We start from the raw sequence: 56520 nt of genomic DNA, 5'->3' as shown, positions 1-56520 counted from the left end.
TTGCTGTCGGCCATGTGTGTCAGCCGCTCAGCCAGCGTTATGGTATTCGCCATGAGCAGCTCGCCTATTTAGTTGATTCCAATGCTTCGCCTTTATGCGCGCTATTGCCTTTCTCCAGTTGGGGCCCCTATGTGATGGCGCTTATCGCGGGGATCAGCTTTTTGCCCGTGTCGCCGTTGGAAGCCTTTATTGAGGTGGCCTTATTTAACTTTTATGCCATAGTGACCTTAGGCTTGTCCGTGCTCGTCGCTTGGTATGGCGTAGGTTTTCACTCTTTTGTTGCTGCTACTGCTGTGGAATCCTCCAATACGGTCGAGGTTAAGGGAAATCCTTGGCTGCTCGCAATCCCTATGCTGACTCTGCTGTCTGCTTCAGTGGGATTAACTTTGTGGTCTGGGGCTCAGCAGGTCTCTTCTTGGGATGTGTCACTCTGGCTTGCTAAGGCTGATATTGGCGCTTCTATGCGCGATGCTTGTTTGTTGGCAACCTTAGTCACTCTTGCCATGTTAGGCTTGTCTGGGCGACGTTTAACGGCATTAGTGGGGGATTTGAGCCACGGAGTTCGCATGATCGCCTTCGCCATTGCGATTTTACTCTGCACTTGGATGATTGGCGCTGTGATCCAAGATCTTGGCGTCGCTAAATTGTTGGCTGCTTGGGCTAAGGCTTATCTTTCTCCGCACCTGCTGGTAGCGGGAATGTTTTTACTCTGCGCGATAATGGCTTTTGCGACGGGTTCAAGCTGGGGAACATTTGCAATTATGATCCCTATTGGCGCAGAGATTGCCCATAACTTGGATCCTCATTTGTTGTTACCTGTACTGAGCGCTGTGATGGCGGGGTCGGTTTTTGGCGACCACTGCTCGCCCATTTCAGATACCAGCGTGCTCAGTGCGACCAGCTCAGGTTGCGCGCCCCATGACCATGTGGTGACTCAGTTGCCCTTTGCTTTGATCGCGGCATGCTCAGCATTAGTCGGATTTCAATTAGTCAATTTAGCCGTGGCGACGCCGTTAGTGTGGCTGGCCGTAGTGAGCTGTAGTCTAGGATTATTTGTCTTGATGGCACGTTTTTATTCACCTTTGCCCAGATTCGTGGCGCAGACATAAAGCCAGTTTATCGCTAAAATGGCCGATTCGGTTCTTGCTGAGCCATTTATTTAAGTGCATCTGATTTAAGAGATTATCAATATGAGTATTACCCGTTTAGATGTAGGTACCCGTATGAGCAGTATAGTGATCCATCAAGGTACTGTGTATCTGTGTGGTCAAGTGGCGAAGGACAAGTATCAAGGCATCACCGAGCAAACTGTCACTATGCTTGAGGAGGTCGATACCTTGTTAGCGCAGGCGGGAAGTTCGCGTGAGCATTTACTGTCAGCGACTATTTATCTGAAAGATATGGGTGATTATGATGCGATGAATGCGGTATGGGATGCTTGGGTGCCTAAAGGTCATGCGCCAGCCCGTGCTTGTGTGCAAGCCGCTATTGCCGAGCCAGAATATTTGGTTGAAGTCTCAGTGATTGCGGCGGTTGCGGTTTAAGCGCTAAGCTATTTTTCGTCCCGTTTAGAAGCCTGTTTCGATCCCTATTTCGAATCCTATCACCGAGTGTCATGACTCGGTGAAGCTTTTCCGCAATACACCTCGCTAACTAAACCTGTATTGTTCAGCACGCCACTCTCTTCTAACAAAACCCTTTAGCTTTAACCTAATAAGTCTTCAATTAAATGTGCAGGGACAAGCGGCGGATGATCCCCATATTGTTCTGAGAGTGCGCTGGCGATAGTCTCAATATCTTGTTGGGCTAGGCCTTGTTCGATAATGGCAAACGCCCAAGGAGCCTCGGTTTTGAGTTTGAGGAAATAAGGCGTTTCGACAAATTGTGCGAGTGAGTAAGCGAAGCCTCCTAAACCATGCCCCCAACCTTCGCTGACCTGAAAGGGTCTATCCAGATGCGCCATATCAAATTCAATGAGATGGGGGTATTGGCCGTTATGCCCACCGATCCAGTGACCGATATCAACCGATAAAATCATAGTTGCCATGTTATATCCTTTGCTTGGCCGCAATGAGTACTCGACCAAATTCAGCATTAGGCTCGAGGGGGTGATGGCGGCGATATGGTCGAGTCTAAGGGATTGTTTAGTTTGTTGCAGTTGGATGATAAGCCACTCTGTTTTGTCGGCTCTTGTCTGCGTGGTGATGGCTTGACCTTGGCACTGGGTGCCATCAATAAGCTCAATGTTGAGTTGATAACTACGCAGACAGGCGAGTTCGAGATAGTCGTAATGGGCGCAAGGGATCATTTTATAATCTGACATAGAATCATCTCATTGGGAGTTCGACCCTATTGTGGCAAAAATACTTGCCATTGGCATTATTGTGGATTGTTTTATCCTGTCTCTGAGGCCGTGTTGGTTATTTTTAACTTAGCCCGCTAGGTCTGCAAATAACCGCAATCGCCATGAATGGCGTGAATGCCATTTATGCAGGAGCAATAAATGGCCTTGCCTAAAGTGTGTTGCTTAATCATTAAAATCAGCCGCTGAATTCTGCATCTTCAGGTTGTTTGGGTATAGATATGCGCGCCCCTCTTGACTTTATTCCTGTCGCTCCCTAGTCTGCTTGTTCAGTAATCAAGGTGGTATGCGATGGAAATAACTTACAATTTAAAACCTGCGTCCGAGCGCCGTACTGAGCAATTCAAGCCCGAGGGGAATGTGGGCTTTGGTAGCCTCAGAACCGATCATATGTTTTTGATGGATTATCATGATGGACAATGGTGCGATCCGCGCATCGTTCCTTATGGACCATTTGAAATGGCTCCGGGTGCAATGGCGTTGCATTATGGCCAGTCGATCTTCGAAGGCGCTAAAGCCTTTATGCATGAAGACGGCGAGATTTATACTTTCCGTATTAATAAGAATGCCGAGCGGATGAATCGCTCCGCCGATATCGTCTGTATTCCTAATATCGATGAACAAATGCAGATGGATGCGATCAATGCGTTGATCGATGTCGATCGCCTCTGGTTCCCGATGCAAGAAGGCGCGTGTCTGTATATTCGTCCCTTTATTTTTGCGACCGAAGACCGCCTCTCTGTGAGCCCAAGTTCGCGTTATACCTTCTGTGTGGTGTTAAGCCCAAGTGGCGCTTATTACGCGGCTGGCGTGAACAAAGGTATACGCTTGCTGATCAGCAAAACTTTCCATCGTGCTGTATCGGGTGGCACTGGCGCCTCAAAAGCCGCGGGTAACTATGCGGCTTCGTTGCGTGCGGGTAAAGCTGCGGCAGCCTTTGGTGCATCGCAAGTGTTATATCTCGATTCGACCAATCAACAGATTGAAGAAGCGGGCGCGATGAACCATTTCCACATTCTGAAAGATGGCACTGTGATTATTCCAACCTTCACAGATACTATTTTGAAGTCGATCACCTCGCAATCCATTATGGAATTGGGTGAGATGCTCGGTTGTGAAGTGCGCCAAGAGACTGTCATGCTTGATAAATTTATCGCTGATATTAAATCTGGTGAAATTATTGAGGCGGGTGGTTTTGGGACGGCGGCCGTGGTTTCTGCTGTGGGCTCCTACATTTTTGAAGATGGCCATGTTGTCACTGTCGGTAATGGTGAAGTGGGCGAGCATGTTCAGCGTATCTATAAACTGTATACCGAAATCCAAAAGGGCCATATTAAAGGTCCTGAAGGCTGGGTTAAGCGTGTTGAACGTTTAGCAAAGTAAGGAATTTGTGATGATGTTTAAAGGCTCCTAGGAGCCTTTTTTATATTTCAAGGCAAATTATGCCTTGGTCACGACCCAGAGTGCGTGTAATAAACCAGGGAACCAGAACAGTAAACATAACACTATGTTTATTAGCAGATCTTTACCCGCTCCCGCCTTCAAAAATACAGCAACTGGGGGCAATAAAATCGCAATAATGACTAAAAGTAGTTTATTTGTATCCATAACAGAACATCCTCAAAACGGAGATTGTAGGCAAATCAACAAGATCTAACTTCGCAGGAAGACTCAGAATTTGCAAACCTTTTAGTTTGCAAAGCGTAAATAATCCCAGTCACAACCTAAATGAAGGCCCTTACCATTCCCTAAAATGAAAAAGGATATTCAACCCATTATCTGTCCAGAGTAGACTAAGATAACCAGTAAACTCCAACCGAAAATCCCTAAAAGCATCTATAGTTAAAGAAAAATATGAAGTAAAAGAATGATATTTGATCCCCAAGCCTTATTACTCATCAAGTTTATTTGCCTGCTTACTAGCACGGCTGCCGTCGCATGGGGACTCATTGCACAACCTTTAAAAATTGCCACTCAAGCCAGTATGCGCTTTTCTCTGGCGAACTTGTTCGTCCTCCTTGGCATAATACTCAACAGCCAACGCACCGAAGCCTCCAGTTACTTTTTTTGGTTCTGCTCGGATATGGCGATTTTATTTGGCTTCATTCTAGCGCGTTGGGGAACGAAGGCGCTTTTTAGACTCAAGCCCAGCGTAAAATCGGATCTTATTCTTTTAGCACTCACCGCTGGTGTGATGCTTTTGGTTCCACCTAATTTCAGCTCCGAACGCATTTTGGCCATCGCATTCTCAGCCTGCGCCGCGCTCATTTTCGCCATGTTAACTCGAGATAACTATCTTGCCATCAAACGCGATACGGGAAATCGAGTTGCCATCGCTATGGCCATGCCCTTAGTCGCCATGGTGGGTATTTTTATCATTCGTATCTTTATCGCCTTACTCTCTCCCGAAGAAAGTCCGATGTTTATCGCCATGCACACGCAAGAAGCCATACCTGTGCTTTGGTTCTATGTATTTCTGGCCCTATTGATCAATATCGTGATGATAGGTAATGCCATGACGCGGCTTGTCAGTAAAATCCGCATGTTAGCGGAGCGGGACCAACTCACAGGCCTGTGGAATCGCCGTGCTATGCATAAGTTTTTAAACAATATCCATCAACGCTGGCTGCGGGATAAAGTACCTTACAGTATGATTTTATTGGATCTTGATCATTTTAAAGATATCAACGATCAATACGGGCACGATGCGGGCGATCTCGCCCTGCTGACGGCGGCGAGACTGTTTGGGTCGGTATTGCGAGAAAATGACGCCCTATGTCGTCACGGTGGAGAGGAGTTTCTGGTGATTTTACCCGCGACTGATGCACCCGCGGCCAGAGTCGTCGCCGAGAAATTGCATCAAGTACTTAAGGACAATTCATTTATCTGGCAAGGTGTTACGATAAAAATTCATGCCAGTTTAGGTTACGCCACGATTTATCAAGGATGCCAACCTGACAAACTACTCATTCAAGCAGACCAAGCTATGTACCGCGCAAAATCTGAGGGTCGAGACCGTATTTGCCAAGCTTGCTAGGCTTTTGCAACATAACGCTGCAAAGATTAATCTCCTTTCGCAGGCCAAGCCAAAGTATCGGGCTCACGCCATGAAACTAGCGCCTCAGTGACACCTTCAGCGTCAAAATGCTCACCTTGAGTCGGCAAATCCCGATAAGCGTAATCACGCCAACCTGTCACGTCATCACCATAGCGAAAATGCAGACAATAGGCATGCAGATAACACCGATCCGCTGCCCCACCGCCGTATAAATCATCCCCTAAAATGGGTACACCTAAACTCGCCAAGGCAACTCTTAATTGATGGGTTTTACCTGAGTGGGGTTTAAGCAAATATAAACGCAACCCCTCACCAACACTCAAGGAGAAAAACTGCGTAATCGCTGGATTCTCTTTAGTCCGCAGTAACTTAAACATGCTACGACGCGACTTTGCCATGTCACCAATCACCCAGCCTTGCTTCTTCTTCGGCTTGCCTTTCGCGAGGGCGAGGTAATATTTCTGCACTTTATGAGCGGTAAACAGCTCAGTAAATTGCTTGGCGGCGACCGCGCTCTTAGCCAGAATCAACAGACCGGACGTGGGTGTATCGAGTCGATGAACAGCAAAAAGCTTAATCCCTAAATCTTGCTCAGCCTGCGCCACCACGCCTGCAGTCCCATCCTGACTGTGGAAATGCACTTTGGCTGATTTGGAAATAACAATAAAATCAGCCTCATCGGCTATGATTCGATACATGGAGTACTCGGCGTTGTAATGCGGATCATCGACTTAAAACTGAATAGTGACGACTAAGCCAGGATGATTATCCGTGAGATTAATTTTGGCATTGTGCCGTGAGAGAATCGCTTTGACCATAGATAATCCTAAACCAGTGCCCTGTAAATGCCGGCTAGGGTCGAGGCGCACTAAACGTTCGAACACTCTTTCTTTACTCTCGTCTGGAATACCAGGGCCATTATCGCGGATCTGAATTTGTGGGCCTGACTGAATAATCTCAATCCGCGCACCTTGGCCAGAATACTTCATCGCATTATCGACAAGATTATATAAGGCTTGGAATAATAAGTATTTGTCCCCAAAAACCTTATGATCTGTCAGTAGCGATAAACTCAAGGTTTGCTCGTTAGATTCAGCCACAGCATCGGCCATATCCAATAAGTCAGTACACAGTTGCGCTAGGCTTAGCTCCTGCAAATCGAGTGTCTGCTGACCTTCTTCGATACGCGTGAGCGATAACATGGCATCAAATGTCGCTAAACAATGATCGAGCTCCTCGGTCAAAATGGCGCAACCTTCGCTAATCTCATTGCTCGACTTACTCGCTAACTCTTCAATACCAATACGGATATGTGACAGTGGAGTACGTAAATCATGGGCGATATTATCGGTCGCACCACGCACTGCCATCAGGTTATTTTCGAGAATATCCAGCACATTATTAAACTGCAGCGCCAACATATCGAACTCATCCTGACGCCAACTCAAGGGTAAGCGGGTGTCATAGTGACCGCGTTCAATCTGTTCACTCAAGCGGTTGTATTGCACTAATCGACGTAAAATCGCCTTAGAAAACAGATAGCCGAGCGCTAAAGTCAACACTACGGTAAGCATGACAGCCGTCGCGGCGGCACTGATAAACTTATCAATTAACGTCGCTAAGTTATCGGTACGGGTCGCAATCAACACTGGGCCGTAGCGGGTCATCACTAGGCCGCCAGTAAGAATATGCAGCTTATCCGGGCCACCGGTTAAGATAGGAAAATCCCGCGTTTGCGGCAGCATGGGCATGCCTTCGGGCATAAAGCTCAAGGCACCGACCATATCGTAGCTATTACGCCAAGCGATCAGGGCCGTTTGTGGATCGGCGGCGCGGATTTGAGCGGCAAAACTACGGCGATCAACCGTTAGGGCAAGTTGCTGATAACGTTGGGTCTCTGACTCTAAATATTGAGTCACTTGATACTGCTGCTCGATGATCAACTGCCGATAGAGGGCAAATAGCAACGCCCCGATGATCACTATCACTAAGGTCGAAAAAACGATTGTGATGCGCCAGGCGCTGCTTTGGTAAGGCTTAATGCCTTTGTCGTAAGCGATAACCCGCTCCCCTCACGGTTTCGATAAGCTCGCCATGGCCTAACTCTTCAAATTTACGGCGTAATTTTGCGATATGCACATCGATGACGTTCGTGCGCGGATCGAAGTGATAATCCCACACTGCTTCGAACAATAAGGTGCGGCTAATAACTTGATTAGCATGTTCCATCAGATACTTAAGTAACTGGAACTCTTTTGGCTGTAGCATCAACTCCTGCCCGTCTAAAGTGACATTACGGGTCAGTAACTCCATCTTCAAACCACCAACAACGAGATCAGTTGTCACAGGCACAGATTGCCCACGGTGCATCAGTTTTTCAGCGCGAACTAATAACTCGGAGAAAGCAAACGGCTTAGTCATATAGTCGTCGCCACCTGCCCGCAAGCCTTTTACTCGCTCATCGACGTGCGCTAAAGCGGATAAAATCAGCACTGGTGTTTGATTACCCGTAGCCCTTAAGGCGGCCAGCAATTTTAAGCCATCGAGTTGAGGTAACATGCGGTCGAGGATCACGAGATCGTACTGACTACTCGTCGCAAGTGACAGGCCTTGATGGCCATCGCTCGCCGTTTCGATATTGTGGCCCTGCTCAAGAAATCCTTTGACGATGTAATCAATCGTCGTCGCATCATCTTCAACTAAAAGTATTTTCATCTGTATGTTGCGCTCCTCAATCTTAAGCACTCGTGTGAGCACTCGATTGACTTAGATATTTCAATCCCACTTGAGTAAAGGTAACGGTCGTAAATTTTCGACATCAAAGGCCAACTTAAACTTACCCGTATCGTCTAACAGCTTAAGTTCTAAGTAACTGATACCTAAGTCGTGGTCTAACTTTGCTTCGGTTAAGAAGGCTTTATGATCTTTAGTGGCCTTAATGATTAGACCTGAAAAGGTTTGATCTTTTGCCGCGATCATACGCGTTGCCTCAACCTCACCCAGATCATCGGCGCTTACTTTACTCGCCTTTTGTTTCAGTAACTTACCATCACGGGCACGATATTCAAACCGCGTTATAGAGTTTGCTAAAGGATTAATCAACTCAAATTGATAGACTAATTCACCCTCTTGCTCTTCCATATGAAATTCGGCAATCACACCGGAGAACCCTTTTTCAATCTGCTGCATAACGCTCAACGGCGGTACATAGTCTCCACCCGCAAACATCGAATACATGCTCTGAGCCGCCGTTGCGACACCAGATACCAACATGAATCCTAGCAACCATAGTCTCATGGCCCCTCCATATAAATCAGCTAAGTTTGTATCTTATGAGACAATCAGTTAGAAGTCGATGGACCTATTGCGCCTGTATGCAATTCCAAGCTAATCCCTCACAATTTACCACTGGATATAGCATCACACTGTGTCAGCGTTAACTCTGGTTCGGCCATCAATTGATCTGAAATCCAACGTCAACAGAACCTAAATCGCTGATAAGCCAAACACTCAATCATTTTGTGGCTAATGTGCTAAGTCTACCTAATACCAACTTAAACGCCGATGGAAACAAGATTAAGCTTTGATCATCTGGGGATTTTTAAACATGACATTTTCAGTGATAACCCTCAATTTCGCCATTTAGAATCAAGAGGATTGAATTTTAGCGGGTATTTTAGTCTATCTGTGTCATTAAAAAGTGGGATTGGCAAATAAATCGCCCTCGACTAAAGTCAGATAACTTAGCATCAGGTAACGGTATTTTTAAATCGGAGCGAAAATGAAACCAGTCATGCGATGGATAAGCTTAAGCTTGTTATTAATAGCAGCATTAAGCGCTTATGCCTATGGCAGCGCCACCAGTGCATTGGTGTTCATCATCTTAGGCATGCTATTGGAAGGGACATTTTGGATTGGATTACTCGGTATAAAACGTTATTAAATTACGATATCACGCTATTCCAAAATATGAATTTGTTCGGATTTGAGTGCCACCGTAGTTTGCATCCCCTTAGTAAGAGCAAGCTTTTGGGCAAAATGCAGCGAGACTTCAGTGTTAAGTTGTAACGGAGTGCCAGTGACGTAGCAGATAAGCCGAACAGATTCGCCCATCACCAGCATAGCGTCGATCGTGACATCTAATTTATTAAAACTGCGGCATAAACGCCCTTTGGATATCGAATTAAAACGAATACCTTGATTGGGGATAACCCAACGGACTCGACTTCCCACAGGGCGATCTTTGCCATAGTCGCAGGCAATTAGCTGCTCACCAAATTTAAGCCAAGTGAGATTTTTAGTGCTGTCTTGAAATACCACTTCACCATCAAAAATATTTCTTAGCCCCATCTGCCTAGCCACAGCTTCATTTCGTGGCCGCGATAACACCTCGAAAGGTGCACCTTGCTGTAGCATCTTGCCTTGGCTGATCAAAATCATCGAATCAGCCAGCAGTAAGGCTTCATTTAAGTCGTGGGTGACCATTATCACTGGGCAAAGTAACTGCTCTTTGAGGCGCGCAAGTTCAAGGTATAAACGCTCGCGAGTTTCCCTGTCCACCGCAGAAAAAGGCTCATCCAGCAACAAAACCGACGGTTCGCGGGCAAGCGCTCTGGCAAGCGCAACGCGCTGGCGCTGGCCGCCCGATAAATGCGCCGGTAATCTATCGGGTAATCCCTGTAGATTGACCCGTTCGAGCCAATCTTTCGCGCGCGGTATGCGCTCAGCCTTGGGAATATGATCAAGCCCAGCAACCACATTCTCTAGGGCGGTAAGGTTAGGAAATAGTCCAAAATGCTGTGGCATATAACCGATATGGCGTTGCTGCGGGCTTAAGGCGATGCGCGCTTTATCATCAAACCAAGGTCGATCGCCAAAGTGGATTTGTCCCGTATCGGGATGATTCAACCCAGCGATCATCCGTAGCAGCGTGGTTTTTCCACCGCCAGACGGCCCTACCACAGCAAGTACTTCACCCGCTTTACAGCGAAAATCGGCGTTGAGTTTAATGTGTTTATGATTTTGGATCTGACACTGCAGATCAGCGATGATTTGCGCCACGCTGACCTCCTAAACGCCGCGATAGACTGGTTGTTAGTGCTAACGCCGTCACGGCAAACAGCAATAAGACTAATGACATAGTGCCAGCAGCATTAAAATCGAATGATTGCACACTGTCATAAATTGCAATCGAAATCGTCTTAGTCTCGCCAGCAATATTGCCGCCCATCATCAGCACAACGCCAAACTCCCCAAGCACATGGGAGAAGCACAGAACTAATGCCGTTAGCACACCCGGCCACACCATAGGCAATTCAATTTTAAGTAGAATTTTAAGTCGACTCATGCCGCAACAAGCGGCTGCGTCGCGAACATCATTAGGTACAGTTTCAAAGGCGCGTTGTATCGGCTGCACTGCGAAAGGAATATTAACTAAAACGGAGGCGATAACCAGACCAGAAAAGTGAAACACGAGTTGCTGACCCATGACTTGCTCAATCCATTGTCCGAGCCAACTTTGACTGCCAAGCCCCACCAGCAAGTAATAACCAATCACAGTTGGCGGCAATACTAAGGGCACCATGATCAGCGCCTCGACCCAAGATTTGCCGACAAATTGACGATAGGCTAATGCCCGTCCAGCCAAAATAGCTAAAGGAATCAACACTAAAACTGTGATGCCACTCAGCTTGACCGATAACCAAAGTGCCTGCCAATCCATCATGGTTGCTCTGGCAATGAAAAACCATAATCGGCCAAAACACGACGAGCACTATCGGCTCTTAAATAATCGTAAAAATGCTGAGCTGTTTCACCCGCCTTGGCCATTAATGCCATACGCTGAAACAGTGGACTATGCATTTTTGCTGGCACTATGGCGTAATCACAATGTTTGGCAAAAGTAGGAGACATAGCTAAAGAGAGCGCAATAATCCCGCCCTGGGTTGAACCACTAATCGCAAACTGCCCTGCTTGGGACACATTTTCCCCGAGGATCAATTTAGGTTGAATCGCATCCCACAACTGCACAAACTGCAATGCTTCTTTGGCCTTTTCGCCATAGGGAGCGTGATCAGGATTAGCAATAGCAAAACGGGTAATTTTTCCTGCAGCGAGTGCGTCGGCTAACCCCTTAAGTTCAGGATCAACGGACAAACGACCTGTTTTAGGTACAACAATAGCGAGTTGCCCTTGGGCATAAAGAACGCCGGCATCGCGGGCAACGCCAGCACTATGCAATTGCTGAATATATTTTTCATCCGCAGATAAAAATAATTCATAGGGCGCACCGTTTTGGATTTGAGTAGCAAAATTGCCCGATGACCCATAGGATATTTTTACTTTTAGCCCAGTTTCATTGGTAAATTTTTGGCTAATATCATCGAGGGCAAAACGTAAATCTGAGGCAGCGGCAATTGCGGGAATCGCTGTATTATCCGCCGCTCGACTGCTAGATGGCGCGACCGCCAAGCACCAGAGTAATGCAAAAACACAGGTATGGAAGAAACGGGTCAAACTCTGCATTGGGTCACCTTAGTGCAATATTCGCGCGGGACTTAAACTGGCAAGCTGCGTTGCGACTACGAGTATCTTTGCCACGCGACTAGTCTTTGTGTTGCCATAGCTTAGCCGCTTGTTCATCGGCATCTTTCGCTTCAACCCAACTTTTACCTTGCTCGCCCGCTTCTAATTTCCAGAATGGCGCTTTGGTTTTTAAAAAGTCGATTAAGAATTCACAAGCAGCAAAAGCGGCCTTGCGATGGGCGCTGGTTACGCCGATAAACACAATCTGCTCACCCAGAGCCATAGTACCGACACGGTGAATAACCGTCACTTTATTGAGCGGCCAACGGCTACGCGCCTCGGCAACGATTTGTTCTAGTACGGCTTCGGTCATGCCAGGATAGTGCTCTAAGGTTAGGTCTGTCACCGCGGCACCATCGTTAAAATCACGCACTTTGCCGACAAAAGTGACTACGGCACCATCGCTATCATCTTGAGCTAGCAGGCGATATTCGTCAGAAACACTAAAATCGACCTCTTGCACTCGAACTGCGGGTAATAAACGCATATTAACCTCCTGTAACCGGTGGGAAAAAGGCGACTTCATCACCATCGTTTACAGGTGTATCCCATTGGCTAATGGTCTGATTTACCGCCACCAGCAATTTGTCAGAGGTTAATACTTTAGCCCATTTGTCGTCGGTTGCCGCCAGCGTTACCCGTAATGCTTCGGCAGTTTGTGTCTGCTCGCTCGCCTCTAGGCTTAATTTAGCTGTGCCCAACAATTCTCGAACTTGAGCAAAAAACAACACGTTAATCATAGTCTTCTCTCGTTTTTGATACGCTAAACCTTAAAATGTCCCGACTTGCCGCCACGCTTTTCCAACAGACGGACTTGGGAGATAACCATATCTTTTTGCACAGCCTTGCACATGTCATAGATAGTTAACGCCGCCACTGAAGCTGCAGTTAACGCTTCCATTTCTACGCCCGTTTTGCCGGATAACTTGCACAGGCTAGTAATACGCACGCGGTTATGTTCAGGTTGTGCCTCTAAATCGACTTCAACTTTCGTTAGCATCAGCGGATGGCAGAGAGGGATAAGATCTGAGGTTTTTTTCGCAGCTTGAATGCCCGCAATACGCGCGGTCGCAAACACATCACCCTTGTGGTGGCTACCACTCATGATCATCTCGAGTGTCGTGCTCGCCATCTCGATAAAAGCTTCTGCACGGGCTTCGCGCTCGGTAACGGCTTTTTCAGTTACATCGACCATATGGGCATTGCCATCGGCATTAATATGGGTAAATACATTGCTCATTGGAGCGATCCTTTAATTGAGGTCAAAACAGGGTACAAGGGAAATTGAACTTATACTCGCGCTAAATTGGCTATGGCAACAGACCTAAAACTAGGTCTAGCCGCCAATAGAGGCAAGATGCTGAGTGACACCTGTGATGCCTTGATGCAAGTAATGGGTTTCTTTCTTCTGGGCTAATTGACCGTGCAGACGCTCCATTAATTCCGCTTGCTGGTTAGAATGCTGTAGCAGATCACGTAAATCGACACCGGATTCCGTAAAGAGGCACAAGTGCAATTTACCCTTAGCAGATACCCGTAAACGGTTACAGGTAGCACAAAAATTATTGGCATAGGGCATGATCAAGCCGATACGGCCCTGATAATCGCTGCGGCTGAAATTTTGGGCTGGACCATCGGAGGCACTTGGCGTATCTAATTGCCAGCCATCTGCCAGTAACTGTGCTTTGATGTCGGCGCCCGCTAGGTGATGGGCTTCAAAATACTCACGACCAAGACCCGTTTCCATCAGCTCGATAAAACGCAGGTCGATTGGCGTGTGTTTAATCCAGTGTAAAAAACGTGGCAAATCTTTATCGTTTAAACCTTTAAGCAGTACGGCGTTGATTTTTACTCGCTCGAAACCTGCTGACAAGGCGGCATCAATCCCCCGCATCACTTCGTCAAACTTATTTTCGCCGGTGATCTGGTAAAACATTTTGGGATCTAAACTATCCACGGACACATTGATACGACGCAAGCCAGCATCGAACCATTCTTTGGCATGCTTTTCGAGTCGATATCCATTAGTGGTCGTCGCAATAGTATGAATGCGCGGGTTATCAGCGACGACACGAATGATGTCGGTAAAGTCTTTACGCAGGGTAGGTTCACCGCCTGTAATGCGGATTTTTTGGGTGCCGACTTGGCTAAATGCGGAGACTAAGTTTTCTATCTCATTGAGAGATAAGAATTTTGGTTTACCTTCAGGATGATAACCATCAGGGAGGCAGTAACTGCATTTGAAGTTACAAACGTCAGTGACTGACATCCGTAAATAGTGAAATTTTCGACCAAAGCTGTCTTGTAATTGAGACATGATCACCTTTCCAAGTGTGGGAGGTGAGAGCATTTCTTATCCCACCCCGGTGGCATTATTACCACGGCTACACCTCCATATCTTTCGACTTAGGCAGGCAAGCTCGGAGAACCGTCGTCGGTGATTATAGGCCGAAAGTACTCACTAGCTATACCCCTAAACAGGTATTTATTAACCTAGATCACGCTAGCGTGAATAATCTGTGACAGTCCTCACCTAAAGATTTGTATTGAATTAGACTAAACAGCAGCTTAATCCACTGTGACCTTATCTTATTTTCAGGTAAGGTGGTGCAAGCAATAAAACGCCCGTTTACAAACTACAACACTCGATAAAAATCGGGGAAACGTGAAGGAAGAGGTGAACTGATGGAACGCGAATCAATGGAATTCGATGTTGTTATCGTCGGTGCTGGTCCAGCTGGCTTGGCCACGGCATGTCGATTAATGCAAATATCACAGGATTCAGGTAAAGAAATTACCGTCTGTGTGGTAGAAAAAGGCTCAGAAGTGGGCGCGCATATTCTGTCAGGCGCAGTGTTCGAGACAAAAGTGCTAGACGAGCTATTCAGCGACTGGCGCGAAAAAGATGCCCCAATAAAAACCGCTGTCACCCACGACGAAATCTACCTACTCAGCTCAGCCACCGACGGCCGAGTCATGCCTAATGCTTTTGTGCCAAAAACCATGCACAACGACGGCAATTTTATTATCAGCGTCGGTAATCTGTCTCGCTGGCTTGCCAATCGCGCAGAAGAACTCGGTGTCGAAATATTCCCCGGCTTTGCCGCCAGTGAACTACTATTTAACGCCGATAACAGCGTTAAAGGTATTTTGATTGGCGATATGGGAGTGGGTGCCGATGGCGAACCCAAAGACAGCTTTATGCCAGGCATGGAGTTGCACGCTAAATATACCGTTTTCTCCGAGGGTTGCCGCGGCCACTTAGGCAAGCAACTTATCGAAAAATACCATTTAGATAATGGTAAAACACCACAGCATTACGGTTTAGGCTTCAAAGAAATTTGGAAAGTCCCCGCCGAACAACACGAACAAGGCAAAGTCGTTCACACTGGTGGCTGGCCATTAACCGAGGGCGCATCGGGTGGCGGCTTCCTTTATCACATGGAAGATAACCAAATTGCGGTCGGCCTTATTATTGATTTGAACTACAAAAATCCGCATCTGAGCCCATTTGACGAATTCCAGCGCTATAAAACCCACCCTGTGATTGCTAAGTATTTAACGGGTGGCGAACGCCTTAGTTATGGCGCACGCGCGATTACTAAAGGCGGCTTAAACTCGCTACCTAAGATGAGTTTTCCTGGCGGTCTTATCATAGGCTGCAACGCGGGTACGTTGAACTTTGCTAAAATCAAAGGCACTCACACTGCGATGAAGAGCGGGATTGTTGCAGCAGAAACCTTAGGTAAAGCCATGATGGCAGGGGTTGAAGGCGGTAAAGATCTCGACTGTTACCAAACCCACCTTGAAGAAAGCTGGCTATACGAAGAATTGCATAAATCCCGCAACTTTGGTCCAGCGATGCACAAATTTGGTACCTATTTAGGCGGCGCATTCAACTATATAGATCAAAACTGGTTTGGCGGAAAGTTCCCTATCACACTGCGTGATGAGCACCCAGACTATGCGCAAATGGCACCTGTGAGCGCTTACAGCAAGATTGATTATCCAAAACCCGATGGCAAGCTTAGCTTCGATAAACTGTCCTCAGTGTATCTGTCGAGCACTTATCATGAGGAAGATCAGCCCTGCCATTTACGTCTCAAGGACAGCAGCATTCCACTGGGCATTAACTTGACTCAGTTTAATGAGCCAGCACAGCGTTATTGCCCAGCCGGCGTGTATGAAATCGTCGAAGAGGCGGGTCAGCCCAAATTTGTGATCAATGCGCAAAACTGCATTCACTGCAAAACCTGCGACATTAAAGATCCTAGCCAAAACATTACTTGGGTTACGCCAGAAGGCGGTGGTGGTCCTAACTACCCCAATATGTAACTTGTCACCAATAAATGTTAATAGCGGCGCTCAATGGAGCGCCTTTTTTTCACCTTTGAAACAAACATCTCACTTTTTTGCTTGCCCTTATCTACGACATTGGCCACAATTGCCACACATAAAAGAGTTCGTTTTCAATCATCATCCCATTTCCATCTATACTCTACATAATTAGATCTACTGCAAGACCAACGGGTTAGGCCAAATAAATGTTTTATACGCTGTTTTATTCGGCATTCGGCCTAGACTAAGGTTAACTTTTCACATTCCTGTCCGATAATCTTTTACCGTACAAGAGTGCGTTGACCGATAACTCAAAATAGTCCAACACAGGCATATTGATATTTATGATATTTAATAACCTCACCATTAAGCAGAAAATTCTGTTAACAGTGACATTTGCAGTACTGTTGTCGACCATACTCGTCGGCGTATTAAGCCAACGTAGCGCTAAAAATGTCGTACAACAAAGGATGTTAGGCTCGGAATTACCGAGCTTAATGATGCAAATTCGCAATAAGATCGATCTCGACATTTCCACTTTGATGAATGCTGCAGAGCAATTGGCCAGTAGCCGCATGTTACTGCAATGGCTCGAAGACGGTAGACCGCAGGCCCAAGAACCCCAAGTCGTAGCCCAACTCAAAGACATCACTCGTCAGTATAAGCTAGCGCAAGCTTCCTACGCTGATAGACAAACTGCCGCCTACTACACTCAGGATGGTTTTCTGCGCGTGCTCACTCCTGCGCAGGATGGCTGGTTTTTTGGTTACCGAGACAGTGGCCAAGAACGTATGTTGAACGTATTTACTGAGGCCAACGGCGAAGTCAAACTCTTCATTAACTACCAACAACCCAATGGTCGCGGCTTAGTCGGGCTCGCTAAATCACTCGATGACATGGTGCGTTTGCTGAGCTCGTTTAAGATTGAAGAAACTGGTTTAGTCTACTTAGTAGATGCTAAAGGTGAGGTAAAACTCCACCCAGATACGAGCCAAATTGGTAAGAGCAGCCTAAGCAACTTATACAAGGATGCGAGTTCAAGCTCATTATTAAACCGCAGTGATTTCAATCTGATCAATACCAAAATCAATGGCGAAAACATGCTGGTTGCCAGTAGTTATATCGCATCTATGGATTGGTACTTAGTCGCACAGGTGCCAGAGGCCGAAGTGTTCGCACTATTAACCGAAGCGGCTTATCAGATCTTAATCTGGACGCTGATAATTGCAGCGGGCTTTATTGTACTCGCCATCGTGGTGGCAGGTTCTGTGAGTCGTCCTATTGCCCAAGTTGCCGCCATGTTCCACGACATAGGCGAAGGTGAAGGTGACTTACGCCAACGTCTACCAGTCAATGGTGAAGATGAAATTGCACAGCTCGCTAAAGGATTTAACAGCTTTATCAGTAAGATACAGGAATCTGTCATCGAAGTTGCACAAACCAGCAAACAGCTCGGTTTCTCGGCTAAGGATGTGTCGAATCAGGCACAGCAAACCTTAGAAGACAGCCACGAGCAGAAAGATCGCACTATGATGGTGGTAACGGCCATTAATGAAATGGGTGCGACGGTTAATGAAATTGCCAGTAATGCCGCCCAAGCTGCGGTTGCCGCCAGAGATGCAGATACTGAAGCCAGCAGCGGCCAAGTTGTGGTAACCCGTGCCCGCGATACCATTAACCAATTGTCGAAAGACGTTGGCCAAGTGGGTGAAGTGATTGAGTCCCTCGCGACCCACACTAAATCCATCGGTGGTATTTTAGATGTGATCCGCGCTATCTCTGAGCAGACTAACTTGTTAGCCCTCAACGCGGCCATTGAAGCAGCACGTGCCGGCGAAGCTGGACGCGGATTTGCTGTCGTGGCCGATGAAGTGCGTAACTTAGCCTCACGCACAGCAGCATCGACCAATGAAGTGCAAGGCATGATCGACAAGCTGCAATCGGAAGCCAGCCGCGCGGTTAATGCGATGGCCCAGAGTCGTACCCGCTCCCACGAAGGCGTTGTGGCCGTCGATGAAGCCAGCAAATCGTTAATTGGCATTAGCGATCGCATTGGTCTTATCAGCGACATGAACATTCAAGTTGCTGCGGCAACGGAAGAACAATCCACAGTGGTGGAGGACATCAACCGTAACGTCACTGAAATCAATGACATTACTCAACGTACTGCCAATACTGCACAAGCGGCGGCACAGGCGAGTTTAGCCTTGAATCAACTGTCACACCGCTTAGATACCTTAGTGGCCAAGTTTAAGGTGTAAAACCTTAAAACTTACGCCATAAAAAACGCCTTAGATGTTTCCATCTAAGGCGTTTTTCTTTAACTCGCAGAGGTAATTAATCCATAGCAATAAATTTAATCGTTAATGGATAGCGATACACTTTACCTTCGCTGGCCTTAATAATCGCCAGCACAGTGCACACCAAATCGAATATGCCGAGTATGGCTAAAAAGATGAAACCAATGCCGACCAAAGCTAATACGCCACTGATAATCACATAAATCAACAGGCTCAATTTAAAGTTCAAACAACTACGGCCACATTGATCGACAAATGCGGACTCTTCACGCTTCATCAGCCAAATGATCAAAGGACCAAGAATAGAGCCCAACGGCACTAAGTATCCAATAAAACTTGAGGCGTATACCAGTAAGCCAAAATCTTTATCACTTTTTGTAACGGGTTCAATCATAGGTCATCCCTGTTTTATCATTTTGAATATAAAGCCTTATTTTCCACTCGGCCCATATAAACGCATTTGCCAATCTTCTACTGTCTGTAATGCTAGGCGGCGTTGTAGGCTATTAACCCAACTCAGCGCTAATCCCTCGCAGGAAGCTAAACGATCATAGGCACTGGCATTAAACGTTGGCGAGAAATAGAGTGACATGGCCTCGGCAACACTGATATCAGTACGACGCTCAACTAATTCAATCCTATCGTTTAACTGAATAATCCCTGGGGTTAAGATTCTATAAAACCAACCACATAATTGGCTTTGCTGCATAGCGAGGGCGAATTCTCTGTGACCAAATTGCAGATTCAATTTAAAACAAGGTGAGCGCGGCTGAGTCACTTGCACTTTTACTGCGCCAATTTGCAAGATATCGCCAATATTGACTTGAGTTTCGTTCAGTCCAACTGTGCTAATGTTCTCTCCCATGCTGGGCGCATCTTCGAGCTGGGTGATTAAGTCCCAACGACGATATTGGCCGTAGTGCTCGCGGGGGAAATGATGTAGGACGCGATCAAGGCCGCCATGGTGTTTTGGATCGGCCTGCGCGTCCCCTTCAACATGGTCGATATGCACTAACAGTTGTTGAGCCGCTTGCTTACCATCAATCCCCGTAGCAACACCGGACATTTCTTGAAGATGAGTTCCTAAGTACAATCCAGACAATTTATTAATCAACAACTTTGACATCTGCAACTCCAAATCAATGACCTATCGCGCATTACTGTCAGAGTGTAAACCGCGATACGCCAATAACACAATCAACCCGCGCCATAACCCACAAAGGTAGGCTAAACATTGCTGCCAAGAAGAACCGAGTAGAGTCTATGAATGATTTAACACCACTTGATTTCGGCCCGCTTCTTTTGCCTGATACAAGGCCAGATCGGCACGTTTGATAAGGTCCTCTGCGGGCTCTTGCACTTGATGCTCAGCAACACCAATACTGGCAGTAATAGAAATATGCAATCCATTCACTTTAATTTCCCGCTGGGAAATGAGGTCACGGATCTGTTCTGCCAGTTCTGCCGCTCGGGATAAATCCATCTCAGGGAGTAAAATTAAAAACTCCTCACCGCCCCAGCGACATAAAATATCCTGTTGTTGTAGTAAACCACGCAGCATATTAGTCATGGTTTTTAATACTAAGTCACCAATCCCATGCCCATAACTGTCGTTCACTTTTTTAAAGTGGTCGATATCCAGCAAGAGTATTGAAATCGGCGATTGTGTCAGCTTCGCTTTATCTAACGCCTGCCTAAAGTACTCATCAAACACCTGACGGTTGGCGGCGCCAGTGAGCTTATCGGTAGACGCCATAATTTCTAGTTTGCGCTGATAACGACCTAAGGTCATGTTTGAGATGAATAAAATACCTAGAGTCACCATTAGGCTTAACGCCAAATTACCCCAAAACGTATTTAACAGTTCCCGCTCTTGTGGCGCATCCTCCTGCTCAACAATCAAATACCACTTAAACTCAGGAACTAAGCGACTATTGAGATAAACCGTTTTCCCGTTTTTCTGATAGCTGAAGGCGGCACTTGGGCTGGTTAAAATACGCGTAGCCAAATTATCAAGCCCTACGTTCGTTTGCAGCGAATCCGTACCGTCATATTGATCGCCATGCAAAGTGACATTACCTTGCCGATCCGTAAAGAACACTCGGCGGTTATAACGCTTTTGATATAACTCAATTAAGGCTTTAACCTTTTCAACCGCCAACCCAACACCGGTAACACCAATAAATTTTCCTTCAAAATCAAAAACTTTATAATTCACAAATACGGTTGTTTTACTGCGGTCCGCCGTATCGGCATCAATATTGACCTCATAATGCTCAGATTCAGGTAAAGAACGCACTCGAAAATACCAAGCATCGTCAGGCTCTACATCTTGGATTTGTTTTAAAATGCCCGTGGAATGGTAATAATTTCGACTTTTCTTAGACACAAAAAAGCTCGTGACAGTACCGTATTTTTCTTGGATTTCCTTAAGGTAACGAATGAGTTTTTCGGGCTCTTGCTCATGACTTAAGGTCCAATCCCGAACAAAGGTATCCTGCGCCATCAAGGATGAAATAAAGATGGGTCGTAACAAATCCTGTTGAATTTCTGAATAAATATTATCACTTGTGAGCGGTAAGGTATTGCTCTCTATTTGTTGGCTCAGTGAATCATGGGCCACTTTGTAACTGATACCGCTGGTCACTAAAAAGGCGACCAAAAGCAAAACAGACAGAAGCCAAATAAATTTATTTTTATCATTCCAAGCGTTATTGCCCATTCTCAACTCCAAAGACTACAGAACACCTTGAGTGGCTTATTATTTTAATTTAACGATAACTATTTTAGTTGAATAAATGTTAACGCAATTGTGCCATGGCCGCACAAGATTTCTGTCGTATTGGCGTTCTACGATGGAATAACTTTATTTTGAGCAAAAAAATGCCTCGTTGGGGAAACGAGGCAAAAAACATACTAACCAATAAATGGGAGAAAAGTACAAGAAAACGTTAAGGGACAAGCTATGCGCCACAAGACATACTCTAGCAAGGACGTATGACAAAAAGATGACTCAAACTGGTCGCCCGCAGATTTTCATGCGATTTGCTTCGCCTCTAAATACTGTTTTAGTGCCTCACCCGGAATAGAACTATCAGTTGCCACCGCAAATGCCGCCCAAATCGCCCCTTCTGCCATGGCCTCATTAATCGACTGGCCGATGCAGAGACTGTGGATCAACCCTGCCGCATAGGCATCACCCGCGCCTGTGGTATCAACAACTGTGGCAGGGATAGCAGCAACATGCTGCACTTGATCATGCGTGTAAACCTTAGCCCCATTGATACCATCGGTGACAATAAAGTAACGCAGACAATCGCCACCAATGCTTTTGCCATATTCCCAAGATGCGCCATCACAACGCCCCTGAATATCACTCATGGAGGCCAATAAAATATGACAAGGTCTCTGTCTGTCGTCCTTGGCTAATTGCGCGACCACAAGACAATGTTCTAAAGCTGTTTTTGCCCAGCTGACAGAGCCTTCAGCGGAAGTATTAAAATACAACGCGTCCCATGGCTGCCATTTCGGCGGTACAGATAATTCAAATATGGGTCTTTGTGGCCGAATAATGGTGCGCTCGCCGTCTGGCGTCATTACAAGCAGCATTTCGCATGTATTGCCGGTGCGGCGCTGCACTAAGCGACAATCGAGCCCTTGCGTACTGGCTTCTGCAATGAGCCAATCCCCCATGTCATCACGGCCCACTTGACTCACCAGCGCGACGCTATGCCCTGCCCAGACTAAACCTAATCCGGTATTTGCCCCACCGCCGCCGAGCCTTTGGCCGCCATCTTGATAATGGAAACGTCCACCTGTTTTTAAAGGTTTATCAAGCAGTAAGATCCGATCACAGTTGAGATTGGCAACTAACAGAATATTAGCCATTACACGGCTCCAAAGGGCAAAAAAGCATCAAGGCCAGAAGATAAAAACAAAGAAATATCAATCTAGAGCAAAATGCTCACAGGCACAATCCAATCATCAAGATAGAAACATTATAAGGATATGGCAGCGCCTTGATGTAAGCATTTGTCCCGAAGAAGACGAGGAAAACAGTTATACACCCATACGGTATAACATAGATGTTAACTCTAACACTTTGTTTAAAATAGATTTATAGAAAAGATAACGTCTCAGGACAAAATGAAGCGTAACCATTTTGAAGCCGACTCGATTAATTATCAGTAGACATAGTTAAAATGCATGCTGGATACATATATTAAATTTATGAATGGAATCAAACGCTATGCTAATGGAAATATGGGATACCGCCGAAGAAAAATCTGAGCAGCTACGCCGTTATCAGCTCTGTATAGATGAATTTAATGAATTGAATTTTCACGATGTTTATATTGCAGAAATCAAACAAGAATACCAACAACTTGCTGAACAAGTAAAAGTGCAGTCAACCTCGGATCCCGAGCGCTAACTGCACTTTGCCATCTAGTTACTCACGATAAACCTTCAATTACTTTATTGGCGTCAATGGTGATAAAGACGCAAATTGTACTGTTAATGTCCAATCTGTAATGACCATATCTGAAGGCTGCCAACTATCATCAACCCACTCATAAACCAAGCCAGGGTTTTCCTCTGCGTTGACTAACAAACGCCGTCCATCTTGCAACACAAGCGTATAATCGAGCCCCTGCGCATCGACACTTTCAATGTCCCCCAAGACATTGTGCTTAATGGCCGAAATAGTTCCGGTTGCCTTAACGGCATCGTTTTCCTTTGCACCGCTGTAAAACTTTAACGCCTCGTTTGCGGCAGTCTTGTGAAAAACAAACTCCTCAGTCACACCCACTACGATCGACGGATCAAGCTCATACCAGGCGGGTATCCATAATGCGTTAATTGTCATCCCGTTATATCCTGCATAATAATTTTACGGACGGGATCATTCTGCCTTAACCCCGACAGAGAAAATACTCTTCAGGGATAAAATAATTTTAATCCCTGTAAGGGATAGCATCACTAAATTGAGCGCATCACTTTCTTTGTAAGATAATCCCAAACCAAAGGGTCATACCTGAGATGCTTTAAGCTCCAGCACTGATGTTGGACTCAATTGGTCTTTCTGTTAGTTTGTAAAACACTTTGCCTGAAACCGACACATTAAGCTGACAAAGTGATCCTGAGCTCAGTAATCGCGTATAGAGTCACACACGATAGATTAATCTTCCCATGCTTGCACCGCAGGCCGATAAATACGGAGTTTACTTGTCTATGGATAAGCCCATAACGCAACCCCCTCAAACCCTTAAGCTCATTGGTGAAACTGAGGCCGGAAAGCGTCAAGAGCTTAAGCAATACTTTAATCAGACATGGGCTTTATACGAGTCTCTGTATGATTTGATCCAAGAAGATAGCGCCTATTACCTCAAAGCCGAGCCGCTGCGCCATCCGTTAATCTTTTACTTTGGCCATACGGCCACTTTCTATATCAACAAACTCAAACTCGGTAAATTTCTCGATGAACGAGTAAACGACAACTTCGAATCCATGTTCGCCATTGGTGTCGATGAGATGTCTTGGGATGATTTGAACGAACAACATTATCCGTGGCCAGATGTGGCAGAAGTGCGAAGCTATCGCCAGCAAGTTAACGCCGTCGTCAATCGCGTTATTGATGAAATGCCCCTGACGTTACCTATCACTCAAAATAGCCCAGCCTGGATCATTTTGATGGGCATTGAGCATGAACGTATTCATTTAGAAACCTCATCGGTGATCATACGCCAACTGCCGCTGGAATATGTCGCACCCAACCACCTCTGGCCTACGTGCCAAGACACCGCCCCTGCCGAGACCAACAGTCTATTGGCTGTAAAAGGGCAAAAAGTGACCTTAGGTAAAACCGAGCAAGACCAAACCTACGGCTGGGACAACGAATACGGCCATAAAATTTTTAACGTTAACGACTTTAAAGCGGCTAAATTCTTAGTATCAAATCAAGAGTATCTCGAATTCGTTGAGGCTGGCGGCTATCGCTCACCCCAATTTTGGAATGAAGAAGGCCAAGCTTGGCTTGCCTATACCCAAGCACAAATGCCGCGTTTTTGGCGCTTAAGACAAGATAAATGGTGGCAACGTAATTTAGCGGAAGAAATTCCGCTGCCATTAAACTGGCCTGTTGAAGTGAATCAGCTCGAAGCTAAAGCCTTCTGTAATTGGAAAGCCGAACAAAAGCAAAGCAATATACGTCTATTAACTGAAGCTGAGTGGTACATCTTACGCGAGAATGTGCCCGCCGATGCGCCCGATTGGCATGAAGTGCCGGGCAATATTGCTTTGGCTTATTACGCCTCTTCTTGCCCAGTGAATCGCTTCGAACATAATGGCTTTTTCGATATTGTCGGTAATGTTTGGCAATGGACAGAAACCGCAATCGACGGTTTTGACGGCTTCGCCGTACACCCACTTTACGATGATTTCTCCACCCCAACCTTCGATGGCAAACATAATCTCATCAAAGGCGGCTCGTGGATCTCTACGGGTAATGAGGCAATTGCTTCATCACGCTATGCGTTTCGTCGACATTTCTATCAACACGCGGGCTTTCGCTATGTGGAATCCACCCAAAATCCAGCTCAAATGGCCGAGGTCAATGTGTACGAAACGGATGAACTGATTTCCCAATACCTTGAATTCCACTATGGCGCCGAATATTTCGGGGTGGCTAACTTCTGCGTCAATGGTGTGCAGCAAGCGCTCAGTGAAATTCAGCTTAGCCATACCACCAAAGCCCTCGATATCGGCTGCTCCGTTGGTCGCGCGAGTTTCGAACTGGCAAAAGTGTTTGATCATGTTGATGGTATCGACTTCTCGGCGCGCTTTATTCAACAGGCCTATGCGCTGACAGAACAAGGTGAAAAACGTTACACCATACGTACCGAAGGCGACTTACAGGAATTTAAGAGTGCGAGTCTCGCGAAACTGGGATATGAGCTTGAGGTTAAAAAGGTCAACTTTATGCAAGGTGATGCCTGTAATTTAAAGCCCATCTACACAGGTTATGACTTGGTTTATGCCTCAAACCTTATCGACAGGTTGAACGATCCTAAGCACTTTTTAACCAGTATTGCCCAGCGGATTAATCACGGTGGATACCTTGTCATTGCCTCGCCATACACTTGGCTTGAAGATTATACGCCCAAGGATAAATGGTTAGGTGGCGTTAAAGTCAAAGGGGAGAACTTCACCACCTTAGATGGCTTGACCGAAACCTTAATTGGACAATTTGAGCTGGTCGCAGTGAAGGAAATCCCCTTCGTGATCCGCGAGACTAAACGTAAATTCCAACACTCCATTTCGGAAATGACAATTTGGCGTAAGCGTTCATAATTCTTTATTAGATAACTTAAAAGGTAAAAAATATCCGCCAGAGCTCCATTTCTGGCGGATATACAACATCGAGCTCAGTCACATTTACAGCACCAACTAAGGTGAGAACACTGTAAATGCAGCGAAAAATACCTACACCTTAAACTGTGCCGTTGTTAAACCAAGCTGATTTGCTAACCCCAACAGACTCCGCGTACTCGCTGCCACTTGGCTGATAGCCGCACTATTTTCCTCCGCCGCCACGCTTAAGCCAGCAATCCCCTGCGCAATTGTCGCTGAAACCGTTGTTTGTTCTTCCGCAGCGGTTGCGGTTTGAATCATTAATGCCTTTAAGGTTTCTAAGCGCAAAGCAATATCATCCACAGCCGCTTGCATTCCATCGGCATCTTCTGCAGTTTTAGAGGCTTCAGTGGAACACGTTACGCTATGCAACGCCAGCACACCTGACTGTTGCTGAATACCTTTTAACACTTGCCCAATATCCTGAGTTGCTAACTGAACCTTCACCGCTAACTGACGCACCTCATCGGCCACCACCGCAAATCCACGACCATGCTCGCCAGCTCTCGCAGCTTCAATCGCCGCATTAAGAGACAAGAGATTAGTTTGTTCTGCAATCGCATTTATCACCGCCAATACTGAACCGATTTTCTGACTATCCGCCTCAAGACTGCCCACCTGTTGATGGATAGTCGCAAAACTGTTCAAGGTTACTTTTAAGCTTTTACGAGTACTGGCTAAGTTTTGTGAAAGAATTTCACTCGAATGGGTACAGGCAGACACTTCATCGGAGGACCTCATCGTATTGGTGCTGATTTCGGCTGCGGCATAACTCATTTCTTCAACTGCAGTGGCCAACATATCGGTTTCTTTAGCCTGCATCTGAATACTGCAATCGGCTTGACTCATAGCTGCAGAGTTTTGTTCGGCGGCGGATTCAAGTTCATGCCCAACACCCACCAGCTGACTGATGATTTCTTTAAGCTTAGTTTGCATCCGCGCCAACCAACTCATCAGGTGATTATCCGTTTGAATATGCGGTAAATGATGAGTTAAATCACCAGAGGCGATCATACTGGTCAAGTTGCACATGTCCTCAGGCTCACCGCCGAGCGGCTTTAATACAAATCCTGTGACTAACTTCGCGGCAGCGAACGCCAACACTAAGGCGGCCACACATACAGATAAACCAATAAACAGCATGCGGTAGGCGGGAGCTGCAATTTCACTCACATCAATTTCAGCCATCAAACCCCAACGTAAACCAAGCTCAACGACGGGAGAATAAGCAGATAATACAGGATTATTATTGTAATCAATCACTTGCGTCACCCCTGCTTTACCTGCCAGCGCCTCTTTGACCGCCTGTGTATCGACACCATTCTGAGCTACCGTTCCCGCAAAAGAAGCCGTAACAGTGCGATTAACTGGGTCGAGAAAAGAATCGGAGCGCATACGATTATTTGGACCTATGAGATAAGTTTCACCGCTTTGCCCCATACCTTCACGAATTTGCATAACTCGATTAATGCGGTCGATAGATACCTGAGCCGCCACGACTAACCTTTGCTGATTGAACTGAATCGACTGGCCAATAAATGCCGCTGGTTGACCATTTGAAGGCGCGTATGCGGAAAAATCTTGCAACAATACAGTACCCGCCGATCCCAATGCCTTATTAAATAATTGTGCTAATCCAGAATCATGGAAGGGCCCTGTACGCAAATTGGTACCGAAATCAGACTCTTTCTCAACTGTATATAAAACGGTGCCATCATCACGAATAATAAACAGATCATAAAAACCGAGAGATTTATTTAAGGACTGCAAGGTTTGATCTATGTCGGTAAGAGTATCGAGGTTTTTTTGGCTGGCGATTACGGCGCTGACGGCCTGAAGATTATCGGAAAAGTCCTGAAACATACTCACAATTTGCCGCTGCTTGATCTCACGCACAGCCACTAAACGAGACTGAGCCTCGGCAAACAATTCATCCCGAGCAATATAAGTTACTATTGCTGTAGCAAAAATGAGGGGTAATAGGACAATTAATAAACTGATAAGCTGAATTTTACGAGTAAAACCCATGGAGGACTCCTTGTCATGCTTCGAATTCTATTCCTTCGCTCTTTACAGAATCAAACCTGCCATAACACTATAGAAGAATCTCAGCGAAACAAAGTAGTACCGACTATTTTCATCAAAAGCTGACTAAAATGCCTCCAAGTCATTATTTTTAAATAAAAATAATGATTAATAACTTTAAATGACAATCAACTGTCGTCGACCACTTCAACTAAAATAATAAAGTGGGAAATTGGCGATAAACCGGACATTAGCATCAACGTATATTGAATGCGTACATCCACGCGGCAAACAACGCATTGAAATTTATCAAAAATGCATATAAATTCATCTAAAGCCAATTTATAGAGGATTAATAATGAGTTTACTCGAGCAAGTGTCAGTATCGAAAAAAGCCAATATCTACTTTGACGGCAAAGTAGCTAGCCGTAGTGTATTTTTTGCCGATGGCAGCAAGCAAACCTTAGGTGTTGTATTACCAGGGGAATATGAGTTCTCAACCTCCCAAGGCGAAATCATGGAAGTGACTAGCGGCCGTTTTGAGGTGTTACTTCCAGAAACAACGACTTGGCAAGAATTTAGCGAAGGAACTCAGTTTGAGCTGGCTGCAAATGTTAGCTTTAAAATTCGTAACACAGCCATTGCCGAATATTGCTGTAGCTACCTCTAATCATCTCGATTGAGTGGCAGTACGATTAATATTTCACATCAATCGTGAATCGAATGCTCACAGTGACGGTTTATCTCAGCACTGTGAGTATGTTGTCCACCCGACCATTTCACCATTTCACCATTTCACCATCAGAATGCCTTATCCGTCTAACATTTATCAATTTGGCAATTTTATTAACTTGGCTCAAGGCAGCGCAAAAGTCACAATGCAAAGCATACTAAATCGAATATGTTGAAATCGTCGATAAAAACAACACTAGACGACCGGTCTAATTTGATTTATCCTAACCCCCATGAAAATTGAAACTCAATCCACTCGCCAGCATATTCTCGACATCGGCTACAAGCTGATCGTACGCAAAGGCTTCTCCAGCGTCGGCTTATCCCTACTGCTGCAGGCGGCCGAAGTGCCAAAAGGCTCGTTTTATCACTACTTCAAATCCAAAGAACAATTTGGCGAAGCGCTTATTACTGATTATTTTGAAAAATATCAATTAGATTTAGACGCATTATTCAATGACTCGACACTAACAGGCCATCAACGCTTGATGCAATACTGGCAACAATGGTTGCACGTACAAGCCGATGGCTGCGTAGATCAAAAGTGTCTGGTCGTGAAACTCAGCGCCGAAGTGGCCGATTTATCGGAAGCTATGCGTGTTGCCTTACTTAAAGGCTCCGCCGGCATCATAGAGAGGTTAACGACTTGCGTTCAAGTGGGCATAACCGATAGATCAATCGCCCAGCAAGATCCGCAATCGACCGCAGAAATGTTGTATCACATGTGGTTAGGCGCCAGCTTAATGAACAAGTTGGGCCACAGCCCTGCGGCACTCGAACGTGCACTCGTAACGACTAAAGCCATTTTAACGCCTAAAACGGCCCTTTAATCTAATACCGACTCAAAACTAATACTGGCTGATATCGATCAGCCAAAGATTTTTTAAAGAATACATTTTCACGCCCCAACATTAGACGACTGGTCTACTAATTTAACGGGCGATTAATAAATGCGGCTCAATTAACGCTGCTCATTTAAAGTAATAATAGGAATAACATCATCCATGCTAAATTTTAACTATTACAACCCGACCCGCATCCGTTTTGGTAAAGACACTATCGCCGAAATTGATTCCCTAGTACCGAGCGATGCTAAAGTGATGATCCTCTTTGGCGGCAGCAGTGCTAGAAAAACAGGCACGTTAGACGAAGTTAAACAATCATTGGGTAATCGTTTCGTTGTCGAGTTCGATGGCATTGAGCCAAACCCAACCTATGAAACCTTAATGAAAGCCGTCGCCCAAGTGCGTGAGCAGAATATCGACTTCCTCCTCGCGGTTGGCGGTGGTTCGGTTATCGATGGCACTAAATTTGTTGCCGCTGCAGCGGTATTTGAAGGTGAACCTTGGGACATTCTCACTAGCTGGGGCGCCAATGTGACTCAAGCTATGCCTTTTGGCTCAGTCTTAACCTTACCTGCTACCGGTTCCGAAATGAACAACGCCAGCGTAGTGACCCGTAAATCACTACAGGCTAAACTGCCATTCCGTAATGATTTGGTTTATCCACAATTCTCAATACTCGATCCGACGAAAACCTTCACTCTGCCAGAACGCCAAGTGGCCAACGGTGTTGTCGATGCTTTTGTACATATCACAGAGCAATACCTCACTTACCCAGTTAACGCCGCCGTGCAGGACAGATTTGCCGAAGGTCTTTTACAAACCTTGATTGAGCTTGGTCCACAAGTGCTAGTTCAACCCGAAGATTACGACATTCGCGCTAACTTAATGTGGGTTGCCACTATGGCACTCAACGGCACGATTGGCGTCGGTGTTCCCCACGACTGGGCAACCCATATGATTGGCCATGAACTAACTGCACTTTACGATATCGACCATGCGCGCACATTGGCAATCGTACTGCCTGCTCTGTTGAAATGTACAAAAGAGGCTAAGCGCGAAAAGTTACTCCAATACGCAGACCGCGTGTGGCATATCAACACAGGTACAGATGACGAGCGCATCGATGCCGCTATTGCAAAAACCAAGGCTTTCTTCGAAGCCATGGGCATACCGACACATTTATCTGCCTATGATCTCGATGCCAGCCATGTTGATACCGTAGTGAAGCAGCTTGAACTGCACGGCATGGTGGCACTAGGCGAACATGGCAACATTGACCCAGCCATGAGCCGTAACATTTTGACCTTAGCCCTATAACGTCAAATGAACTAAACCCAAAGCTCACACGTATTGATGTGAGCAACTTAGGTAAAGGTATGAAAATGAATATATTAATGGTACTCACGTCGCATGATAAACTCGGTGATACCGGTTTAAAAACCGGCTTTTGGCTAGAAGAATTCGCCTCACCTTTTTATGTTTTTAAAGATAAAGGTTTTGACATTACCTTAGCCTCACCCCTGGGCGGTCAACCACCTCTCGATCCAAAAAGTGATGAGCCAGACTTTCAGACCGAAGCCACTGCGCGCTTTAGCAAAGATCCTGAGGCTCAAGCACTGCTAGCGAATACCACTCGCTTAAGTGAAATCAATGCAGCCGATTATGATGCGGTTTTTTATCCGGGCGGTCACGGCCCACTGTGGGATCTTGCCGAAGAGAAACATTCTATCGCCTTAATTGAACAGTTTTATCAAGCCAATAAACCCCTAGGGCTCGTATGTCATGCGCCTGCTGCACTGCAGCACCCTAAAACCAGTGATGGTAAGCCATTGGTCAGCGGCAAGCGTGTTACCGGTTTCAGCAACTCTGAAGAAGAAGCCGTGCAACTCACTCATGTCGTGCCATTTTTGGTTGAAGACATGCTGCAGAAAAATGGTGGCAATTATGTCAAAGGTGATGACTGGACAAGCTTTGTCGTCGCAGATGGCCATTTGATCACAGGCCAAAATCCGGGATCATCCGAAGCCGTAGCCGAAACCATAGTTGCGCAATTGAACGCGAGAGGCTAAGCGATAAATACGCGACGCTCAGCTTGAAATGAACAAAGACAGGCGCACAAGTGTGCTAAATGCGTTAAAAAGAGCTGTTGCACCATAATGGTGCGACAGCCAAAATGTACTCTCACTGTCCAAAGGAAAGCCCATGATCACCTTGCACCATCTCAATAAATCACGCTCTAAACGTATCATCTGGTTGCTAGAGGAACTCGGTCAACCCTATGAAATTAAGAGTTATCAACGTGATAGCCAGACTTTTCTCGCGCCACCCGAACTTAAGCAAATTCATCCGTTAGGCAAATCACCCGTTATCGAAATGGACGGTCAAGTGATAGCCGAATCGGGCGCGATCACCGAATATCTTATTGAAAAATATGCGGCGGATACCTTAGCCCCCGCCAGAGACAGCGCAGACTATGTCAGTTATCTGCAATGGCTACACTTTGCCGAAAGCTCAGCCATGCTGCCTTTGTTACTGCGTATGTTCGTGCAAAAGGACGGTTGTAAAACCAATTTCCTTGAAGGTTATGCCGCGACGGAAGTCAGTAAGATTAGTCATTACTTCAATGATATGTTGGCTGATAAAACCTATCTTGTTGCAGACAAGCTCACGGGTGCGGATATCATGATGTCCTTCGTGGTGGAGCTACTGGCTAACAGTGGCGATCTCGCGAAATTTGAACACATTGAACGCTATGCCACTCAATTATCCCAACATGCCGCTTGGGTCAAAGCGAGTGAGATCGAGAAACAACTCGATGCAAGCCTGTAATTGATGGATCGAATTCGGGCACATGTTAGTGCCCGAGCTTAACCCACTTTAACTAACCCCTGTTTCTGCCTCCCCATTTTCTGTCGACTTTATACCTTCTCAGTGGTGACGTCCTTAACCACTTAGCGCAACAAACACCATGATTTTTGATGTAAAAGAGACTAATCTTGATTAACTCTATCTCAAGGCTACAGGGACTTTAGCATGCGTTCACTCACACTCATCGGCTTAGTGCTATTTAGCATGTTAGCGCAAGCGACTGTTTATAAATGGGTCGATAAAGATGGCAAAGTCCATTACTCCGATGAGCCGCAGCCAAATGCCCAAGTCGTTGAGCTAAAAGATAAGACCTTAAATCAAATTGCCCTTCCTCTGCCCAAAACAGACTTAAACAGCTCAAATCAAGCAATTGAATCTATTAAATATCAAGTCAATATTACCTCTCCGACCGAAGAGGAAACCGTCAGAGATAACAATGGCGATTTCGACGTCGTTGCGACTATCACCCCAGAGCTAAAAAGTCAGTATTTGATGGCCCTCAAGCTCGATGGCAACCCCATAGGTCAGCCACAAATTGGCGGTACCTTCAAACTCAAAAACATCGACCGAGGTGAACATACCTTAGTCGTTGACGCTTTGACTCAAAACGGCAAAGTCTTTGCATCAAGTTCACCAAGAAAGATATTTCTTCATCAAGCAGCTAAGCGTTAATGTCACTATTTGTATAGTAAAAGTTAGTATAAAAACTTTAAATACATGAAGTTAGATTAACTCCTCCTGACTAAACCGTTTGATGAAGACAAGTTGCAGCTTGCACCAGATTGGTGCACCATAGTGGTGCAACCCTATTTCTAGGAACGGTCGATGGATAAAGAGACACTGCTCAATCATTTAGTTACCGCTGTACTTGTCATAGATAAGGATCTCAAGCCTTGTTATGCCAACGCAGCAGCAGAGCAATTATTAGGTGTTGGTAGCCATAGACTCGTAGAACAAACTTTGCCTGAGCACTATCAAATCCTCGGTGTCGACGCCAAGCTATTAATGGATGCAGTAACAGCCGGCCAAGGCTTAACGGTCAATACGGCAGCACTAGTCACGCTCGATGGCCAACATCATACCGTTGATTTAACCCTTATTCCCCTCGATGACGAGGCTGAACTCAGCCTGCTCGAACTGCGCCAAGTTGACCAACAAAGACGCATTCATCAGCAACTGAGTCAAGATGCACAGCAACAAGCGGCGCAGTTTTTGGTGCGCAACTTAGCCCATGAAATCAAGAATCCTTTAGGCGGCCTTCGCGGTGCGGCACAGCTATTATCGCGGGAGCTGGATGATCCGGCGCTGAAGGAATTCACTACGCTCATCATAGAGCAGGCCGATCGGCTGCGTAATTTAGTGGACCGTCTGCTCGGCCCCCAAAGGCCGACACAGCACAGTCTGCACAACATCCATCAAGTGGTGCAAAAGGTCTATAAGTTAGTTGAAATGGCGCTGCCCGCTAACATCCAGCTCAAACGGGATTACGATCCATCCATTCCCGATATCGAGATGGATCCTGACCAAATGCAGCAAGCTGTGCTGAACATTTTACAAAATGCGGTGCAGGCGCTTGAACATACGGGCGGCGAAATTTTGATCCGCACTCGCACTCAACACCAAGTCACCATAGGCTCACAGCGCCACAAGCTAGTGTTAACCCTATCGATTATCGACAACGGCCCCGGTATACCGCCTGAGCTAATGGACACATTATTTTATCCCATGGTGACAAGCCGTGAGCAAGGTTCAGGTTTAGGCCTCTCGATTGCCCATAATATTGCCCGTTTACACTCGGGAAGGATCGATTGCCTCTCCAGCGCAGGGCACACAGAATTTATCATTTCATTACCGATTTTAAGCGCTAAATAATTTCGACAGTACCTACCCATACCGTATGAGGAAGCAAGATGCGAATTAGTGAACAAGTGTGGATCCTCGACGATGACAGCTCGATACGCTGGGTACTCGAAAAGGCACTGCAAGGTGCTAAGCTCAGCACCGCCAGCTTTGCCGCCGCCGAATCCCTGTGGCAGGCATTAGAAATATCGCAACCGCACGTGATAGTGTCGGATATCCGTATGCCCGGCACGGATGGTTTAAGCCTACTCGAACGATTGCAGGTGCATTATCCCCATATTCCCGTGATCATTATGACAGCGCACTCAGACTTAGACAGTGCAGTGAGTGCCTATCAAGCGGGCGCATTTGAGTATCTGCCTAAACCCTTCGACATCGATGAGGCTATCTCTCTGGTTGAGCGCGCACTTACCCATGCCACTGAACAGAGCCCTGCACCCGCGCAAGAAACCCAAGTCAAAACACCCGAAATCATAGGTGAAGCGCCAGCGATGCAGGAAGTGTTTCGCGCCATAGGCAGACTTTCACGCTCATCCATCAGCGTGCTGATCAATGGGCAATCGGGTACGGGAAAAGAGTTAGTGGCAGGTGCGTTACACAAACACAGCCCACGTAAAGACAAGCCATTTATCGCGCTGAACATGGCTGCGATCCCTAAGGATTTAATCGAATCTGAGCTATTCGGCCACGAAAAAGGTGCCTTCACTGGCGCAGCCAATGTGCGCCAAGGTCGCTTCGAACAAGCAAACGGTGGCACGCTCTTTTTAGATGAAATCGGCGATATGCCATTAGACGTACAAACACGGTTACTCAGAGTGCTCGCCGATGGCCAGTTCTACCGCGTCGGAGGTCATAATGCGGTACAAGTCGATGTGCGTATCATAGCGGCGACCCACCAAGATCTTGAATTATTAGTACAAAAAGGTGGCTTTAGAGAGGACTTGTTCCATCGCCTCAACGTGATCCGTGTGCACTTGCCGCCACTATCACAAAGACGGGAAGACATTCCCCAGCTCGCTACCCATTTTCTCGCCTCTGCAGCAAAGGAAATTGGCGTGGAAACTAAGATCATGACCAAGGAGACTGCGGTAAAACTCTCCCAATTACCTTGGCCCGGTAATGTCCGACAACTCGAAAACACCTGTCGTTGGTTAACCGTAATGGCATCGGGGCAAGAAATTTTACCCCAAGATTTACCGCCAGAATTACTGAAAGACCCTGTGAGTGTCACCCACACGGCGAAAGGCAGCCAAGATTGGCAATCGGCACTGACTGAGTGGATAGACCAAAAACTCTCGGAAGGAAACAGCGATCTGTTAACTGAGGTGCAGCCCGCATTCGAGCGCATACTGCTAGAAACTGCGCTGCGCCATACTCAAGGCCATAAACAGGAAGCGGCGAAACGTTTAGGCTGGGGACGAAATACCTTAACGCGGAAATTAAAAGAACTGTCGATGGATTGAGTAGATAAAATAACGTTCTCATCAAGGCTAACTATACAAACGCATTAACCTTAAGCAACAAAAAAGGGATATTCACATATCCCTTTTTTATATCTAGATTGTGCTAACTAACATGACGACCACTAGCCCAAGCAGAATTAGAACTGATAATGCAGACCCACAGCAAACTGTTTAATATCAGTGTCGATATCTATAGAGTTGTGACGATCTGCTTCTAGATCACCCGTAGTCACATCGTAGCTTACGCGGATATTTAAGTGCTCTGTTACCGCCGCATTAACGCCAACACCATAGGTCCAACCGAAACCGGTGAAGTCTTCATCATCGGAGCCGTCATCAATCACCAGCGCCATAGAAGCGATGCCCACTTTCGCATAAGCAGAGAAGATATCATTGATTTGTGCGGTAAATTTAGGCGTGAAGCTTAATGCGCCTGCACCTATATCAACATCTCTGTCGCCAAGATCTCCAGTGGCGAACAGGTTAGCTTCTAAACCAAACCACTCATTGAAGTTGTAACCACCGTAAATGCCAAAGCCAGTACCCGACTCTGATTCATCTAAAACATCGACAGTCACTTTATTGAGGGCTCCGCCCACATAAAAGCCAGTTGTGTCGGTTGCAGCAGAGACTTGAGTCGCCACAAATGCAGATAATAAAGCAGCGGCAACAATTGATAATTTTTTCATCATAATTCCCTAATGATTTAACGAAAGTATTAAACGGCGTGGATATTACAATAAGCAGATCTGGGGTGTCATCGTTTAAATGAGCAAAATACTAGCCGTACAGCATTTATTCAGCTTGAGTCGAAAACGAAAGCTATAGTTGATATTTATAGAGGGAAATCATTCTCACTTTAGACATTATCTTTTTATATCTAAAATCATTAACGGCTTTAACTTAGCACCCGCAACAATCCTATAAAACTTGCATATAGCCAACGGATGAGGGAACGACGCCTTCTCACATCCAAACATTCGGATACGACAACTCTGCCAGACGCCACACAAGTAATACGTGTACGCCAAAGAAATAATGGCCAGACATGGACTCGATAAGCTTGGTTAGCAATGTCGAGATCAATTTTCTGCGGTAGGTAATAAAGATGTTTACGCAGGACTAACTGACTCCAAGCCCCCGCTATCACAGGAGATACGGTACTATCCGCTTGATTTACTATCGAAGGTTTCTGTTCCATCAGGAGCATGATTTCTGTATTCATAGGAATGCTAATGTCAGAAATCACAGATTCGGCTATCAACTCAAAGCGAGTCGATAGCCTATGATAGCGGCATATCAATCGAGTGGAATGATCCCATCTGTGACTTTGCTTCTGCATCCATGCCATAGCTTGCCCTTAATTTATGTTTCGTTTACATCAGGTTTAACCGGATCTTGGTGAATAATCACCTCAGCATCTTCGAAGGCGGCTTTGACTCTTATCCCTGTTGTATCGGCAATATTGTGGGCTTCATTCAAACTCAAATTGCCATCGAGTTCTAAATGAAATTGAATAAAAACAGTTTTGCCTGCTTGACGAGTGCGTAAATCATGCAGCCCTTGCACCCGTGGATCTTCCATCGCGATTTGCGTGATTTGCTGGCGAGTTTCTTCGTCTAGCTCTCTGTCTAACAAGGCTTGAATTGAGCGATAACCTAAGCCAAAGGCTTGATGACCAATATAAAATGCAATCATTACCGCAAATAAACCGTCAGCCCACCACCAACCGTATTGCGCTAAGACTAGTGCCAACAATACCGCACCATTAAGGAATAAATCTGATTTATAGTGCAGCGAATCAGCTTCAACCACAGTACTTTTTGTCGCCGCTAATGCGCGTTTCTGCAACATGACTAAAGCTAACGTCATCACAATCGCTATGATAGAAACAACTACACCTATGGTGGCATTTTCAACCGGAACAGGTGTTAATAGACGCTCGCCACCATAGAACAGTAATAAAAATGCGGAGCCCATAATAAAGGCGGATTGCGCTAGAGATGCTAACGGCTCAGCCTTACCATGGCCATATCTGTGGTCATGATCCGGCGGCACAAGCGCGTAACGAATGGCAATAAAATTGATAATAGAAGCGAGAGCATCGGCAAAGGAATCCGTCAAAGATGCCAACATACTGGCAGAGCCGGAATAAAGCCAAGCGAACATCTTGATAAGAATAAGGATCAAAGCGGTAGCCACGGAAGCGCGGCTAGCCAGTTTGACCCAAAAATCGTATTGGGAAGTTTGAGTCATAAGGGATCTATCTTGGGAAGCTATGACCCTATTGTATATCAGCTAAGACGCTTAACCGCGAGGTTCTTTACCAGCTTGTGCTTCAAATCGCGCTTTAAACTTAGCTTGCTGCTCTGGTGTCAGCAGATTAAATATTTGATTATGCAGCTTCATACGTTCAATGGCTTGAGTTTGACGCTGCTCTTGCTGCTCACTCATCAGTGCCTTTGCTTGTGTTTCATCAAAACTAGGCGCGGTAATTAAGGCCTGCATCTCAGTGCGATGTGCCAAACGTTCCTCTTTCGTTGGACGATTATCAGCGCGCGTGGCTTTCTGATCGGCAAACAACTTTTTGACGTCAGCTTTCTGGGCATCCGTTAAATCGAGCCCTTCAAACATACGATGCATGCCACCATGGTCCATATGTCGGCCGCCATGTTCCATGCGGTCGCCTTTATGGAATTCAGATTTAGAGAAGTCGCAGCCAGCATCCTTAGGTGCTGCATTAACTGCCGTCGCGAAAACCGCAGAACTCGCTAGAATGGCAAACAGGCTCGCTTTCAAAGGTGATAATGTTTTCATAGTGTTAACCTCGATGGTTCAACTTTAATATGGCAAGTAATAAGACACAGTGACGACCCTTTTAAGCCGAGTCACTTTCGACCCTGCCAGTCTAAACCCCTATATGTAAGTGAGGACGTTGCCTGAGTAAATCACTGTAAAGTTGCGGCAATAACTCTATTCTTTACTTTGGCTTACATTGCTACACAGCAATTGACATCAAAACAGGTATACTCAGCCAAAGCGCTAAAAGTGCCTATGATAAACTGGCACACGAGGCCACATTACAGAGATTAAGGAACAGTATGAGTCGGATATTATTAATCGATGACGATCTGGGTTTATCTGAGCTACTAGGGCAACTGCTCGAGTTAGAAGGGTTTCAATTAACCTTGGCCTACGACGGTAAACAAGGTTTAGATCTGGCACTGACTGCAGATTACGATCTGATCCTACTCGATGTAATGCTACCTAAATTAAACGGTTTTGAAGTGCTACGCGCACTGCGCCAACATAAACAAACCCCAGTATTAATGTTGACCGCCCGCGGCGATGAAATCGATCGCGTAGTTGGGCTTGAGATAGGCGCCGACGATTACCTGCCAAAACCATTTAATGACAGAGAATTAATTGCCCGTATCCGCGCCATTATTCGTCGTTCGAACTTAACAACCCAAGAAATCCATGCCGCGCCCGCCCAAGAGTTTGGCGATCTGCGCTTAGATCCATCGCGCCAAGAAGCTTACTGTAATGAGCAATTAATCATACTCACAGGCACTGAATTCACTCTACTGCACACCCTAGCACTACACGCTGGAGAGTTGATGAACAAGGAAGAGCTAAACGAGAAAGTGCTCGGCAAAAAACTCATGCCCTTCGATCGCAGCTTGGACATGCATTTATCGAATCTACGTAAAAAACTCCCCGAGCGTAGCGATGGTCGGCCAAGGGTGAAAACCATCCGTGGCAAAGGTTATATTTGGCTTCCATAACGGCGGTATCGACTGTGCCTAATCGTTTATTTATCAAATTATTGCTCGGATTTTGGCTTTGCAGCTCGCTAATAATTGCCTTAGTGGGTCTGCTACCATTGCTGCAACAAAATCACGACCGTGCGCCACTGCCACCTCACCTTGAAAAAGTCCTATCGACGATAGCTAAGCGCATTCAAGAAAACCCCGCCCTACTGGAATCCGATTTTCTTCGGCGCTGGGAAAGACACAGAGACATGGAAGGCAAACCTCTGCGGGTCTATCTTGTCAACAGCCAAGGCCAAGTGATCAACACCCATAGGGTGAGTCGCGGTGTACGCAGCTTTATGCTGATGGCAGATGAAGAAAAACAACCGATTAGCCATCAGTTTAAAGATGAGCTGGTGTTTGGTCCCTATCAATTTAATCTGGGCGCTGAAACCTATTCACTTTATGGTCGCCTACCAGATAACCATCCACGGCCTTGGTTCTTCTTCTTCGCCGAAAATAAGTTATTAACCTTAAGCCTAGCGATTTTCCTTTCGGGATTATTATGTGGCTTGCTCGCGTGGCATTTAGGTAAGGCATTAAATTCACTTAAAAAGAGTGCTAATGCCCTCGCAGAGGGCGACTTAAGTCACCGAGTCGATAAGTCCACCACTCAGCGCAACGATGAAATTGGTCAGCTCGCCACGGCTTTTAACAGCATGGCCGACTCCATCGAAGCTATGGTTAATAATCAGCAGCGGCTCATGGGGGATATTTCCCATGAACTACGCACCCCATTGACGCGGCTACAGTTATCCCTTGCCCTCGCCCGTAAAAAAGGTCAGCAGACCACCGAAACGGAACGCATAGGTTATGAAGCTGAGCAACTCGAAAAACTTATCAGTGAATTGTTAGAGCTCTCGCGGGTCAAGCTCAGTACTAACGAAACTAAAGTACATTTAGGCTTGGCCGAATCCCTGAGCCAAGTATTGGACGATGCGGAATTTGAAGCAGAACAGCAAGGTAAAAGCATTACTATCGATATCGATGAAGAAATTGAGTTAGCGCATTTTCCTAAATCACTTTCCCGCGCGATTGAAAACCTGCTGCGTAACGCGATCCGTTATGCCGCAAGCGATATTCACCTGCAGGCGAGTGCGACGGCTGATCAAGTACAAATTACCATAAAAGACGATGGACCTGGCATAGATGCCGCCGAACTCGATGCCATTTTTAAACCTTTCTACCGCCCCGACTCGGCAAGACAGAGAGAAAGTGGCGGCTGGGGACTTGGGCTGGCAATCACTGAAGCGGCGATTACCGCCCACAAAGGTAAGATTAAAGCCGAGAACCGTATACCAACGGGCCTTAAAGTGACGATTACACTGCCGAAATAGCCGATATGAAGAACAAGTACAGGAGGCAGAACTAATTAGTCGTAATTGGCAACACCTCAGTGTTGCCATCGTGTTAAAACGTAGGAAACGGGATTACAGCTTAACTAATACACGTCCAGTGACTTGGCCTTGGATAATTTTATTCGCGAAATCAGGCACCTCTGCCAGTGATATCTGCTGACAAGCTTGCTGATAAAAATGTTCGGGTAGTGCTTTAATCACAGCTTCCCACGCCGCTTTTCGCTTCTCAAATGGACAAGAAACGGAGTCGATTCCCAGTAGGCTAACACCCCGTAAAATAAACGGCATAACGGTTGTAGGTAATGCAAAACCGCCCGCTAAACCACAGATAGCGGCTGCACCACCGTATTGCATTTGCGCTAATGCTTTGGCGAGGATCTTGTTGCCAACGGTATCGACCACACCCGCCCAGCGCTGCGCCTCAAGCGGCTTAGCATCTTGTTCAAGCTCACTGCGATCAATCACTTCTGCGGCGCCAAGCTCCTTCAATAAAGGCGCATTCTGTTCAACTCGACCACTGCAGGCGACCACACGATAGCCAGCATTGGCGAGCAAAGTCACCGCCACAGAACCCACACCACCACTGGCACCTGTGACAAGAATATCCCCACTTTGCGGTGTTATCCCAGCCTGTTGCAGCGCTTGCACGCACAACATAGCCGTAAGCCCGGCCGTACCTATCATCATGGATTTAGCGGCATCACAACCTTGCGGCATGGGCACTAGCCAGTCGGCTTTAACTCGCGCTTTTTGCGCCATACCACCCCAGTGGTTTTCGCCCACGCCCCAGCCCGTCAAAATCACCTGATCGCCAACTTGGTATCTTGCATCCGTCGATTCGCGCACCACGCCCGCAAAATCGATGCCTGGTACCATAGGAAACTGACGAATGATTTTGCCAGCACCAGTAACAGCTAAACCATCTTTATAATTCAGCGAGGAATAGGCGACATCAACCAAGACTTCCCCTTCTGGCAAATCAGCTTCTGTGATTTGTGAAACTTGAGCAAACGTACGTTTATCTTCTTGCGTCAGTAGTAAGGCATCAAACATAAATCGCTCTCCGAAGGCCAAACCGTATTAAACGATATTCAAAAAGTTACCATAAAAGGCATAGACATCATTAACAAGCAGACTTATTGCTAATAGTAAATGCTGAGATCTAAACAGATTAAAGATAATGACCAAGAGTGATCGAGCGCAAGAGATGGCAAGATCTAGCGTCTTTATTGCTTTAAACTCGCCTGCTGTAAAGCGCCGCTTTGACCCCAGTAGCGGGCAAACTCAGTCAAGGTCATTCCGGCATTATTCGTTAGGTTCGCATCGCATTCTTTCGCGTATAGCCGCTTTACGATAGTGAATTCGGCCTTAATCACAGCGCCCATCATTGCCGTATTACCACGCTTATCTTGCAAACAAGCATTAGCACCATGCTCAAGCAATAAATCCGTTGCAGCCTCTTGGCCGTTATAAGCCGCCACCATTAGCGCGGTATAGGTTTGACTATTTCTCTGGTCAATAGGGAAGCCCGCATCGAGAAAATGCTCAAGCACTGTGATATCGCCGGTACGCGCTGCAGCAAAAAAGTAGTCCACCAGCAATTGTACTTGTGCGGTATCGGGCTCGTCCGTTTGACTCACAGTTGCGGGTGTCTGAGCCGAACCGGCCCCCATTGCCACCGACATACTCAGGGCCACAATAATCAATAATAAGATAGCAATAGTGTGTTTCATCAATGGCTTCCAGCACAGCTAAAATAGAGATTTAAACAATAAGAGGTGACGAAATGCCCGCAAGACGCCCTCTTAAACTGGGCAGAAAAGAGCTTGTTTACGTCTTGCGGGACTTACTGGGTTCGGACTGTTAACGCGCAAATCTCTGCGACCCAAACTGTCCTAAAAATAACGACATCAGATTGAACGCTGTTTAACCTCGGCCAGATCACCCTTTACGGCCTTGGTTAAACGCTCGCCAAACTCTGGGTCTGCACGATAAAAGTGACTGAGCATCTGATGTTTCACATTGGTATCGTTCACTTTGCCTAAGTCACCGGCCAAGTTAGTGATCAGATCTGCTCTATCTTGCTTGCTCAAGCTGCGATAAAATACGCCCGCTTGGCTAAAGTTATCCTGCTTGCTAATAGCCGTTTGTTGCACAGTCCCCGTCAGCGCAGTTGTTACCGCACGATAACGATTATCTTCGGCCAAGGCTAAATGTACGCTCGGTTGATAGTTCACATCGGACTGGGTATGCCCCATATTGCCCGCACCTTCTTGGTTGTGGTTTGCCACCGCCACTAAGGGTTTATTAATCGGCAATTGCGACAAATTCGCGCCGAGTCGATACAGCTGAGTATCGGCGTAGGAGAACATGCGGCCTTGCAGTAATCTGTCTTCCGAAGGCTCAATCCCTGGGATCAAATTCGATGGTGCAAATGCCGCTTGCTCAGTCTCTTGGAAGAAGTTTGCAGGCATGCGGTTCAGCGTCATAGTGCCCACTTTTTGTTCTGGCACATCTAGCCACACCTTAGTGGCATCTAACGGGTTGTAATCAAACTTATTAAGCTCAGTCGGGTCGAGTAATTGAACGTACAGATCCCACTTAGGATAGTTACCCTTGTTGATCTCACTATAAAGATCATCGGTTAAATGGTTAAAGTTTTGCCCTTGGACTTTAACCACTTCATCGGGACGTAAGCCTTTAACACCTTGCAGACTCTTCCAGTTAAATTTCACGTATTTAACTTGGTTATCTCGATTCACAAATTTGTACGCATGCACACCGAAACCGTCCATTTCACGATAACTGGCAGGTACACCTAAGTTACTGTAAACCTGAGTCAACATATGGGTTGAACCCGCTTCGTGACTGAAAAAATCGAAGAAACGATTCGGATCTTGCATATTGGTCACTGGCGATGGTTTGAGTGAATGCACCATGTCAGGAAACTTGACCGCATCGCGAATGAAGAATACGGGTAAGTTATTACCTACTAAGTCCCAGTTACCTTGGTCCGAATAAAATTTGGTCGCAAACCCACGGGGATCACGCAGCGTTTCTGGCGAACCTTTCGAGTGGATCACGGTAGAAAAGCGCACAAATACGGGCGTCACTTTACCTTTTTGTGCAAAGGGTGCCGCTTGGGTTAGGTTACTAAAATCGCCACTCGATACAAACTCACCATGAACACCTGTGCCTCTGGCGTGGACGACACGCTCAGGAATACGTTCACGGGCAAAGCGTTGTAGCTTCTGGATAAGCTGCACATCTTGCAATAACACGCTGCCATTACTGCCCGCTGTGGCCGAGTTTTGGTTATCACCCACAGGTGCACCATTGTCACGTGTCAGGGTATTTGTTGGTAAAGTTTGAGCCTGTACATTCAATGTCAGACCCATAGAAATAATTAAAAGGCTTTTAGTAAGATGCATAACAGTTCCTCTTCTATGCATAACGCCAAGCTCTTTTCTGCCTGCCCGCAGTATAGTTCTGAATTTGTAATTAGAAGAAACGATCTTTATCGATTATACGAATCAATAAAACCTATTAGACATAAATTGGCAACAACAAAAAGTCACATTGTCAGATACTGAAGCTAGAGATTGTTGACTAAAACCCCTCGGTTTTAGTCTATTGCGAAGTGGATAAACGTGGGGTGATTAAGAGATATTTAGCGATTGATTGAGCTTCACAACAAGAGCCGTAAGCTAGCATTAATCCTTAAGCCCCATCTGTTTTAATCGACGGTACAAGGCATTACGGCTGATCCCTAAGCGTTTAGCGCATTGGCTCACATTGCCATTACAGGCCTGAAATGCCTGCAGCACATTGCTATAAATCGCCTCATTTAGGGAATCCGATTGAACCTGTGTGACATTCGGCTCCACTGCGAACTTACCACTTGGCAGGGGTGATGCAGAAGGTTGACCACTTACCTCTTTAAATTCTTCACATAAAGATGCAGCTTGTAACAGGTCTCCTTTTAACGGCTCGCATGTGAGTTTGGCCGCCAGATAATCGGGTAAATGTTGCCAATTGAGGGTATTGTCCCCTTCTGCCATCAAGCAAGCGACTTGCATGAGGTTATCCAGCTCACGCAAATTCCCCGGCCAGTCGTATTGCATCATTTTCCCTAACAGTTCTGGGCAGATATCCTGCGCGGCGATACGATGTTTACGGTGTAATTTGTGGATAATACGCTCGATATCCAGCCGCTCCCGCAGCGCAGGCAAGCGCACTTGCAAGCCATTGAGTCGGTAGAACAGATCCTGTCGAAACAGCCCTTGAGCCACCTGTTGTTCTAATTCCATATGGGTTGCGGCAATGATTTGGATATCGACTTTAAAGCTTTGATTACTGCCAACGGGTACCACTTCGCGCTCTTGCAATACTCTGAGTAAACGACTCTGGGCCGCCAGCGGCATTTCACCGATCTCATCTAAAAATAAAAAGCCGCCGTGGGCTTGGCGAATTTTACCGATAAATCCAGTGCGGTTTGCCCCAGTAAAAGCGCCTGCCTGATAACCAAAAAGTTCAGATTCGACTAATTCAGCGGGCAATGCGGCGCAGTTCACTGCCACTAAAGGCTCGGTGCGACGCGCACTCTGGGCATGGAGCTTTTTAACAAACTGCTCTTTACCGACGCCCGTTTCTCCGAGCACTAACAGCGGAATTTGCTTGGTGATCACCTTATTGGCATGTTGCCATGCGCGCTCAAGTTGAGGATCGCGAAACCGCACCCCCAATTGATTGAGCGATTTATTGCTAATCGCAACTCGACCCTTAGCGCTGGGAATATTTAAGGATTGAGTCTGTAAATGCAAAGCTAAATGTTGATTAAAGCCACCCGCACGGCTCCAATTATCGCCTAAGTACTGTTCGACGGCATCGCCCACCTTGGCATGATTAAGCAATTGTTTCGCCATGGGATTACAACCCACGATGCGACCATCACTATCGGCAATCACTATGCCCTGCCAACCCGAATTCAACAGATTTGGCTGCGCCGCTAAATCGATTCGATAATGACTATCGGGCAGATGGCACAAAAGCGCGGTCTCGACCTGCTGCGCCAAACTGGACACTAACATCAGCGTCTGCTGGGTGTGCCTTTGCTGCTCGCTGGTGATATCAATCACCCCGAGCATCTCACCTTGGGGGGAAAATATAGGGCAAGCAGTGCAACTCATAAAACGATTCTGGCGAATAAAATGTTGCTCACCCACTACAGATACGGCTTGTTTGGCGGTAAGTGCCGTCCCTATCGCATTGGTGCCCTTGTGCTGCTCAAGCCAATTCACCCCAATATCCAGAGCTACATTCGCCAGTTTTGTGGAGTAACGGCTCACGCCCCAATGCCTGAGCACATAACCCTCGGCATCGCTGAGCAAGAGTCGGCTATTAGAATGCGCCATCAACTGATTGAACAAGGGCAAGGCATGAGATTGTACTAATGCTATGAGCATCTGATATTGCTCATGTTTCTGCTTTAGTTCGCAGGCATCGAGCCTTAGCTCCTGGGGTAACTGAAATTCTGACAAGCCAGCGCCAATGCTGCGCTGCCACGAATCGGCCAACCACGCCTGTGTCGATGGTAAATGCGGTTTAACTGCCATAGCCGTGCTCCCCAGAGCTGTGTTCCGTTTCGGCACAATTGCTGTGTGCCACTCAATGACAAAGTAACCACAGGACACACTTCTCTCCCTGAGTGCCCATACTTATTCAAATCTGCAAAATTAGCTTTTCATCATACTGTTAGCACAACAAGTGTACAACTCCTGCCAGTTTGGCACTCTCCTTGCGATGCACCCTTGGTATGCAAGCCTCAGGTGTTGCATAAGAGAACACTAAGTCAATCAATAGGATTGGCTTAAAGCAAAACGAAAATATTTAAAAAGGCATCCAGCAGAGATGCATCAACAAGACTCCCTTGCTGAAGCCAAGAGCGTAAAAATCGCCAACGCCCAGCATGCCATCCACAAGAAGGAATGATTCTATGATTTATGCTCAACCCGGAACCGCAGGCGCAATCGTTAACTTCAAAGAAAAATACGCCAACTTTATCGGCGGAAAATGGGTCGCCCCAGTCAATGGCAAATACTTCGACAATCGCTCCCCCGTGAATGGCCAAAATTTTTGCCAAATCCCACGCTCCGATGCCCAAGATATTGAATTAGCATTAGATGCAGCCCACGCAGCGAAAGAAGCATGGGGTAAAACCTCAGTCACCGAGCGCTCAAACCTGTTACTGCGCATTGCCGATCGGGTCGAACAAAATCTCGAATACTTAGCCGTCGCCGAAACCTGGGAAAACGGTAAAGCGGTGCGTGAAACCTTAAATGCCGATTTGCCCTTATTCGTCGATCACTTCCGCTACTTTGCCGGTTGCATCCGCGCACAGGAAGGCAGCGCCGCCGATATCGACGGCAACACAGTCAGCTATCACTTCCCAGAGCCTTTGGGCGTGGTCGGGCAGATCATTCCTTGGAACTTCCCGCTCTTGATGGCGGCATGGAAAATCGCTCCTGCGCTGGCGGCGGGTAACTGTGTGGTACTCAAGCCTGCGGAGCAGACGCCAGTCTCGATTCTGGTCTTGCTCGAGCTGATTGAAGACCTATTACCCGCGGGTATTCTTAACGTAGTCAACGGCTTTGGCGCCGAAGCAGGACAAGCTTTGGCCACCAGCAAACGCATCGCTAAATTGGCCTTTACGGGCTCCACCGAAATTGGCTATCACATTTTAAAATGCGCCGCCGAATCCTTAATTCCATCGACCGTTGAGCTTGGCGGTAAGTCGCCTAACGTGTTTTTTGCCGATGTGATGGACCATGAGGACGAATATTTAAATAAAGCCGTCGAAGGTATGTTGTTGGCCTTCTTTAACCAAGGTGAAGTCTGTACCTGCCCATCTCGGGTGCTAGTCCAAGAATCGATTTTCGAGCGCTTTATCGAAAAAGTGCTCGCCCGTGCGCAAACCATTAAGCAAGGCGATCCCTTGGATACCGACACTCAAGTTGGCGCTCAAGCCTCTAAAGAACAGTTCGATAAAATCTTAAGTTACTTAGCCATAGGTAAGGCTGAAGGTGCAGAAGTGCTACTGGGCGGCACACTTTGCCAACTCGATGGAGGCCAAAGCGAAGGTTATTACATCAGCCCGACGATTATGAAAGGCCACAATAAGATGCGTATCTTCCAAGAGGAGATCTTCGGCCCCGTCATTTCGGTCACCACCTTTAAAGATGAAGCCGAAGCCTTAGCGATCGCGAACGATACTGAGTACGGCCTAGGTGCTGGTGTGTGGACACGGGACATGAACACGGCTCAACGTATGGGACGTGGCATTCAAGCTGGCCGCGTGTGGATTAACTGTTACCACGCCTATCCTGCCCATGCCGCCTTTGGTGGATACAAAAAATCCGGCATTGGCCGCGAAACCCATAAAATGATGCTCAACCACTATCAAAATACCAAGAATCTCTTGGTGAGTTACGATGTTAATCCTTTAGGTTTCTTCTAAGGTTTTTGGGGCTCAAACAAGCTGATGTGAGGAAGCTTTTATTAGGTTTTTAAACGTCTTTGCAAGCAAGCTTATAAAACTTTCCGCATGAGTAATCGATACAAGTGATAAACATGAAAGGGCGAATAGCCCTTTCTTTTTTAACTGAATTTAATTCAAACCTCACTCAGTTTATATTATCAATCCGCGCTAAACGCTGAGCTAATTCAGCAAGAGATGAGGCTGTTTGTGGATCGCTTTGGGGATCGACAACTTCAACCAGTTTAAGTTTTGGCTGAAAAGGTAACCAAGAACTGCCCGTTGTCATCACTAAATCCAGCACAAACTGACCGTAATAGTGCAATCTCAGTCGGTTATCCGTCATAGGCCAATGGGCATAAAGCAGAAAAGAATCGTACATTTGCGCCAAAGAGGTTGTCGCAATGAGCTGAAACCCTTCATCAAGCAGACTAAACTCGGTCGATTCTTCGAAGGGACAATCGAAAGAAGTGATGACCAAATACCCCAAGGTTTTATTGGGTAAAACGCAGCGGTATTGGCCTTCAATCACTAGGCCTGCAATAAAAGTGTGAGTAGGTTTACCATTGAAATACAAGGGTATTTTCAGTGGATTAGGCTCAAACCCATCGGCATGCTCTGTTAGCAGTGAAAACCCCGTTATCGGCTGCATCCCTTACCCCACTTAGCTCGCCTACCTATCTCGCCTACCTATCCGCGAAAACACACGTCACGCGGCTCTTGCGGATTCAAATCACTAGGACTGACGGCTTTTCCAATAACAGCCCAGTAAGATCAAATAGCCGACAAAATACGCCACGAGATCAAGTGGATCAAAATGGCTACCTATCACTATTCGCGCCAAGCGATTTCCGCCCAAGCCCAGCTTATCGACTAAGCCCCAATATTGGCCAAACTCGATGGCAAAGGCAAACAGCAATACCGCCAACGCCAGCCAAGGCGTTTGAAAAAAGCGTTTAATACCCTCGTCTTTACTATTGGCTACCAGATTGACTACTGGGGGTACAACAACGCGCACCATGCAAAACAGTAAGATCACCACCAATACATCGCCCACAAAACCACGGATAAAACCCGCAGGTGCATATAAGGCGATTAAGACTTCGGTCAAAAATAATAAAACGGCATAAATACAAAAGGATTTACGACTCGAATTGCGGCTGATGAAAGCGCGCATAACGGCGGTAGACATAAATAAGTTAATCCCTTCACTCAGTTGAGATGGCAGAATTTACCGTAATACCAATAGGTTAACAAGTGAGTTTTCGTTGACATTTAAGACTCGCCACACGAGCAAGCGCACCACTCACCCCCATCAATTAGATAAATGTTTGCGCCTCAAAATTTAAGCGAGGTTTAAGTTTGGGTTAAGTAGCCTACACCTAAACCCACTTAGGAGCGTCACACCATGTCATCAAACACACTGCAAACCATCAAAGTCTGGGACCTGTTGATCCGCATATTCCATTGGTCACTCGTCGGCTTTTTTACCTTAGCCTACCTCACTGAAGGCGAAGACGAGTGGATGACCATCCACAGTTACGCAGGTTATAGCATCTTAATTTTACTGGTGTTTCGCCTGCTGTGGGGCGTGATGGGTACCCACAATGCGCGCTTTAGCAACTTTATCACTCGCCCTAAAGAAGTACTGGTGTACCTCAAAGGACTCGTCACAGGCAAAGCCAAAGACTACATAGGCCATAACCCCGCAGGGGCAATGATGATAGTGGCCTTGATTGCCAGCATAGCCATCACGGGATTCTCAGGCATGGCGCTGTACGCCACCGACGGACACGGCCCATTAGCTACGAGCTTTTTCGCCACTTGGCCCGAAGGCGCCATAAAAGAAGTCCATGAATTCTTTGCCAACTTCACCGTGTTCCTTGTGGTCATCCATGTTGGCGGCGTCATCGTCAGCAGCCTGTTACACAAAGAAAACTTAGTCAGAGCCATGGTCACGGGCAAGAAACAACGCCCTGTGGAACAAAAAGATTAATCCATTAGCCATTTTGCTTAGCAATAAGATATCCAGCCCAAAAGGAATGCCCTATGAACAGATTAACCAGACACACGAATAAAAGTCGCCTTGCTATCGTCGCAATTTCCACCTTGCTGCTGACTAGCCTTAGCGTTAGCGCCGTCAACAGTAAAGTGCAAAGCCTGCCACTTAGCGCCGAGCGCATCGGCACGCAACTGCAACGCTATCAAGCCCAAGGCGCAGGACCCTTTAGCGCCGCCGCAGGACAAAAGCTTTGGCTACAGGACATGGACGGTCGCAGCTGCGCCAGTTGCCATACCGCCAAAGTCACCGACATGGGCATGCACCAAAATACCCGTAAACCCATTGACCCTATGGCGCCGTCGATTACCGCAGATCGGTTAACCGACTCAGCCAAAATCGAGAAATGGTTTACCCGTAACTGTAACTGGACCTTTAAACGCGACTGCACGCCGCAGGAAAAAGGCGATGCCTTACTCTGGTTAAGCCTGCAATAACCGCCAAATGTCGACCGTATCACTCATTCAATTAGCTCATTTAATTAGATCAATTAATTTCAATACCTTCCACAGAAGGTAACGGCACAAAAAGGAAGATGTCATGACTCAACAAGCACACCCTATTAGCTGGCTCCTCGGCTCATCACTCACAGCCGCGGCATTAGCCATTGGCGTTATCGGCATCAGCCTAACCTTAACTGGCACAGGCTATGCGGACGATGGCCGCGAGCTCAGCCGCGCCATTCCACAGAATGCGGAATACACGGCGGAATGTGGTAGCTGCCACATGGCTTATCCCGCAAACTTACTCCCCGCCGACAAGTGGCGCGCCATTACCGCAAATCTTGATAATCACTTTGGTGACAACGCCAGTCTAGAACCTCAAGTCACTGCCAGAATTGAGGAATATCTGGTTCAACATGCAGCGCAAAATGGTAAGGTGATGAAAAACAGCACGCCGCTGCTCGTAGGTTCTGGGCCGCAGAAGATCACAGAACAGGCATTTTTTATTCGCAAACACGATGAGATCCCAAGACGTATGGTGCAAGATAACCCCAAAGTCGGCTCATTCAGTCAATGCAGCAATTGTCACAACCTCGCAGAAAAGGGCATATTCGATGAAGATACCGTTAATATTCCTGGCTTTGGCCGTTGGGATGATTAGCAGCCCCAGCTGCAATGCCCACGACGATGACCTTTCAAACAAGGTGGTCGTGTGGGTTAAGGAGGGCAAAGTTTTGCCCTTCGACACCATAATGCAACGCTATGAATCACGCCTGCAGGGACGGTTACTCGATCTCGAAGTCGAGCAAAAACATGGAAGGATCATCTACGAGCTCGAAATCCTTCGTGACGATGGCATAGTGTATGAAATCAAGATTGACGCCAAAACCGGCGAGTGGCTAAAGGAAAAGGTCGACTGATGCGTTTGCTATTAATTGAAGATGATACCGATCTGGTCGCGCGCCTCATTCCCGCCCTCAACAAGGCGGGTTATACCGTCGAGCACGCCGATAACGGTATTGATGGCGCCTTTTTAGGCGAAGAAGAAAACTTCGAAGCCGTGATCCTCGATCTCGGTTTACCCGGCAAACCCGGTTTACAAGTCCTCGGCCAATGGCGACAAAAAGGCTTAGCCATGCCAGTGCTGATCCTCACCGCACGTGATGCGTGGCACGAGCGGGTCGATGGCCTCAAGGCGGGTGCCGATGATTACCTCGGCAAGCCTTTTCACATTGAAGAACTACTCGCAAGGCTCGAAGTGTTGATCCGCCGCCACTTTGGCCGTGCCGACAATGTGTTGCAGCATGCAGGCGTCTCCCTCGATGTCGACAAACAAGCCGTCACTAATGTTGATGGTGCAGTGATAGAACTGACTAAGATTGAATATCGTCTGCTGCATTACTTAATGGTCAATCCCAGCAAAATCGTCTCTAAGTCAGAGCTCAGTGAACGCATTTACGAAGAAGATCAAATCAAAGACAGCAATGTCATCGAAGTGTACGTCAACCGCCTGCGCCAACGCTTAGGCAAGGATTATATCGAAACCCGCCGCGGCCAAGGTTATCGACTCAAGGAGTAAAGGCGTGTATTCACTCAAGGGTTATCTGACGCGCAATCTGCTGATCACGCTCACCTTTGCCATGGTGCTGTTATTGTATTTTCTATACCAAGGCATCCAAATATTAACCCAAGACTTTGTCGCTTCGCGTCTACAACACGATGCCGACAGCCTGATCTCCGCCCTGAATCATAATCCCGATGGTACATGGGCGCTCACCACAGACCGCTTGCCCAATGTGTACCACAGGGTTAATTCTGGGCATTATTTTGCGATTCAAATCGGCGAGCAAACTCTGCGTTCACGCTCCCTATTCGACCATAACGTGAACATGCCTAAACTGACCGCTGGTGAGCAACACCAAGCCACTGAGTTTGTCAGCAAAGAGCATTGGCTGATGTTCAGTCAGGCCGTTATCAAAGATGATCAATTAGTTACCCTGTGGGTGACAGAAGATATTAGCTCGCTTGAACAAACCCAAGTGCAGTTTTTAGCCTTTGCCAGCGCAGCCGTGTTGCTCACGATTGTCATTCTATTAATAGCACAGTATCAATTACTTAAACGCGGTTTTAAACCCTTAGAGCAGATGCCAGAAGCTATCCGGCAAATGCGCACCCAAGGGCAAGAAATCAATCCTGACCAAGTGCCAAGCGAGATAGTCCCACTGATCGAAGAGATAGATCGTTTAGTCAATCAATTGGGCCAGCGAGTACAACGCTCCCGTAATGCCTTGGGTAACTTAGCCCACGAAATGAAACGTCCGTTACAAGGGCTGCAGTCCTACCTAGAAAGCCTTCCACTAGAACAGCGGAGCGAGGGCAGCAAGGTGCTCGCAAACCTGCACCACATCATCGAGAGAGAGCTTAAGCGCACTAAGATTGTCGGCCTGTCCACTCCAGGGCGTTATACCGTACTCGATGACGATCTTGCGCCGCTGATTCAAGTAATGCAGCGCATTTACCCAGACCGCATTATTCACAGCCATTACACGAGCGGCTTAGTAATGCCGTTTGATCGGGATGACTTACTCGAACTCTTAGGCAACTTGCTGGATAATGCCTGCAAGCATGGCCGCAAGAACATTGAGATCCGTATAGTGCATCAAACGGCTCCCACCGCAGGTTATGGGATCATAGTCAGCGATGATGGCGAAGGCGTCTCTGATGCCGCATTGTCGATTATCATCGAGCGCGGCATTAGGCTAGATGAAAGCATTCAAGGCAACGGCTTAGGATTATCAATCTGTAAAGATATCGTCGACAGTTATCAGGGCGAACTCAGCTTTAGCCACGCACAACAAGGTGGACTCGAAGCCAGCGTATTTCTGCCGATCCCAAGTTAAGCGGTATACTCAGCCAAACCGTGCTTAATTAATCCTGCCGCCAAATCATTCAGACCAGCGAACGGACTTAATTATTCGTGCCACTATGTCGCACCATTAAGCCCTTTGCATAACACAAGTCCAGAGATTTATATGAAAGTTATCGACCTAAAATCGGCCCCGCAGCACATTCCACAGCTGGCACAATGGCATCATCAAGAATGGGCACATTTAAGTTCTGCGGACGCCACAGTCACCACACTCATTGAGCAGATGAGCGAGTACCTTACTGACGCCGCCATCCCCAAGATGTTTATCTGCGAACAGGCAAATCAAGTGATGGGATCATCTTCATTAATCGTCGCAGATATGGACAGCCGAACTGACTTAAGCCCGTGGCTCGCCAATGTGTATGTGAATGCAGACCATCGAAATAAAGGATTAGGTAAGTTGCTAGTCAATGCCGTCATTGAGCATGCTAGAGCGATTGGTTTACAGAAAATCTATTTATTTACTGCAGATAAAGCCGATTTTTATCGAGCGCTGGGTTGGTCAATGATTTCACATGAAGATTATAAAGGCGAGATGGTCACGATAATGGAGTATGAATTGAGTCAGCAAAGTTGCTAAGTTAAGAGAGCAAGCTTCACGACGGACGTCGTGAAGCTGTACATGCGGGCTAAATATCTAAATGTGATATCCAATACTTAGCGACAAGCCAATGGCTTTAGTCAATTTCAATATCCACACCGAAACGATTGGATAGTTGGCGTTGCTCGTGCAGAATTTCAATTCGGCGGCGAGTGTCTTGGGTCAACTTGTCTTTGAGACGCAAACCACTGGTAATGGCGGCTTTTTTGGCTTTCTTGCTCTTCATCGGTAAATCAGTTGTCGTTGCATCCGTAGGACTCTCGACGGCTTGAGATTCGATAGACATAGCTAACTCCTTTAATTAGAACCTTAAATAGGCTCTTCCAGTAAATCCCTGCTCAAAACGAACAAACAGGTCATCTTTATAATGAGTCAATTCGCCATTCACTATTTAAGTAATAGATAATTTGGCGACTCATAAACTTACGGCCCATATCATTCACCTAAGCCAACAAGATTAAATACATGCTGATAGGATGAAGACGATCGAGACATAAGGTCGAAATGAAAAACTGAGTATTGATTTACTTCATCGACGCAACAGAACCCTAACGAGTCCTAAATTTTCCGGCGACAAAGCGGCATAACATAGGTAGAGAAAGAACAGGTAGTAATGCAGAAAGGTTGGTAAGCTCGAGCGGCAAAGCGCTGCTGCGCAACAATTAGGCTACGCAACAGTACTACATCTAGCCTAGATTTACGACTTATATGGCATAGCGCCGAGGTAATCTTTCTTGCCAATTTCAACACCGTTGTGGCGCAAAATCGCGTAGGCTGTTGTTACATGGAAGTAAATGTTCGGAATAGCGTGCTCAATGGCAAACTCATAACCTGTAAGATATTTTCCTTCCCATCGTGGTTGTGAGACATGGATCGTGGCCGCATTAGCAAAATCATCCGCTTTAAACGTCGCTAAATAATCCAAAACCGAGCTAATACGCGCTTGCAACTCAGCCAGCGTCGTCTCGCTATCATCATGCTTTGGTACTGTATCTAAGTTATCAGTCAAACGTGCTACGCCAATTTTGGCAGTATCGCAGGCAATTTGAACTTGGCGAATAAGATTGAATTGATCCGGCGCTAAACGTGAGTTTAATAGAACCGCCATATCAACTTTCTTGAGGTTTGCGAAGCATTCGCCTTTTTCAAGAATAACGCTTAAATTTTTCAGCATCTTGCTAAATTGTACAACCGTTAAATCATAAAGCATGGCATAGACCTCATTGATGGACGCTACAAAACTGCAGCACTTAAGACGATCTTGGGGCAAATTACTCAATTTCAATCATTCTTGGAATTTAAGTGTCTGCTTAATAATAAATACTTCAATATAAACGATATTAAGTCAATTAGGACAAGAAAAAGATAGACGTTACCAGTAGGGATAGAGCGTCAGCTACAAGCTAAGAGATTAAAATTATCTCGGACTGATCCGAATAACAATAACGTACACTCGTAGGAATTGGGATGGCCGAGTATGAGGATAACCATGTACTTCGAGCCCGAAGCATTAGCGTCACTGACACGAATTATCCACGACGCCATAACGAAAAAAGCCTCATCTTTCGATGAGGCTTATCTCTTAATGTTGGCGGAGCGGACGGGACTCGAACCCGCGACCCCCGGCGTGACAGGCCGGTATTCTAACCAACTGAACTACCGCTCCTTTAGCTTAACGTCTACACGTTAACCTAAATTAGGCGCTTGGCGATGACCTACTCTCACATGGGGAGACCCCACACTACCATCGGCGCGTTTGCGTTTCACTTCTGAGTTCGGGATGGGATCAGGTGGTTCCACAAGGCTATTGTCACCAAGCAAATTCTGTTTATTACCGTGTCCATCTCTGGACCACGTTAATAATAATTCGGAAAGCTGATTTTCTGTTGAGTCTTTAACTTTATCAAGTATCTGTATTCTGTCTAAGGCTTTTCG

General features: G+C 46.5%; 58 protein-coding genes, 1 tRNA gene, 1 rRNA gene, 1 pseudogene and 1 riboswitch (1 of these 62 only partly in view). Of the genes and pseudogenes, 27 read left to right on the top strand and 34 right to left on the bottom strand.

Translation table 11 applies throughout. The features are described from left to right. Together L5M11_RS19650 and L5M11_RS19645 are read left to right on the top strand one after the other, a co-directional pair. Positions 1–1109 carry the 3' portion of a Na+/H+ antiporter NhaC family protein gene (locus tag L5M11_RS19650; RefSeq protein WP_263186303.1) on the top strand. It extends 385 nt beyond the left edge of the window, so only the last 1109 of its 1494 coding nucleotides appear in the window; its start codon lies beyond the left edge, outside the window; the stop codon is at positions 1107–1109. 81 nt (positions 1110–1190) lie between these two features. Continuing rightward, entirely contained in the window at positions 1191–1544 is a 354-nt protein-coding gene (locus tag L5M11_RS19645; protein WP_173248029.1) for a RidA family protein, read from the top strand. A gap of 161 nt (positions 1545–1705) precedes the next feature. On the opposite strand, the gene L5M11_RS19640 is transcribed toward L5M11_RS19645, so the two are convergent. Further along, positions 1706–2047 (bottom strand): hypothetical protein, encoded by a 342-nt coding sequence (locus L5M11_RS19640; protein WP_263186302.1) that lies wholly within the window; start codon positions 2045–2047, stop codon positions 1706–1708. A gap of 1 nt (position 2048) precedes the next feature. Further along, positions 2049–2323: pseudogene (locus L5M11_RS19635) on the bottom strand (Rho-binding antiterminator). Between the two features lie 330 nt (positions 2324–2653). On the opposite strand from L5M11_RS19635, the gene L5M11_RS19630 reads away from it, so the two are divergent. Next, a complete protein-coding gene (locus L5M11_RS19630) occupies positions 2654–3745 on the top strand; it encodes a branched-chain amino acid aminotransferase (RefSeq protein WP_263182409.1) in 1092 nt (363 codons plus the stop codon). Positions 3746–3802: 57 nt separating this feature from the next. On the opposite strand, the gene L5M11_RS19625 is transcribed toward L5M11_RS19630, so the two are convergent. Further along, positions 3803–3970, bottom strand: a complete 168-nt coding sequence (locus L5M11_RS19625; RefSeq protein WP_006079767.1) for a YqaE/Pmp3 family membrane protein — start codon at positions 3968–3970, stop codon at positions 3803–3805. A gap of 259 nt (positions 3971–4229) precedes the next feature. Between L5M11_RS19625 and L5M11_RS19620 the strand changes: the two genes are divergently transcribed. Continuing rightward, positions 4230–5399, top strand: a complete 1170-nt coding sequence (locus L5M11_RS19620) for a GGDEF domain-containing protein (RefSeq protein WP_263140820.1) — start codon at positions 4230–4232, stop codon at positions 5397–5399. Positions 5400–5425: 26 nt separating this feature from the next. On the opposite strand, the gene L5M11_RS19615 is transcribed toward L5M11_RS19620, so the two are convergent. Genes L5M11_RS19615 through L5M11_RS19600 form a run of 4 tightly spaced genes read right to left on the bottom strand, consistent with a single transcriptional unit; the run spans position 5426 to position 8717 of the window. Beyond that, positions 5426–6118 (bottom strand): TIGR01621 family pseudouridine synthase, encoded by a 693-nt coding sequence (locus L5M11_RS19615; protein ID WP_263164952.1) that lies wholly within the window; start codon positions 6116–6118, stop codon positions 5426–5428. Positions 6119–6151: 33 nt separating this feature from the next. Further along, the gene (locus tag L5M11_RS19610; protein WP_263164950.1) at positions 6152–7408 is read right to left on the bottom strand and encodes a sensor histidine kinase; all 1257 of its coding nucleotides are present in this window, start codon (positions 7406–7408) and stop codon (positions 6152–6154) included. 49 nt (positions 7409–7457) lie between these two features. Next, positions 7458–8135 carry a response regulator transcription factor gene (locus tag L5M11_RS19605; protein ID WP_006079763.1) on the bottom strand — a complete coding sequence of 226 codons (678 nt, stop codon included), beginning with the start codon at positions 8133–8135 and terminating at the stop codon, positions 7458–7460. A gap of 60 nt (positions 8136–8195) precedes the next feature. Beyond that, a complete protein-coding gene (locus L5M11_RS19600) occupies positions 8196–8717 on the bottom strand; it encodes a hypothetical protein (protein ID WP_131524044.1) in 522 nt (173 codons plus the stop codon). Positions 8718–9201: 484 nt separating this feature from the next. Here L5M11_RS19600 and L5M11_RS19595 point away from each other — a divergent pair, with 484 nt between their 5' ends. After that, entirely contained in the window at positions 9202–9363 is a 162-nt protein-coding gene (locus L5M11_RS19595) for a hypothetical protein (RefSeq protein WP_263147846.1), read from the top strand. A gap of 14 nt (positions 9364–9377) precedes the next feature. Here L5M11_RS19595 and L5M11_RS19590 read toward each other — a convergent pair whose 3' ends face one another. From L5M11_RS19590 to moaA, 7 genes are all read right to left on the bottom strand, one after another. Further along, complete coding sequence (locus L5M11_RS19590) at positions 9378–10481, bottom strand: ABC transporter ATP-binding protein (RefSeq protein ID WP_173497784.1); 1104 nt, start codon at positions 10479–10481, stop codon at positions 9378–9380. Beyond that, a complete protein-coding gene (modB, locus tag L5M11_RS19585) occupies positions 10462–11142 on the bottom strand; it encodes a molybdate ABC transporter permease subunit (RefSeq protein WP_105251087.1) in 681 nt (226 codons plus the stop codon). The genes L5M11_RS19590 and modB overlap by 20 nt, the downstream gene beginning before the upstream one ends. After that, on the bottom strand, positions 11142–11945 hold the full coding sequence (gene modA / locus L5M11_RS19580; protein ID WP_263147851.1) for a molybdate ABC transporter substrate-binding protein: 804 nt from the start codon (positions 11943–11945) through the stop codon (positions 11142–11144). Before modA ends, modB begins: the two co-directional genes overlap by 1 nt. A 79-nt stretch (positions 11946–12024) precedes the next feature. After that, the gene (gene moaE / locus L5M11_RS19575; RefSeq protein WP_263147854.1) at positions 12025–12492 is read right to left on the bottom strand and encodes a molybdopterin synthase catalytic subunit MoaE; all 468 of its coding nucleotides are present in this window, start codon (positions 12490–12492) and stop codon (positions 12025–12027) included. Between the two features lies 1 nt (position 12493). Next, positions 12494–12745: a molybdopterin synthase sulfur carrier subunit gene (gene moaD / locus L5M11_RS19570; protein ID WP_263193035.1), complete on the bottom strand. Its 252-nt coding sequence runs from the start codon at positions 12743–12745 to the stop codon at positions 12494–12496. Between the two features lie 23 nt (positions 12746–12768). Beyond that, a complete protein-coding gene (gene moaC, locus L5M11_RS19565) occupies positions 12769–13245 on the bottom strand; it encodes a cyclic pyranopterin monophosphate synthase MoaC (protein WP_006079755.1) in 477 nt (158 codons plus the stop codon). A gap of 96 nt (positions 13246–13341) precedes the next feature. Beyond that, a complete protein-coding gene (gene moaA / locus L5M11_RS19560; protein WP_263147857.1) occupies positions 13342–14322 on the bottom strand; it encodes a GTP 3',8-cyclase MoaA in 981 nt (326 codons plus the stop codon). Beyond that, positions 14310–14443: riboswitch (molybdenum cofactor riboswitch) on the bottom strand. (Overlaps the previous gene by 13 nt.) Positions 14444–14690: 247 nt before the next feature. On the opposite strand from moaA, the gene L5M11_RS19555 reads away from it, so the two are divergent. Both L5M11_RS19555 and L5M11_RS19550 read left to right on the top strand, forming a co-directional pair. After that, on the top strand, positions 14691–16340 hold the full coding sequence (locus L5M11_RS19555) for an electron transfer flavoprotein-ubiquinone oxidoreductase (RefSeq protein WP_105251081.1): 1650 nt from the start codon (positions 14691–14693) through the stop codon (positions 16338–16340). 347 nt (positions 16341–16687) lie between these two features. Beyond that, positions 16688–18604, top strand: coding sequence for a methyl-accepting chemotaxis protein (locus L5M11_RS19550; protein ID WP_263193034.1), 1917 nt, complete (start codon positions 16688–16690; stop codon positions 18602–18604). Positions 18605–18680: 76 nt separating this feature from the next. Here the strand turns inward: L5M11_RS19550 and L5M11_RS19545 are convergent, their stop codons facing one another. The 4 genes from L5M11_RS19545 to L5M11_RS19530 form a co-directional block, all read right to left on the bottom strand. After that, positions 18681–19037: a DUF4870 domain-containing protein gene (locus tag L5M11_RS19545; RefSeq protein WP_105251079.1), complete on the bottom strand. Its 357-nt coding sequence runs from the start codon at positions 19035–19037 to the stop codon at positions 18681–18683. Positions 19038–19073: 36 nt separating this feature from the next. Continuing rightward, positions 19074–19769 carry an MOSC domain-containing protein gene (locus tag L5M11_RS19540; protein WP_198572493.1) on the bottom strand — a complete coding sequence of 232 codons (696 nt, stop codon included), beginning with the start codon at positions 19767–19769 and terminating at the stop codon, positions 19074–19076. Positions 19770–19904: 135 nt separating this feature from the next. Then, complete coding sequence (locus L5M11_RS19535) at positions 19905–21365, bottom strand: diguanylate cyclase (RefSeq protein WP_263193033.1); 1461 nt, start codon at positions 21363–21365, stop codon at positions 19905–19907. Between the two features lie 314 nt (positions 21366–21679). Continuing rightward, positions 21680–22531, bottom strand: coding sequence for a PfkB family carbohydrate kinase (locus L5M11_RS19530; RefSeq protein WP_263193031.1), 852 nt, complete (start codon positions 22529–22531; stop codon positions 21680–21682). A gap of 361 nt (positions 22532–22892) precedes the next feature. On the opposite strand from L5M11_RS19530, the gene L5M11_RS19525 reads away from it, so the two are divergent. Continuing rightward, a complete protein-coding gene (locus L5M11_RS19525) occupies positions 22893–23075 on the top strand; it encodes a hypothetical protein (protein ID WP_113941356.1) in 183 nt (60 codons plus the stop codon). 39 nt (positions 23076–23114) lie between these two features. Here L5M11_RS19525 and L5M11_RS19520 read toward each other — a convergent pair whose 3' ends face one another. Continuing rightward, complete coding sequence (locus tag L5M11_RS19520) at positions 23115–23510, bottom strand: hypothetical protein (protein WP_198572490.1); 396 nt, start codon at positions 23508–23510, stop codon at positions 23115–23117. Positions 23511–23875: 365 nt separating this feature from the next. Between L5M11_RS19520 and ovoA the strand changes: the two genes are divergently transcribed. Continuing rightward, positions 23876–25993: a 5-histidylcysteine sulfoxide synthase gene (gene ovoA, locus L5M11_RS19515; protein WP_263193030.1), complete on the top strand. Its 2118-nt coding sequence runs from the start codon at positions 23876–23878 to the stop codon at positions 25991–25993. A gap of 132 nt (positions 25994–26125) precedes the next feature. Here the strand turns inward: ovoA and L5M11_RS19510 are convergent, their stop codons facing one another. Beyond that, positions 26126–28081, bottom strand: a complete 1956-nt coding sequence (locus L5M11_RS19510) for a methyl-accepting chemotaxis protein (protein ID WP_263193029.1) — start codon at positions 28079–28081, stop codon at positions 26126–26128. Positions 28082–28436: 355 nt separating this feature from the next. Between L5M11_RS19510 and L5M11_RS19505 the strand changes: the two genes are divergently transcribed. The 8 genes from L5M11_RS19505 (at position 28437) to glnG (ending at position 35846) form a co-directional block, all read left to right on the top strand. Continuing rightward, positions 28437–28748 carry a pyrimidine/purine nucleoside phosphorylase gene (locus tag L5M11_RS19505; protein ID WP_063884943.1) on the top strand — a complete coding sequence of 104 codons (312 nt, stop codon included), beginning with the start codon at positions 28437–28439 and terminating at the stop codon, positions 28746–28748. Between the two features lie 295 nt (positions 28749–29043). Beyond that, the gene (locus L5M11_RS19500; RefSeq protein WP_263140859.1) at positions 29044–29640 is read left to right on the top strand and encodes a TetR/AcrR family transcriptional regulator; all 597 of its coding nucleotides are present in this window, start codon (positions 29044–29046) and stop codon (positions 29638–29640) included. 174 nt (positions 29641–29814) lie between these two features. After that, positions 29815–30972, top strand: a complete 1158-nt coding sequence (locus tag L5M11_RS19495; RefSeq protein ID WP_263164932.1) for an iron-containing alcohol dehydrogenase — start codon at positions 29815–29817, stop codon at positions 30970–30972. Positions 30973–31031: 59 nt separating this feature from the next. Then, the gene (locus L5M11_RS19490; protein ID WP_263193027.1) at positions 31032–31724 is read left to right on the top strand and encodes a type 1 glutamine amidotransferase domain-containing protein; all 693 of its coding nucleotides are present in this window, start codon (positions 31032–31034) and stop codon (positions 31722–31724) included. Between the two features lie 133 nt (positions 31725–31857). Continuing rightward, positions 31858–32484 (top strand): glutathione S-transferase family protein, encoded by a 627-nt coding sequence (locus tag L5M11_RS19485; RefSeq protein WP_131525136.1) that lies wholly within the window; start codon positions 31858–31860, stop codon positions 32482–32484. A gap of 204 nt (positions 32485–32688) precedes the next feature. Then, entirely contained in the window at positions 32689–33195 is a 507-nt protein-coding gene (locus L5M11_RS19480) for a DUF4124 domain-containing protein (protein ID WP_263140863.1), read from the top strand. Between the two features lie 153 nt (positions 33196–33348). Further along, a complete protein-coding gene (glnL, locus tag L5M11_RS19475) occupies positions 33349–34395 on the top strand; it encodes a nitrogen regulation protein NR(II) (protein WP_105251067.1) in 1047 nt (348 codons plus the stop codon). A gap of 38 nt (positions 34396–34433) precedes the next feature. Beyond that, positions 34434–35846 (top strand): nitrogen regulation protein NR(I), encoded by a 1413-nt coding sequence (gene glnG, locus L5M11_RS19470; RefSeq protein WP_198572483.1) that lies wholly within the window; start codon positions 34434–34436, stop codon positions 35844–35846. Positions 35847–35983: 137 nt separating this feature from the next. Here glnG and L5M11_RS19465 read toward each other — a convergent pair whose 3' ends face one another. From L5M11_RS19465 to L5M11_RS19450, 4 genes are all read right to left on the bottom strand, one after another. Beyond that, positions 35984–36535 (bottom strand): porin family protein, encoded by a 552-nt coding sequence (locus L5M11_RS19465; RefSeq protein ID WP_263169682.1) that lies wholly within the window; start codon positions 36533–36535, stop codon positions 35984–35986. A 209-nt stretch (positions 36536–36744) separates the two neighbouring features. Then, the gene (locus L5M11_RS19460) at positions 36745–37197 is read right to left on the bottom strand and encodes a hypothetical protein (protein WP_263169679.1); all 453 of its coding nucleotides are present in this window, start codon (positions 37195–37197) and stop codon (positions 36745–36747) included. 14 nt (positions 37198–37211) lie between these two features. Continuing rightward, positions 37212–38102, bottom strand: a complete 891-nt coding sequence (locus tag L5M11_RS19455; protein ID WP_219251314.1) for a cation diffusion facilitator family transporter — start codon at positions 38100–38102, stop codon at positions 37212–37214. Positions 38103–38153: 51 nt separating this feature from the next. Further along, entirely contained in the window at positions 38154–38663 is a 510-nt protein-coding gene (locus L5M11_RS19450) for a Spy/CpxP family protein refolding chaperone (RefSeq protein WP_263169678.1), read from the bottom strand. Between the two features lie 284 nt (positions 38664–38947). On the opposite strand from L5M11_RS19450, the gene L5M11_RS19445 reads away from it, so the two are divergent. Both L5M11_RS19445 and L5M11_RS19440 read left to right on the top strand, forming a co-directional pair. Beyond that, entirely contained in the window at positions 38948–39634 is a 687-nt protein-coding gene (locus L5M11_RS19445; RefSeq protein ID WP_105251061.1) for a response regulator, read from the top strand. A 14-nt stretch (positions 39635–39648) separates the two neighbouring features. Continuing rightward, positions 39649–40998, top strand: a complete 1350-nt coding sequence (locus L5M11_RS19440; RefSeq protein ID WP_113941371.1) for an ATP-binding protein — start codon at positions 39649–39651, stop codon at positions 40996–40998. A gap of 93 nt (positions 40999–41091) precedes the next feature. On the opposite strand, the gene L5M11_RS19435 is transcribed toward L5M11_RS19440, so the two are convergent. The 4 genes from L5M11_RS19435 to L5M11_RS19420 form a co-directional block, all read right to left on the bottom strand. Next, positions 41092–42072: an MDR family oxidoreductase gene (locus tag L5M11_RS19435; RefSeq protein ID WP_263164923.1), complete on the bottom strand. Its 981-nt coding sequence runs from the start codon at positions 42070–42072 to the stop codon at positions 41092–41094. Between the two features lie 173 nt (positions 42073–42245). Beyond that, on the bottom strand, positions 42246–42752 hold the full coding sequence (locus L5M11_RS19430) for an ankyrin repeat domain-containing protein (RefSeq protein WP_263164920.1): 507 nt from the start codon (positions 42750–42752) through the stop codon (positions 42246–42248). Between the two features lie 177 nt (positions 42753–42929). Next, a complete protein-coding gene (locus L5M11_RS19425; RefSeq protein ID WP_317629655.1) occupies positions 42930–44450 on the bottom strand; it encodes a catalase in 1521 nt (506 codons plus the stop codon). Between the two features lie 282 nt (positions 44451–44732). Then, positions 44733–46634, bottom strand: a complete 1902-nt coding sequence (locus L5M11_RS19420) for a sigma-54-dependent Fis family transcriptional regulator (protein ID WP_263164919.1) — start codon at positions 46632–46634, stop codon at positions 44733–44735. Positions 46635–47014: 380 nt separating this feature from the next. Here L5M11_RS19420 and L5M11_RS19415 point away from each other — a divergent pair, with 380 nt between their 5' ends. Beyond that, positions 47015–48535 carry an aldehyde dehydrogenase family protein gene (locus tag L5M11_RS19415; RefSeq protein WP_263164917.1) on the top strand — a complete coding sequence of 507 codons (1521 nt, stop codon included), beginning with the start codon at positions 47015–47017 and terminating at the stop codon, positions 48533–48535. Between the two features lie 166 nt (positions 48536–48701). On the opposite strand, the gene L5M11_RS19410 is transcribed toward L5M11_RS19415, so the two are convergent. After that, positions 48702–49205: a hypothetical protein gene (locus L5M11_RS19410; RefSeq protein ID WP_263164915.1), complete on the bottom strand. Its 504-nt coding sequence runs from the start codon at positions 49203–49205 to the stop codon at positions 48702–48704. Positions 49206–49289: 84 nt separating this feature from the next. Continuing rightward, positions 49290–49745 carry a DUF2809 domain-containing protein gene (locus L5M11_RS19405; protein ID WP_263164914.1) on the bottom strand — a complete coding sequence of 152 codons (456 nt, stop codon included), beginning with the start codon at positions 49743–49745 and terminating at the stop codon, positions 49290–49292. 216 nt (positions 49746–49961) lie between these two features. Here L5M11_RS19405 and L5M11_RS19400 point away from each other — a divergent pair, with 216 nt between their 5' ends. From L5M11_RS19400 to L5M11_RS19370, 7 genes are all read left to right on the top strand, one after another. Further along, positions 49962–50549: a cytochrome b/b6 domain-containing protein gene (locus tag L5M11_RS19400; protein WP_263193025.1), complete on the top strand. Its 588-nt coding sequence runs from the start codon at positions 49962–49964 to the stop codon at positions 50547–50549. 53 nt (positions 50550–50602) lie between these two features. Next, positions 50603–51049, top strand: coding sequence for a DUF1924 domain-containing protein (locus tag L5M11_RS19395; protein WP_263186285.1), 447 nt, complete (start codon positions 50603–50605; stop codon positions 51047–51049). Positions 51050–51152: 103 nt separating this feature from the next. Beyond that, positions 51153–51716, top strand: a complete 564-nt coding sequence (locus tag L5M11_RS19390; protein WP_263186283.1) for a diheme cytochrome c — start codon at positions 51153–51155, stop codon at positions 51714–51716. Then, a complete protein-coding gene (locus L5M11_RS19385; RefSeq protein WP_263186281.1) occupies positions 51709–51975 on the top strand; it encodes a PepSY domain-containing protein in 267 nt (88 codons plus the stop codon). The genes L5M11_RS19390 and L5M11_RS19385 overlap by 8 nt, the downstream gene beginning before the upstream one ends. Next, positions 51975–52634: a response regulator transcription factor gene (locus tag L5M11_RS19380; protein WP_011787606.1), complete on the top strand. Its 660-nt coding sequence runs from the start codon at positions 51975–51977 to the stop codon at positions 52632–52634. Before L5M11_RS19385 ends, L5M11_RS19380 begins: the two co-directional genes overlap by 1 nt. A gap of 4 nt (positions 52635–52638) precedes the next feature. Beyond that, positions 52639–53955, top strand: a complete 1317-nt coding sequence (locus L5M11_RS19375) for a sensor histidine kinase (RefSeq protein WP_263186280.1) — start codon at positions 52639–52641, stop codon at positions 53953–53955. 132 nt (positions 53956–54087) lie between these two features. Beyond that, positions 54088–54564 carry a GNAT family N-acetyltransferase gene (locus L5M11_RS19370; RefSeq protein WP_263186278.1) on the top strand — a complete coding sequence of 159 codons (477 nt, stop codon included), beginning with the start codon at positions 54088–54090 and terminating at the stop codon, positions 54562–54564. A 97-nt stretch (positions 54565–54661) separates the two neighbouring features. Here the strand turns inward: L5M11_RS19370 and L5M11_RS19365 are convergent, their stop codons facing one another. From L5M11_RS19365 to rrf, 4 genes are all read right to left on the bottom strand, one after another. Continuing rightward, positions 54662–54871 carry a hypothetical protein gene (locus L5M11_RS19365; protein ID WP_105251048.1) on the bottom strand — a complete coding sequence of 70 codons (210 nt, stop codon included), beginning with the start codon at positions 54869–54871 and terminating at the stop codon, positions 54662–54664. 411 nt (positions 54872–55282) lie between these two features. Next, positions 55283–55795, bottom strand: coding sequence for a DUF1993 family protein (locus L5M11_RS19360; protein WP_063885021.1), 513 nt, complete (start codon positions 55793–55795; stop codon positions 55283–55285). Positions 55796–56174: 379 nt separating this feature from the next. Continuing rightward, a tRNA-Asp gene (locus L5M11_RS19355) sits at positions 56175–56251 on the bottom strand. Positions 56252–56287: 36 nt separating this feature from the next. Beyond that, positions 56288–56403: ribosomal RNA gene (gene rrf, locus L5M11_RS19350) — 5S ribosomal RNA — on the bottom strand. Between the last annotated feature and the right edge of the window lie 117 nt (positions 56404–56520).

It is taken from the genome of Shewanella sp. SM87, assembly GCF_025653705.1.
Taxonomy (GTDB): domain Bacteria; phylum Pseudomonadota; class Gammaproteobacteria; order Enterobacterales; family Shewanellaceae; genus Shewanella; species Shewanella oncorhynchi.
The sequence above is the reverse complement of the archived record's forward strand: the minus strand, read 5'-3'. Positions and strand labels throughout refer to the sequence as shown.

Excerpts from the sequence above, each read along its gene's own strand:
- L5M11_RS19505 (WP_063884943.1), top strand. The coding sequence starts at position 28,437 with ATGAGTTTACTCGAGCAAGTGTCAGTATCGAAAAAAGCCAATATCTAC.
- L5M11_RS19625 (WP_006079767.1), bottom strand. The coding sequence starts at position 3,970 with ATGGATACAAATAAACTACTTTTAGTCATTATTGCGATTTTATTGCCC.
- L5M11_RS19465 (WP_263169682.1), bottom strand. The coding sequence starts at position 36,535 with ATGAAAAAATTATCAATTGTTGCCGCTGCTTTATTATCTGCATTTGTG.
- L5M11_RS19530 (WP_263193031.1), bottom strand. The coding sequence starts at position 22,531 with ATGGCTAATATTCTGTTAGTTGCCAATCTCAACTGTGATCGGATCTTA.
- moaD (WP_263193035.1), bottom strand. The coding sequence starts at position 12,745 with ATGATTAACGTGTTGTTTTTTGCTCAAGTTCGAGAATTGTTGGGCACA.
- L5M11_RS19535 (WP_263193033.1), bottom strand. The coding sequence starts at position 21,365 with ATGGGCAATAACGCTTGGAATGATAAAAATAAATTTATTTGGCTTCTG.
- L5M11_RS19545 (WP_105251079.1), bottom strand. The coding sequence starts at position 19,037 with ATGATTGAACCCGTTACAAAAAGTGATAAAGATTTTGGCTTACTGGTA.
- L5M11_RS19540 (WP_198572493.1), bottom strand. The coding sequence starts at position 19,769 with ATGTCAAAGTTGTTGATTAATAAATTGTCTGGATTGTACTTAGGAACT.
- L5M11_RS19600 (WP_131524044.1), bottom strand. The coding sequence starts at position 8,717 with ATGAGACTATGGTTGCTAGGATTCATGTTGGTATCTGGTGTCGCAACG.
- moaA (WP_263147857.1), bottom strand. The coding sequence starts at position 14,322 with ATGTCTCAATTACAAGACAGCTTTGGTCGAAAATTTCACTATTTACGG.
- L5M11_RS19380 (WP_011787606.1), top strand. The coding sequence starts at position 51,975 with ATGCGTTTGCTATTAATTGAAGATGATACCGATCTGGTCGCGCGCCTC.
- L5M11_RS19645 (WP_173248029.1), top strand. The coding sequence starts at position 1,191 with ATGAGTATTACCCGTTTAGATGTAGGTACCCGTATGAGCAGTATAGTG.
- L5M11_RS19415 (WP_263164917.1), top strand. The coding sequence starts at position 47,015 with ATGATTTATGCTCAACCCGGAACCGCAGGCGCAATCGTTAACTTCAAA.
- L5M11_RS19510 (WP_263193029.1), bottom strand. The coding sequence starts at position 28,081 with ATGGGTTTTACTCGTAAAATTCAGCTTATCAGTTTATTAATTGTCCTA.
- L5M11_RS19495 (WP_263164932.1), top strand. The coding sequence starts at position 29,815 with ATGCTAAATTTTAACTATTACAACCCGACCCGCATCCGTTTTGGTAAA.
- ovoA (WP_263193030.1), top strand. The coding sequence starts at position 23,876 with ATGGATAAGCCCATAACGCAACCCCCTCAAACCCTTAAGCTCATTGGT.
- L5M11_RS19410 (WP_263164915.1), bottom strand. The coding sequence starts at position 49,205 with ATGCAGCCGATAACGGGGTTTTCACTGCTAACAGAGCATGCCGATGGG.
- L5M11_RS19405 (WP_263164914.1), bottom strand. The coding sequence starts at position 49,745 with ATGTCTACCGCCGTTATGCGCGCTTTCATCAGCCGCAATTCGAGTCGT.
- L5M11_RS19430 (WP_263164920.1), bottom strand. The coding sequence starts at position 42,752 with ATGAAACACACTATTGCTATCTTATTATTGATTATTGTGGCCCTGAGT.
- L5M11_RS19435 (WP_263164923.1), bottom strand. The coding sequence starts at position 42,072 with ATGTTTGATGCCTTACTACTGACGCAAGAAGATAAACGTACGTTTGCT.
- L5M11_RS19400 (WP_263193025.1), top strand. The coding sequence starts at position 49,962 with ATGTCATCAAACACACTGCAAACCATCAAAGTCTGGGACCTGTTGATC.
- L5M11_RS19525 (WP_113941356.1), top strand. The coding sequence starts at position 22,893 with ATGCTAATGGAAATATGGGATACCGCCGAAGAAAAATCTGAGCAGCTA.
- glnG (WP_198572483.1), top strand. The coding sequence starts at position 34,434 with ATGCGAATTAGTGAACAAGTGTGGATCCTCGACGATGACAGCTCGATA.
- L5M11_RS19485 (WP_131525136.1), top strand. The coding sequence starts at position 31,858 with ATGATCACCTTGCACCATCTCAATAAATCACGCTCTAAACGTATCATC.
- modA (WP_263147851.1), bottom strand. The coding sequence starts at position 11,945 with ATGCAGAGTTTGACCCGTTTCTTCCATACCTGTGTTTTTGCATTACTC.
- L5M11_RS19460 (WP_263169679.1), bottom strand. The coding sequence starts at position 37,197 with ATGGCATGGATGCAGAAGCAAAGTCACAGATGGGATCATTCCACTCGA.
- L5M11_RS19455 (WP_219251314.1), bottom strand. The coding sequence starts at position 38,102 with ATGACTCAAACTTCCCAATACGATTTTTGGGTCAAACTGGCTAGCCGC.
- modB (WP_105251087.1), bottom strand. The coding sequence starts at position 11,142 with ATGGATTGGCAGGCACTTTGGTTATCGGTCAAGCTGAGTGGCATCACA.
- moaE (WP_263147854.1), bottom strand. The coding sequence starts at position 12,492 with ATGCGTTTATTACCCGCAGTTCGAGTGCAAGAGGTCGATTTTAGTGTT.
- L5M11_RS19450 (WP_263169678.1), bottom strand. The coding sequence starts at position 38,663 with ATGAAAACATTATCACCTTTGAAAGCGAGCCTGTTTGCCATTCTAGCG.
- moaC (WP_006079755.1), bottom strand. The coding sequence starts at position 13,245 with ATGAGCAATGTATTTACCCATATTAATGCCGATGGCAATGCCCATATG.
- L5M11_RS19385 (WP_263186281.1), top strand. The coding sequence starts at position 51,709 with ATGATTAGCAGCCCCAGCTGCAATGCCCACGACGATGACCTTTCAAAC.
- L5M11_RS19425 (WP_317629655.1), bottom strand. The coding sequence starts at position 44,450 with ATGCATCTTACTAAAAGCCTTTTAATTATTTCTATGGGTCTGACATTG.
- L5M11_RS19390 (WP_263186283.1), top strand. The coding sequence starts at position 51,153 with ATGACTCAACAAGCACACCCTATTAGCTGGCTCCTCGGCTCATCACTC.
- L5M11_RS19605 (WP_006079763.1), bottom strand. The coding sequence starts at position 8,135 with ATGAAAATACTTTTAGTTGAAGATGATGCGACGACGATTGATTACATC.
- L5M11_RS19640 (WP_263186302.1), bottom strand. The coding sequence starts at position 2,047 with ATGGCAACTATGATTTTATCGGTTGATATCGGTCACTGGATCGGTGGG.
- L5M11_RS19550 (WP_263193034.1), top strand. The coding sequence starts at position 16,688 with ATGATATTTAATAACCTCACCATTAAGCAGAAAATTCTGTTAACAGTG.
- L5M11_RS19370 (WP_263186278.1), top strand. The coding sequence starts at position 54,088 with ATGAAAGTTATCGACCTAAAATCGGCCCCGCAGCACATTCCACAGCTG.
- L5M11_RS19630 (WP_263182409.1), top strand. The coding sequence starts at position 2,654 with ATGGAAATAACTTACAATTTAAAACCTGCGTCCGAGCGCCGTACTGAG.
- L5M11_RS19615 (WP_263164952.1), bottom strand. The coding sequence starts at position 6,118 with ATGTATCGAATCATAGCCGATGAGGCTGATTTTATTGTTATTTCCAAA.
- L5M11_RS19360 (WP_063885021.1), bottom strand. The coding sequence starts at position 55,795 with ATGCTTTATGATTTAACGGTTGTACAATTTAGCAAGATGCTGAAAAAT.
- L5M11_RS19490 (WP_263193027.1), top strand. The coding sequence starts at position 31,032 with ATGAAAATGAATATATTAATGGTACTCACGTCGCATGATAAACTCGGT.
- L5M11_RS19555 (WP_105251081.1), top strand. The coding sequence starts at position 14,691 with ATGGAACGCGAATCAATGGAATTCGATGTTGTTATCGTCGGTGCTGGT.
- L5M11_RS19420 (WP_263164919.1), bottom strand. The coding sequence starts at position 46,634 with ATGGCAGTTAAACCGCATTTACCATCGACACAGGCGTGGTTGGCCGAT.
- L5M11_RS19500 (WP_263140859.1), top strand. The coding sequence starts at position 29,044 with ATGAAAATTGAAACTCAATCCACTCGCCAGCATATTCTCGACATCGGC.
- L5M11_RS19365 (WP_105251048.1), bottom strand. The coding sequence starts at position 54,871 with ATGTCTATCGAATCTCAAGCCGTCGAGAGTCCTACGGATGCAACGACA.
- L5M11_RS19395 (WP_263186285.1), top strand. The coding sequence starts at position 50,603 with ATGAACAGATTAACCAGACACACGAATAAAAGTCGCCTTGCTATCGTC.
- glnL (WP_105251067.1), top strand. The coding sequence starts at position 33,349 with ATGGATAAAGAGACACTGCTCAATCATTTAGTTACCGCTGTACTTGTC.
- L5M11_RS19445 (WP_105251061.1), top strand. The coding sequence starts at position 38,948 with ATGAGTCGGATATTATTAATCGATGACGATCTGGGTTTATCTGAGCTA.
- L5M11_RS19595 (WP_263147846.1), top strand. The coding sequence starts at position 9,202 with ATGAAACCAGTCATGCGATGGATAAGCTTAAGCTTGTTATTAATAGCA.
- L5M11_RS19520 (WP_198572490.1), bottom strand. The coding sequence starts at position 23,510 with ATGACAATTAACGCATTATGGATACCCGCCTGGTATGAGCTTGATCCG.
- L5M11_RS19620 (WP_263140820.1), top strand. The coding sequence starts at position 4,230 with ATGATATTTGATCCCCAAGCCTTATTACTCATCAAGTTTATTTGCCTG.
- L5M11_RS19480 (WP_263140863.1), top strand. The coding sequence starts at position 32,689 with ATGCGTTCACTCACACTCATCGGCTTAGTGCTATTTAGCATGTTAGCG.